Genomic DNA, 57,671 nt, shown 5'->3' on the forward strand with positions numbered 1-57,671 from the left:
GATGACGGGCATGACGTACTGAATGGCGGAGCCGGCAACGACAGGTTATTCGGCGGAGCCGGCCAAGATCATCTGCGCGGCGAGGCTGGCGACGATTTTTTGGATGGCGGCGAAGGCTTCGACCTGTTGCATGGCGGCGCGGGGAATGACACTTTGCGTGGCGGAGCGGGCGACGACGTATTGATCGGCGGCGCAGGCAACGATGTGCTCATCGGCGGGGCGGGCCGTGACAGCTTTGTCTGGGGCATCGAGGATCTGCGCTACACATCGGGGACGCGTGATGTGGTCAAGGACTTTGTCCTAGGCGAGGATAAGTTGCAATTCGTCGCCATGGAGGGGCCGGGGTTCGCAACAAGCGCACCTGCGACGCCGATGGAGGAGGCACTATCCTTCGCTTTAACCAAAGAAGGAGACGACACGGTGTTGCGCGTCTCGTCTTTCCGAGGGACCAATGAAATCGTCTTCGAAAATACCGATTTGCTGCTAGGCGGCAACTTGTCGGAGGCGGAAGCGCTGCAACGTCTGCTTGCATAACGGCGCGGTCATCTTCAACACTCCCCGCCGAGTGATGGGGGCACTGTTGTAGTTTCTGCAATGACAATGGGCGCAAGAGGTTAAACGCCTCATGCGCCCATGAAGAAAACCCATAACGTGCGCTTACGCGCGAACGTCGACGTTCTGTCCCAGATGCGCCGGGTTCGATGCCGTGGCCTGGATCTGCTGCGACTCCTGTACGGCGGAATTCAGCAACGGCAGCACTGCGGCAGCATCGGCATTCTTGGCCTTGTTGAGCACGTTGACCTGCACGGCTTGCGCCATACCGCCATCGCTACCGACATTTGCTACTTGACTGGCAATGTTCATGCCCCAATCTCCCAAAAAAGCCGCAATCGCATAGGCCAAGTGTAGATGGCCCGCTAACTGCTGTCATGGCTGAACTGCTAAAATACCCCTGACACATACTAAAACTGCAACAGGAAAACCACGATGACCCAATCCCGTCACCACCGCCTTTTGATTCTCGGCTCCGGTCCGGCCGGTTATACCGCCGCCGTTTATGCCGCGCGCGCCAACCTGCAACCGGTCATGATCACCGGCATGGCGCAAGGCGGCCAACTGATGACCACCACCGAAGTCGACAACTGGCCCGCCGATGCCGACGGCGTGCAGGGCCCGGAACTGATGGCCCGTTTCCAGCGTCATGCCGAGCGCTTCGGCACCGAGATCATTTTCGACCATATCCACACCGCCCACTTGAACGAAAAACCGATTCGTCTGATCGGCGATGCCGGTAGCTATACTTGCGACGCGCTGATCATCGCCACCGGCGCCTCGGCCCAATATCTCGGTCTGCCGTCGGAAGAGTCCTTCATGGGCCGCGGCGTGTCCGGCTGCGCCACCTGCGACGGCTTCTTCTACCGCAACCAGGACGTCGCCGTGGTCGGCGGCGGCAACACAGCGGTCGAAGAAGCGCTGTATCTGGCCAACATCGCGCGCCACGTTACCCTGATCCATCGCCGCGACGCCTTCCGCGCCGAGAAGATCATGGTCGACAAACTCCACGAGCGCGTGGCCGAAGGCAAGATCAGCCTCAAGCTGCATGCGGTACTGGATGAAGTGCTAGGCGACGACAGCGGCGTGACCGGCGCCCGCATCAAGTCGGTTATCGACCAAAAAACCGAAGACTTGAGCCTGTCCGGCGTTTTCATCGCCATCGGCCACCGGCCCAATACCGAGATCTTCAAGGGCCAACTGGAAATGGACGGTACCGGTTATGTGATCACCCAGGGCGGCAATGCCGGTAACGCCACCGCCACCAACATCGCCGGCGTATTCGCCGCCGGCGACGTGCAGGATCATATCTACCGTCAGGCGGTGACCAGCGCCGCATCCGGCTGCCAAGCCGCCCTCGACGCCGAGCGCTATCTCGACCAACTGAAGTAAATGGTTTGAAGTCGCTCAAGGACAAGCTGCGGAGCCTACCGCCGCGACCGGCCGCCAAGCCGGTCGCGGCGGCGCCCGCACCCGAACCGGATCTCGACTTCCAGCGCCAGATGCGCGACGTCACGCCGATGCCGGCCGATGATCGCGTGCATTTCGTTCCGCCCCGTCCCAGCCCGCACCCGAAGAAACGACCGCAAGGCATGCCCGATGCACGTCATCCGCAACATGTCGGCTGGTTCGAGCCGGCGGACAACCTCAACCACTTCGTGCGCGCCGGCATGCAAGCCGCCACCTTGCGCAAGTTGCGCGCCTTTCATTGGCCGGTCTGCGCCGAATTGGATCTGCACGGGCTGGACCGTTACCAGGCGCAGGACCGACTGACGGTATTTCTGCACCGAGCGCGCCGTATCGGGCAATGCGTACGCATCATTCATGGCCGCGGCATCGGTTCGCACGGCGAACCGATACTCAAGCGCATGACCCGGACCTGGCTGACCCACCACCCGGATGTCCTTGCGTGGAGCGACAGCAACGACGGCGGCGCGCTGTTGGTATTGCTGCGCACGATGACGGATTGATTATTCATCCCGACTTCATGCTAATCTTAAGCAAGGCAAGGATGCGACCACGGCACGATGCGGATAACCACGGATTCAACTGGAGTGTTTATGCAAGACGAGCTTTGCCCCGACTTCACCCTGCCCGCCACTGCAGGCAAGACTTTCACACTGGCGAGCGCCACCCGTCCCCTGGTGATCTACTTCTACCCCAAGGACAACACCCCGGGCTGCACCACGGAAAGCATCGCGTTCCGCGATCTGTATCCGGCCTTTCAGGCCAAAGGCGCTGAGATCGTCGGCATTTCGCGCGACAGCCTGAAGTCGCACGAGAATTTCAAGGCAAAGTTCTCGCTGCCGTTCGAACTATTGTCCGATAGCGAGGAAACCGTCTGCCGGCTATTCGACGTCATCAAAACCAAAAACATGTACGGTAAAAAGGTGCAAGGCATCGAGCGCAGCACCTTCGTCATCGGCGCCGATGGTCGGGTGGCGCGCGTATGGCGCGGCGTCAAGGTACCCGGCCACGCAGAGGAGGTTCTGGCCGTCGTCGAGTCGCTGTAAACCAGGCAGTGCCCGATGCCGGGCGCCGCGTGCCGGCACCCGGCTGGATCAAGAAGCTAAAAGGGGATATCCATCATGGCAAGCCGCAAGAAAAACAAGAGCGTCAAACTGTTTGTTCTCGATACCAACGTCCTGCTGCACGACCCCACCTGTTTATTCCGCTTCGAAGAGCACGACGTTTTCATCCCCATCATTACCCTCGAAGAACTCGACGAGCACAAAAAGGGCATGTCCGAAGTTGCCCGAAACGCCCGTCAGGCCAGCCGTTTCCTCGACGAAATCGTCAGCGGCATCGAGGCGCACATCGAATCCGGCATCGCGCTCAAGGCGCCGAGCAAGAATGCCGCCAGCGGCAAACTGATCCTGCAAACCCAGGCCATCCACAGCGTCCTGCCCCCCTCGCTGCCGGTCGGCAAAGCCGACAACCAGATTCTCGGCATCGTCGCCGCCTTGCGCGACCTGCACCCGGATCGCCCGGTCATTCTGGTATCCAAAGATATCAACATGCGCATCAAGGCGCGTGCGCTTGGCCTATCGGCTGAAGACTACTTCAACGATAAAGTACTGGAAGACACCGACATCCTGTACAACGGCACGCGCGAAATCGACGGCAGCTTCTGGGAGCGCAACGGCAAGGATATGAAGTCCTGGCAGGACAAGGGCCGTAGCTATTACCAACTGCGCGGACCGGACACTGCGGGGCTACACGTCAATCAGATGCTGTGGCAGGAAGGCGAATCGCCGCTCGCGGCGCGGGTGGTGAGCCTCACCGGCAAGGATGCGGTGCTGGAAACCCTCAAGGACTACTCCCACAGCAAAAACAATGTCTGGGGCATCACCGCGCGCAACCGCGAACAGAACTTTGCGCTCAACCTACTGATGAATCCGGAGATCGACTTCATCACCCTGCTCGGCCAGGCAGGCACCGGTAAAACCCTGCTGACGCTGGCCGCGGGACTGGCGATGACGCTGGAACAGAAGATCTATAGCGAAATCATCATGACCCGCGTCACCGTGCCGGTCGGCGAGGACATCGGCTTTTTGCCCGGCACCGAAGAAGAGAAGATGGCGCCTTGGATGGGTGCGTTGGAAGATAACCTGGATGTGCTCAACAAGACCGACGACGACGGCGGCGACTGGGGCCGCGCCGCCACGCGCGACCTGATCCGCTCGCGCATCAAGGTCAAGAGCCTGAACTTCATGCGCGGCCGTACCTTCCTCAACAAGTATCTGATCATCGACGAGGCGCAAAACCTGACACCGAAGCAGATGAAGACGCTGATCACCCGTGCCGGCCCCGGCACCAAGGTGGTCTGCCTGGGCAACATCTCGCAGATCGACACGCCCTACCTGACCGAAGGCAGTTCCGGTCTGACCTATGTCGTCGACCGCTTCAAGGGCTGGGAGCACTCGGGACACATCACGCTGCAACGCGGTGAACGCTCGCGCCTGGCCGATCACGCGGCCGAAGTGCTGTGACGCCGAAGCTCGAGCTGATTCACCTACCGGCACAAGGGACGGCGCGGCATGCGCCGCCCCTTTTGTTCGTTCATGGCGCATTCTGCGGCGCCTGGTGCTGGCAGCCGCACTTCCTGCCCTGGTTTGCGCGCCAAGGCTACGAATGCTGGGCACTGAGCCTGGAGGGCCACGGCAACAGCGAAGGCCGGCGTTATCTACCGGCCATCGGCATCGACGACTATCGCAAGAATCTGGCCTGGGCCATCCGCCAACTCGACACGCCGCCAGTGGTCATTGCCCACTCGATGGGTGGCTATGTTGTGCAGCAATACCTGCGCCACGCAACGTTGCCTGGTGTGGTATTGCTCGCCTCGGTACCGCCCACCGGTCTCGCCGCCTCCAGCCTCCGGCTCTTGGCCGGCGCGCCGTCGCTATTCATCAAGCTGAACCTGTACCAACACGGCCAGTACAACCCGGACTTCGACGAGTTGCGGGCCCTGCTCTTCTCGGCCGATACGCCGGACGACGATATCGAGTGGCTGATCCGTCATAGCCAACCCGAAAGTCAACGCGCCGTGCTCGATATGACACTGGTCAATCCCCTGACCATCGGCCGGATACACCGACCGCCGGCGTTGGTGCTCGGCGCCGCCGGCGATGCCTTGATCCACGACGACGATGTGAAAACCACGGCGCGCCACCTCGGCGTCCAAGCAGAAACCCTGCCGGCCATGGGACATATGACGATGTTGGACACGCACTGGCAACAGTGTGCTGAGCGGATTGCCGACTGGTTGCCGCAAGCGGCGTATTCGGGGGAAACGCCCTACGCATCCATGCAAGACGTATAGGGCGTCGAACGGCTACATGGCCGCGAGGAAAATCCGCTCGATATCCGCTTGGCTGGCCCGCACCGGATTGGTCAGCCCGCAGGCATCCTTCAGCGCATTGCTGGCCAAGAGCGGAATATCCGCGCTCTTCACCCCCAACTCGGCCAAGCCCTTGGGAATGCCGACATCGACAGACAGCAGGCGAATGGCCTGAAGGGCCTCGGTCGCACTCTTTGCGCCCGGCTGCAAAGCCTGGCCGATTTGTGCCAGGCGGTCGGCCGCCGCCTGGCTGTTATAAGCCTGGACATGCGGCAACAGCACCGCATTGCAAACCCCGTGCGGCAGATCGTAAAAACCGCCCAACTGGTGCGCCATGGCATGCACATAGCCCAACGAAGCATTGTTGAAAGCCATGCCGGCCAAGAACTGGGCATAAACCATCTGCTCGCGCGCTTCGATATCGCTGCCGTCGTCCACCGCATGACGTAAATGGCGTCCGATCAGCGAGACCGCTTGCAAGGCGCAAGCATCGGTGATCGGGGTCGCTGCGATCGAAACATAGGCCTCCACCGCATGGGTCAACGCATCCATGCCGGTCGCGGCGGTCAGCGAGGGAGGCATGCCGACCATCAAGTCAGGATCGTTGACCGACATGATCGGTGTGGTGTGTTTATCGACGATGGCCATCTTCACATGGCGCGACTCGTCGGTAATGATGCAGAAACGGGTCATTTCGCTGGCAGTGCCGGCGGTGGTATTGACCGCCACTAGTGGCAGCTGCGGCTTGGCGGACTTATCCAAACCCTCATAATCTTCGATCTTGCCGCCATTGGCCGCGACTAGCGCGATCCCTTTGGCACAATCATGCGGCGAACCCCCGCCGAAAGAAATCACCACATCGGCTTGATGCTGGCGCCACACGGCCAAGCCCGCCTCGACGTTATGGGTAGTGGGATTAGGTTTGACGCCGTCGTATACCGCACAGACGATCCCCTGATCGCCAAGCCGTTCGACCATACGCTGGCAAAGCTTCAACAGCGGAGGATTGCTGTCGGTCACCACCAGAGCCCGCTTGAAACCGAGATCGACCATGCGGTCGATGGCGTCATTCAGGCAGCCAGCGCCAATCAGGTTGATCGAGGGAATATAGAATACAGAGCCAGCCATACTGTTACTCCTGTTGTGAGAGAAGGTGCTCATTCATTTTGCATGACCCGCTCACGGAAACTTTGCTTCACATCAAACTATATTTGCGCAAATCATCCTGCACGCATTGAGAAAAAGGCATCGCGGCGACAGCCGCTTCTACGGGAACGAGAACGGGACTCCCAAAAAAAAACCGATCCGCACGCGGATCGGTTTTTTTCAATCACTCGAACGTTCAGCCAAGCTTGGCCAATTGCTCGCGCACTTTGCTCAACCGAGCTTCCAACTCGGCCTGCTGCGCGCGGTCGCGTTCGACCAAATGCGCCGGCGCACGGTCGACATAGCCTGGCTTTTCCAGCTTGGCCATCAGCTTGGCGTATTCGGCCTCGGTCTTGGTCAGATCCTTGGACAGTCGGGCCTGCTCCGCCGCGCGGTCGATTTCCACCTTGAGCATCATGCGCGCGCCGTTGCTGATGGCCACCGGCGCATCGTCTTGCGGCAGTTGCTCGACCAGGCAGGCATCCGACAGCTTGGCCAGCGGCTTCAGGTACGGCAGGAAATCGGCCAGCGCGGCCGTGCCTTCGACGAACAGCGGTGCCTTCTGCGCCGGCGACAGCCCCATCTCGCCGCGCAGGTTGCGCACGGCGCCCACCAGGTCCTTGAATTCGACCATGCGCGCATTGGCGTCGGCATCGATCTTCTCGGGCTGGGCCAGCGGCCAACCGGCCAGCATGATCGACTCGGTCGTGCGGGCGTTGGCCAGCGGCGCCACGGTCTGCCACAGTTCCTCGGTAATGAACGGCATGATCGGGTGCGTCAGGCGCAGCGCCACTTCCAGTACCCGTACCAGGGTGCGGCGCGTAGCGCGCTGCTCCGCCTCGCTGCCCTGTTGCAATTGCACCTTGGCCAGTTCCAAATACCAGTCGCAGTATTCGTTCCAGATGAACTCGTAGATCGCCTGGGCCGCCAAGTCGAAGCGGTAGGTATCCAGCGCCTCGGTGACTTCGATCTCGGCCTGCTGCAGACGGCCGATGATCCAGCGGTCGACGAAGCTGAATGCCAGCGGCAGCGATTCATCCTGGCCGCAGTCGCGCCCTTCCAGGTTCATCATGGCGAAGCGGGTGGCGTTCCACAGCTTGTTGCAGAAGTTGCGGTAGCCCTCGCAGCGCTTGAAGTCGAAGTTGACCGAACGACCGAGCGAGGCGTAGCTGGCCATGGTGAAGCGCAGCGCGTCGGTACCGTAGGCCGGAATGCCTTCCGGGAACAGCTTTTTGGTGGCGGTGGCGATCTGCGGCGCCTTTTCCGGGCGGCGCAGGCCGGTGGTGCGTTTTTCCACCAAACGTTCCAAGCCGATGCCGTCGATCAGATCCACCGGGTCGATCACATTGCCCTCGGACTTGGACATCTTCTTGCCTTCGTGATCGCGCACGATGCCATGGATGTACACGTCCTTGAACGGCACCTTGCCGAGGAAGTGCGTGGTCATCATGATCATCCGCGCCACCCAGAAGAAGATGATCTCGTAACCGGTGACCAGCACGTTGGACGGCAGGAAAGCCTTGAGCTCGTCGGTGTCGGCCGGCCAGCCCAGGGTGGAGAACGGTACCAGCGCGGAAGAGAACCAGGTATCGAGCACGTCGTCGTCGCGCGTCAACGGCTTACCGCCGGACAGCGCCAAGGCCGCCGCCTCGTCGCGTGCCACATAGACCTTGCCGTCGGCGTCGTACCAAGCCGGGATCTGGTGTCCCCACCACAGTTGGCGCGAAATGCACCAGTCTTGGATATTGTTCATCCACTGGTTGTAGGTATTGACCCACTGCTCGGGCACGAAGCGCACCTGGCCGCTTGCGACCGCGTCGATGGCCTTCTCGGCGATCGACTTGCCGGTAGCGTCATCCTTGCCGACGCGGCTCATGGCCACGAACCACTGGTCGGTCAACATGGGCTCGATCACCGAACCGGTGCGGTCGCCGCGCGGCACCATCAGCTTGTGCGGTTTGACTTCCACCAAATAGCCCTGCGCCTGCAGATCCGCCACCAGCGCTTTACGCGCTTTTTGCGTGTCCAGGCCGGCATAAGCCGCCGGCAGGTCGATCGCGTCGAACTGTTCGCCTTCGAAGCCCCATACCTCGGCGCGCGCGCGCAGCGTGGCATCGAGATTGAGCACATTGATCAAGCGCGTATCGTGACGCTTGCCGACCTGATAATCGTTGAAATCGTGCGCCGGGGTGATCTTGACGCAGCCGGTGCCGAAGGCGGCGTCGACATATTCGTCGGCGATCAGCGGGATCTGGCGGCCCGTCAGCGGCAACTCGAGCATCTTGCCGATCAAGTGGGCGTAACGCTCGTCGGTCGGACTCACCGCCACCGCCACGTCGCCCAGCATGGTTTCCGGGCGCGTGGTGGCCACCACGATCGCGTCGGCGCTACCCACCACCGGATAGCGGATGTGCCACATGTGGCCATCTTCCTCCACCGACTCGACTTCGAGATCGGACACGGCGGTGCCGAGCTTCGGATCCCAGTTGACCAGGCGCTTGCCGCGATAGATCAGGCCTTGTTCGAACAGGCGCACGAACACTTCGGTCACCACCTCGGCGCGAGTGTCGTCCATGGTGAAGTATTCGCGCGACCAGTCGACCGAGCAGCCGACGCGGCGCATCTGCGAGGTGATGGTGCCGCCGGACACGCCCTTCCAGTCCCACACCTTGTCGATAAAGGCATCGCGACCCAGATCGTGACGCGACACGCCCTGCTCGCCCAATTGGCGCTCGACCACGATCTGCGTGGCGATGCCGGCGTGGTCGGTACCCGGAATCCAGGTAGTGTTATGCCCGCGCATGCGGTAGTAACGCGTCAGACCGTCCATGATGGTCTGATTGAAGGCGTGCCCCATGTGCAAAGTGCCGGTCACATTGGGCGGCGGCAACTGAATGCAGAAAGACGGGCGGGAGAGGTCCATGTTCGGCTGAAAATAGCCGGCCTGTTCCCAGTGTTGATACCACCGGCGCTCGATATCGCCCGGTTCGAAGCTTTTGGCAAGTTCCATGATGGCTAGTATGCGTAGGAAATTCGGAAAAATGGGTCGATTATAACCTGATTGCCCTATTGCCGCCGAGCCGTTTGGCCCTAGGCTCGCAAGGAAATCCAGTCGAGCCAGGCGGTGGGTAGCAAACGCTTGAGATACCAGAACAGCCGCGTCGGGAAGGTCACGCGGTAGCGTGCGGCCGGACGGCGGGCATTGAGCGCACGCCAGACCGCTTCGGTCACGGCGTCCGGCCCGAGGGTAAAGGGCGTCGCCGCACCTTCCTTGCGCAGACGCGCCAGCTGTCCCTGGTAAGCTTGGCAATGTGCGCTGTTCTCATGATCCACGCGCGCCAGGAAATGCTGTAGCGCATTATCGCGAAAGCGCGAGCTGATCGGCCCGGGCTCGATCAGCGTCACGTGCACGCCGCTGCCTGCCAGCTCTTGTCGCAGGGTATCGCACAGGCCCTCGATGGCATATTTGCTGGCATTGTACGCCGCACGGTAGCGCATCGCGGCGAAACCAAGGATCGAGCTATTGAACAGAATGCGACCGCCGCCCTGCCGGCGCATGATCGGCAGCAACAGGCGGGTCAGCTCCCAGGCGCCGAACAGATTGGTCTCGAACTGCGCGCGCAACGCATCGCGGTCGATGTCCTCGGCGGCTCCGGGTTGGCCGTATCCAGCGTTGTTGAATAGCGCATCGAGCCGGCCGCCGGCCTCGGCCAGGGCGGCTTCTACGCCCAGCCGCACCGACTCGGCATCGGCGACGTCGATCTGCAGGCAGGTCAAGCCTTCCGCCCGTAAGCGCATGACGTCCTCCTCGCGCCGACAGCTGGCCAACACATGCCAGCCGCGGGCCTGCAACGTCTTGGCGCAGTGATAACCTATGCCACTGGAACAACCGGTAATCAGAATGGTTTTTTTCATGGGGAGCGTAGATTTTCGTCAACAAGAGCGCCGACGAGCGGTCGGCGATTTTTGACCGATTATGAGCGTAGAGGCATCATCCTGGCCAGCCCGCCCCTGCGGCCACCGCAAGAGCAGGCGGATTTTGACAAGAAATAATACCGATATCATATTAGACTTCAGTTCATTCGCGAGGATGCCACATGATCCGACTGTTCCCGTTATGGGCCATTTTGCTGTCGACCGTGGCCTATTTCTTTCCGGCGCACTTCACGCCGATCCTGCCGCATACCGGCCTGATGCTCGGCATCATCATGTTTGGCATGGGCCTGACGCTGACCGCCGCGGACTTCCGCCGCGTATTGCAACGCCCCGCGCCGGTCTTGGCTGGCCTCGGCCTCCATTACCTGGTGATGCCGCTGGCCGCCTGGGCGTTGGCGCGCGGCTTCCAGCTGCCCCCGCAATTGACTGCCGGCATGGTGCTGGTCGGTAGCGTGGCCAGCGGCACCGCCTCCAACGTCATCATTTACTTGGCCGGCGGCGACGTGGCGCTGTCGGTCACGATTTCGGCGCTATCGACACTGGCAGGGGTGTTCGCCACCCCGCTGCTGACCCGGCTCTATATCGACGCCTCGATCAAGGTGGACGAAATCGGCATGTTCGTCGGCATCCTGCAGGTGGTGATCCTGCCGATCGCGCTCGGCGTACTGGCGCACCGTTTCGCAGCGCCGTTGGTGCGCCGCGTCGAAGGCGCGCTACCGCTCTTGTCGATGACCGCCATCGTGCTACTGATCGCCGCCATCGTCGCCGGCAGTCAACGACATATCGCCACCGTCGGCCCGTTGATCATGTTGGCCGTCATACTGCACAACGCCATCGGCCTCATCTGCGGCTATTGGGGCGCGCGGCTATTGGGCTTCGACGAGTCGGTATGCCGCACGCTGGCCATCGAGGTCGGCATGCAAAACTCGGGGCTGGCGGCACAACTGGGCAAGACCTATTTCTCGGTATTGGCCGCCCTTCCTGGCGCCTTGTTCTCGGTCTGGCACAACCTGTCCGGCTCGCTTCTGGCGGGCTACTGGCGCACCCGGCCGGCGCGCCCGGCCATGGTCGCCGATACCAGAGGATAAAAGTCATCGTTGTTATCTGGCACTGCTCAGTGGATGAGCATAAAATATGCCGTTTCCCATCCGTGCCTGGCACCGATGGGACCTACACATTCGCGCACAAGGGATCCCCGCATGGCCAAATCCGCCAAGACGCCGGAGAGCTTCGAATCGGCCTTGGCCGAACTGGAAAGCATCATTCAGGCGATGGAGGGCGGCGAAATGCCGCTCGATGGCGCACTGACCGCCTACAAAGACGGTATCGAGCTGCTCAAGTTCTGCCAGGGTAAACTGTCGGACGCCGAGAATCAGCTCAAGGTGCTGGAAGAAGGCCAACTCAAGCCGCTGGAGCTAAAAAATGGCGGCTGATCCGTTCCTCGGCTGGATGACCGACATCCAGCAGCAGATCGAGCGCACGCTGGAGACGCTTCTGCCGCAAACCGCCAGCGCGCCTTGCGACCTGCACCAGGCCATGCGCTACGCCACGCTGGAAGGCGGCAAGCGCGTCCGGCCGCTACTGGTTTGCGCCGCGGGCGAGCTCACCGGTGCGCGTCAGGACAACCTGCTACGCATCGGTTCGGCAGTGGAAATGATCCATGCCTATTCGTTGGTGCACGACGATATGCCGTGCATGGACAACGATGTCCTACGTCGCGGCAAGCCCACCTGCCATATCGCTTTCGGCGAAGCCAACGCGCTCTTGGTCGGCGATGCCCTGCAGGCGCGGGCCTTCGAACTGCTGGCCACACCGCTGGAGGGGGTGGAAGCCACGGCGCAGTTGGCCATGCTCGCCACCCTGGGGCACGCCTCGGGTCATGCCGGCATGGTCGGCGGCCAGGCGATCGACCTGGATAGCGTGGGTCGACAGTTGACATTGCCGGAACTGGAATACATGCACATGCTGAAAACCGGCGCACTGATTCGCGCGTCGGTACTGCTCGGCGCCCGCGCGGGCCGTGTACTGGATGCCGACCGGCAAGCACGCCTCGACCACTTCGCCAAGTGCATCGGCCTAGCCTTCCAGGTCGTCGACGACGTGCTCGACTGCGAAGCCGACACCAACACGCTAGGCAAGACCGCCGGCAAAGACGCCGCCAACGACAAGCCGACCTATGTCAGCTTGATGGGCTTCTCAGAAGCCAAGCGCTTTGCGTGCGAACTGCGCGACGACGCCTTCGCCGCACTCGAAGACTTCGGCCCGGACGCGCAACGCCTCAGGGCGCTGGCCGACTACGTCGTCGCCCGCTCGTTCTAACGCATTCGGATTGATCGAACATGTACCCGTTGCTTGACACCATCGATACCCCTGCCGACCTTAAGAAGCTGTCGCGCCAGCAACTGCCGCAGTTAGCCAGCGAACTGCGCGCCTTCTTATTGGAATCGGTCAGCAAGACCGGCGGCCACCTGGCCTCCAACCTTGGCAGCATCGAGCTGACCATCGCGCTGCATTATGTGTTCGACACGCCCAACGACCGGCTGGTCTGGGATGTCGGCCATCAGACCTACCCGCACAAGATCCTGACCGACCGCAAGGCCCGCATGCATACCATGCGTCAGCAAGGCGGACTGGCCGGGTTCCCCAAACGCGAAGAGTCCGAATACGACACTTTCGGCGTCGGCCACTCGTCGACCTCGATCGGCGCGGCGCTCGGCATGGCGGTCGCCGCCAAGCAGCAAGGCATCGATCGCAAGAGCATCGCTGTTATTGGCGACGGCGCGATGACCGCCGGCATGGCTTTCGAAGCACTCAACAACGCCGGCGACATGGATGTCGATCTGCTGGTGGTGCTCAACGACAACGATATGTCGATCTCGCCCAACGTCGGCGCGCTCAATCACTACTTCTCCAAGCTGCTGTCCGGCCGCTTCTACTCCGCGATGCGCAGCGGGTCGAGCAAGGTGCTCGGCATGGTACCGCCGATGAAGGAAATCGCCAGCAAGGTGGAAGAACACGTCAAGGGCATGTTCACGCCGGGCACGCTGTTCGAGGAGTTCGGCTTCAACTATCTCGGTCCGATCGACGGTCACGACCTCTCCGCACTGGTCGATATGCTCGGCAACATCAAGAATTTGCATGGTCCGCAGTTCCTGCACATCGTCACCAAGAAGGGACAGGGCTACAAACTGGCGGAGAACGACCCGGTCGCCTATCACGGCGTGACCCGGTTCGATCCGGCCAACGGCCTGGCCGGCGGCAAGAAGGATGGCAAACCGGCCTACACCCAGATCTTCGGCGACTGGCTGTGCGATATGGCGGCGCTCGATAAGCGGCTGGTCGGCATTACGCCTGCCATGCGCGAGGGTTCCGGCCTGGTGCGTTTCGCCAAGGAATACCCCGAGCGCTACTTCGACGTGGGCATCGCCGAACAGCATGCGGTCACCTTTGCCGCCGGCTTGGCTTGCGACGGCATCAAGCCTGTGGTGGCCATTTACTCGACCTTCCTGCAGCGCGCCTACGATCAACTGATCCACGACGTGGCGCTACAAAACCTGCCGGTGGTGTTCGCCATCGACCGCGCCGGTCTGGTCGGTGCCGACGGCCCGACACATGCCGGCGCATTCGACATCTCCTACCTGCGCTGCATCCCCAACATCACGGTGATGACGCCATCGGACGAGAACGAGTGCCGCCAACTGCTCTACACCGCCTACAGCCTGGACACGCCAAGTGCCGTGCGCTACCCGCGCGGCACTGGCCCAGGCACGCCCATCGACAGCGTGATGCGCGCCCTCCCCATCGGCCGCGGCGTTTTGCGGCGCGAAGGCCTGGGGCGCGTGGCCATTCTGGCGTTCGGTAGCATGGTCGCCCCGGCGCTGGCCGCGGCAGAGGGCATGGACGCCAGCGTCGCCGACATGCGCTTCGTCAAGCCGCTGGATCGCGCGTTGATCGCGCAACTGGCAGCGCGCCACGACCTGGTGGTCACCGTGGAGGAGAACGCTATCATGGGCGGCGCCGGCTCGGCCTGCGCCGAAGCCATGGCGGAACTGGGGCTGAATAAACCGGTACTGCAACTCGGGCTGCCAGATTGCTATATTGAACATGGCGACCCGGCCGTTCTGCTCGCCGGTTGCGGCCTCGACGCCAACGGCATCGCCACCGCCATCCAGAAGCGGCTCGAGACACTCTAAAAAAATCAACCATGCTGACCGCCGGCACCGACCGGCGGCGCATCGCGGGGGAGAAGGCAATGGGCGGTTTCGACCTGTCGGGCTGGTTCAACCTCAAGGGCACGAGCTTCGAGTCGCTCCCCATCATCCTGATCAGCCTGGGTATCGGCCTACTGGTCGGCATCGAACGCGAGCGAAAACGGCATGTGATGGCCGGCATCCGCACCTTTCCGCTCGGCGCGCTGCTCGGCACCCTGTGCGCGCTGATCGGCCAACATCTGAACGCGCCGGCCTTTCCGATCGCCGGCTTGCTGGTTCTGGCCTCCTTCGGATTCCTGCCCGGCGTGCACAGCGTCGACGACAGCAGCGACCCGCACACCACGACCATCGCCGCCTTCCTAGTCACATACTGCCTGGGCGTCATGGTCGCCTATGGCTACGCGCCACTGGCGGTCGCCAGCGCAATTCTGGTCACCGGCCTGTTGTACCTGAAGCCGGAGCTGACCGGCATCATGCAAAAACTGGAGCGGCGCGATCTGTACTCGCTGCTGCAGTTCGGCGCGTTGAGCTTCATTATCCTGCCGCTTCTACCCAATCGCGCCATTGGCCCTTACGCCGCACTCAACCCGCATAACGTCTGGTTGATGGTGGTCATGATCGTTGGTCTGGGCCAAGTCGGTTACTTATCGGTTCGGCTGTTCGGCGATCGGGTCGGCGCCCCGCTCTTGGGTGTACTGGGCGGCCTGGTTTCATCCACCGTCACCAGTCTGATCTACTCTCGCCAGGTACGCGCCGACCCCGGCGCCGAGCAGCGCGCCAGTACCGTCATCCAGTTGGCCAATTTGGTGCTGAATCTGCGCATGATGTTGTTCACCGCCGCGTTGGCACCGGCGGCGCTGCCCGCTGTCGGACTGGTCATGGCACCCGGGCTGTTACTCGGATTGGCGCTCACCTTGGCGCGTCACCATCGAGGGAAAGGCCAGGAAGGCCAGCAGAAGATCGCCCTAACCAACCCGGCCGACCTCAAACTGGCATTGAGTTTCGCCGCCGCCTTCGCCGTGATTCTGGTCTGCTCCGCCTGGCTGAACGCCGAGTTCGGCCGCTCAGGCGTCTATACCGTGGCGGTGATCTCCGGCGCCAACGAGGTCGACGCCATCGTGCTGACCGTGCTCAACCTGTTCGCTCAGCAGCGTTTCGAGGCCGTACCGTGCGCGACTGCCATTGCGCTGGCGGTCGGTGCCAATGCGCTATTCAAGATCGGCTTGATTTTTTCGCTGGGCGGCAAGCCGCTGGCGTTGCGCTGCTTGCCCACCTTCGTCTCGATCTTCGCCGGACTGACGCTGGGCACTCTGGCGCTGCACATGGGATGGCTCTCGTAGGGCGCGTTGGCGAAGCAACGCGCCATTCCGACACCAGTCAGACCCCCGGCGGCAGGGTTTCGTCGCCGCGCAGCCAGTAGACGAACAGGGTATAACCGACCGCGAGCAATGTCGGGCCGATGAACAGGCCGATCATGCCCCAAGCCAGCAGGCCGCCGATGACGCCGATGAAGATCAGCGACAACGGGAGCTTGGCGCCTTGGCTAATCACCATCGGCTTGATGAAATTGTCGATGGTATTGACCAGCAGGAAACCCCACAGCGCCAGAAACAGCGCCAGGCCGTTGTGCCCGGTATAGAAGACCCATGCCGCGGCCGGCAGCCATACCAGCAGCGTCGGCAATTGCGCCACCGCCAGCATGAAGCACAGAAAGCCCAATACCACCGGTGCCGGTACGCCGGCGATCACCAGACCGATCACGCACAGCAGCGTCTGAACCAGCGCGGTACCGATGACGCCGGTGGTCACGCCGCGGATGGTGCGCGATACCACTTCCGGCAGTTCGGTCGCCGGCGCGCCCCCCAGCTTCACGATGGTATTCTCGGCCACGCGCCAGGCGTGCTCGCCATTGATCAGCAGCAGTCCGGCCACGACCAGCGCCAGAACGATCTCCAATAGGCTCAGCGCCAGTTGCGCGCCATAGGACAGCGACCATAGCGCGCCGCGGTTGATGGCCGGCATCAACTTGCCGAGCATTGCCGGCAGGTCGCTTTGCGCCCCGCGCCAGATCTGGCCCAGCGGTTCGCCAATGGCCGGTAGCGATAGCAGCCAGGCAGGCGGATCGGGCAGATGATAGCCGGTCAGCCCGCGCGCCACCTGGCTGAGAAACGGCCACAGATCGCTCAGCGACAGGATCATCAGCGCGATCGGTGCCGCGATGGCCAGTGCGATGGCGCCGATCATCACCAGCGCCGCCAGCTGCCTGCGATTGCCTAGCTTCAACACCAGCCAGTTGTAGCCCGGCCAGACCGAAACGGCGATGATCACCGCCCAGATCAAGGCACCGAGAAACGGCTGGATGATGCGATAGCAGGCAAACACCAGCAACAACACCACTGCCACGCGCATCACGCCCATGACACTCACATTCGACAAACCCTTGGCAAGCATCGATTCTCCTCGGGGGATTCCATGATCGTTGACGCCGGCGTCAGCCGGCCGATTGCACCACCGCCAACCGGCGCTTCAGTGCCGCGGCATCGATATAACCGATAATCCGGTCGCGCTCGTGCCCACTGGCATCGAACAGGATGATACCCGGTGGGCCGTACAGGCCGAAGCGGCTTAGCAGGCCGGCATGCGCGGCACTGTTTTGCGTGACATCGGCGCGCAGCAGGGTGAAACCGGTTAGTTGGGCGCGCAAGCCGGCATCGCGCCAAGTAGTGTCATCCATTTCCTTGCAACTGACACACCAGTCGGCATAGAAATCGAGAATCGCCGGCCGTCCCGACTGCGCACCAAGTTGCCGATCCAGCGCCTGCACATCGCCGACCGGTACGAACGGCGGCAGTTCGGCCGCGGCTTCGGCCGGCCGCCCCATCAACCAGGACAGCGGATAACGCGGATCCTTCTCGCCGGCCAAGGCGCCGAACAACTCGGCCGCGCCGACCAGGAAAAGCACCAACCCCAACGCCTTGCCCAGGCGCGCCAGGCCATGCGCGTTGGGCGACAGCCCGTCGAAAGCCCGCAGGAACACCGCCGAGCCGACGAGCAGCATGCCCCACAACGCCAACACCGCCCCGCCAGGCAGGAACGGCGCAGCCATCGAGATCGCCGCAGCCAGCATGACCACGCCGAACACCGATTTGACCGCATTCATCCAGCGGCCGGCGCGCGGCAGCACATGACCGCCGAAGGTGCCGATCAACAGCAGCGGCAATCCAAGTCCGAGAGCCATCAGGTACAACGCCAATCCGCCGAGCCAGGCATCGCCCGTGCTGCCAATATAGCCGAGCGCCAGCGCCAACGGCGGCGCCACGCACGGGCCGATGATCAGCGCAGACACCGCCCCCATCAGTGCAACCGACAGCAGCCGCCCACCCGGCAGGCGGTTGGCCGATGCCGCCAGGCGCGACTGCAGCGCCGAGGGCAGTTGAATGGAGAACAGGCCAAACATCGACAGCGCCAACAGCACCATCAGCGCACTGGCCGTCAGCACCACCTCCGGCCGCTGCAGCCAGACGGTCAAGAGCGCCCCGGTCAACCCGGCGACGACGCCTACGGCAGTATAGGTCAGCGCCAGCCCCTGAACGTAGGCGAAGGCCAGGGAGAAGCCGCGGCGGCGCGTCAACGTCGCGCCCTGTCCGGCAATCAGCGAAGTCAGGATCGGCAGCAACGGATACATACAGGCGGTGAACGCCATGCCGATGCCGGCGGCAAAAAAAGCAAGAAGCGTCAGCGGTAAGGTTTGGGCCGGCGCGCCCGCGGGCGTCGGCGCCGCCCCTTGCCAGGCGGTGGTCCAAGCCCCGGCGGCCCCCTCACCCACGATCAGCTTACGCGTATAGGGCGGATAGCAGACGCCGACTTTGGCGCACCCCTGCAACCGCACCGATAGGGAAAAACGCTCGGGCGCCCCCGGCTTGAGCGGAACGACAATACGGTTCTGATGCTCGAAAATCACCTGGGTACCGAAATACGGGTCGTTCTTGACCGTGCCGGCGGGAAAACGCACGGGCTCCAGCAGGCCGGCCGGGTCGCTGGCGAGCTGCATGCGGTCGCGGTAGACGTAATAACCATCGGCGACATTCAGAGTCAGAATCAGTTGATCGCCCGCACGCTGCACCGAAGTGGCGAACGCCTTCTCCGGCCGCAACAGATCGTTTGGAGACAATGCCGCCGCCGGGCGGCACACCAGGATCAGCGACAGCAGGATCAGCGGGACGAACCAGAAAAGATGACGGTATTTCATGCAGGGCCTTTTATCGAAGAGCGGCCGGAATGGACTGATTCTGCACCGAGCGGTTCCCTGACAACCATTTCCGATGCTTTCATGACAATGACAAATTCCGTTACTATGTCAAACGTTTGATACATACACTGTAGACTATGACAGACCACCTCTATTTTGCCCATGCAAACAGCTTCCCCGCCAGTGTTTATCACAAAATGCTGGGTGCGCTGTCAGAGCACTACACCGTCAGCTACACCGATTGCATCGGCCACGACCCTGCGTACCCGATCACCGACTGCTGGCCACGCCTGGTGGATCAAACCATCGCCTCCGTCGAACGACTAGGGGTGGGGCCGGTCTGGGCGGTGGGGCATTCGCTGGGCGGCATTCTGGTGCTATACGCCGCCGTGCGCCGACCCGATCTATTCAAGGGCCTCGCGATCTTGGATTCGCCGCTGTTTTCCCGCTGGCGCGCCCTGACTATCTGGTTCGCCAAGCGCGCCGGCTTCATCGACCGAATCACCCCCGGTGGCAATACACTCAAACGCCGCAACTGCTGGGCCTCGACCGAGATGGTGCACGAATACTTCGGCCGCAAACCGATGTTCGCCCGCTTCGATCCCGATTGCCTGTGGGACTACGCGCGCCACGGTACCGTGGACGATGGCCAGGGCGGACGGCAACTGAAATTTCACCCGACGATCGAGCACCGCATCTACGTCACCCTGCCGCACGACATCGCCCATTGCGCAGACAACAACCGCGTGCCGGGCATTTATCTCGCCGCCGGCGAGCACCCGGTGCTCACCGCCCGCGATCAGCACTATGTGCGCGATCGGCTCGGCCTGACTGTCGGTAGCCATCCCGGCAGTCACCTGTTTCCTCTAGAACAACCGCTGAGCACGGCCGAACGAATTCGCCTCGCCTTCACTGCCATAGAGACGGGGGCAGGCGTCGACACTAGCACAGACCGCCCGAAATAGAGCAAGCCAGGACAAAAATCGAGCGCTTTGGCACAATAATACATTCTGGCACGGCATAGACTGGCTGTACGACCTCAACCGGAGACCAAAATGAAATACCCCTTGCTGCTCGCTACGCTGCTCGCCCTGCCTTTGAGCGCCCAGGCAGAACGTTTCGTCCTCGAGAGTAACGCCTTGTCCAATGGCAAAACGCTCAGCCAGGCACAAGTATTCAATGGCTTTGGCTGCCACGGCGACAACCAGTCGCCGCAGCTAAGCTGGCATGGCGCGCCGGCCAACACCCGCAGCTTCGCCGTGACGGTTTACGACCCGGATGCGCCCACCGGCAGCGGCTGGTGGCACTGGACGGTGTTCGACCTGCCGGCCGACACTCAAGCGCTGGCGGCCGGCGCCGGCAATCCGGGCGGCGCACTGCCGACCGGCGCGCACCAAGGGCGCACCGATTTCGGCACGCAGGGCTTCGGCGGCGCCTGCCCGCCGGTAGGCGATAAACCGCACCGCTACCAATTCACCGTCTGGGCACTGGATGTCGACAAGCTGGGGGTGGATGAAAACGCCAGCGGCGCGATGGTCGGCTTTTTCCTGCGCGCACACGCCTTGGCATCGACGTCCATTACCGCGCGCTACGGACGCTAAATCGCATGCAGGCCGCCGTCTATCGGGAAATTCGCGTATCGCGCGGCCAAGTGGCCGCGCGCCGGATGCAAGTTCTGCACAGAGTGTCGATCCTGACGCCGGCACTCTGCCATGTCCGACATGGCTGCAAACAGGTGCAATGGCAAGGACGCATCCAACAGGCGGGGGCCGGGCAATTAGTCCTCATGCCCGCCGGCGTTGAACTGGGGGTAATCAACCAGCCGGGACCGCAAGGCTATCTGGCCGACCTGGTCTCGCTACCCGAGGATTGGCTGCAACACTTTCGACAGCGACTCGGCGCATCGCTACCCGTCCAGCGACCGAACGGTCTGTGCGTCGAACTCGATGCGCATAGCGCCGGCGCCTGGGCGCTTCTGCTCGCCGCGCTGGCGACCGACGCCCCGGCGCCGCTCTTACAACATCACGTCGAAGGTGTGCTGCTGGCGTTGGCGCTGGCAGGCAACGCCGCCTGGCTCTTGCGCGGACGCGACGACGCGCTCAGTGCACGCATCCAGCAACTATTGCTACAAAACCCGGCAGCCGACTGGGAGGCGGCCGGCGTGGCGCAGCAATTGCATCTCGGCACCTCCACGCTACGCCGCCATCTGGCGCGCGAAGGCCGGCAATTCCGCGACATTCTCGACGAAGTCCGTATGAATCACGCGCTGCAGGCGCTGCAAAGTTCACGCCTACCTATCGGCGAGATCGCCGCGCAAAGCGGCTATGCCTCCGCCTCGCGCTTTGCCGTGCGCTTCCGCCAGCGCTTCGGCCTATCGCCGCGCGACTTACGCCAAACCGTATAGCTTAGCGGTTTGGTGCGTTGCTTCGCGAACGCACCCTACGGCCGGGCAGTTAAAGCAGCTCCACCGCCATCGCCGTGGCTTCGCCGCCACCGATGCACAGACTGGCCACGCCGCGTCGGCCGCCAGTCTGCATCAGCGCCGAGATCAGCGTCACCAGAATGCGCGCGCCGGAAGCGCCGATCGGGTGCCCCAGTGCGCAGGCGCCGCCGCGAATATTGAGCTTGGCATGCGGCAGATCCAATTCGCGCATGGCCGCCAGCGCCACCACCGCGAACGCCTCGTTCACCTCGAACAAGTCCACCTCGCCCACCGACCAGCCGATGCGTGCCAGCAGCTTTTTCATCGCGCCGACCGGTGCGGTGGTGAACCAGGCAGGCGCCTGAGCGTGCGTGGCGTGGCCGACGATGCGCGCCAGCGGTTTGAGTCCGCGGCGCACCGCCTCGCCTTGCGACATCAGCACCAGCGCCGCCGCACCGTCGGAGATCGAACTGGCATTGGCCGCCGTGACGGTGCCGTCTTTCTGGAAAGCCGGTTTGAGCAGCGGGATCTTGTCCGCCCGCGCTTTAAGCGGCTGTTCGTCCTGCACCACCGGCTTATCGTCGCCGACCGTCACGATTTCGGCGGCGAACGCACCGCTCTGGATCGCAGTTTGCGCGCGCGCCAGCGACTCCAGCGCATAAGCATCCTGTTCGGCACGGCTAAAGCCGTAGTGCGCCGCGCATTGCTCGGCGAACACCCCCATCAGCTGGCCCTTGTCGTAGGCGTCCTCCAGCCCGTCGAGAAACATATGGTCCTTCAGTTCGCCATGACCGAGACGTAGGCCGGTGCGTGCCTTGGGTATCAAGTAGGGTGCGCGGCTCATGCTCTCCATACCGCCGGCCACCATCACGCTGGCCGAGCCGGCGCATAACTGATCGTGCGCCAGCATCACCGCCTTCATACCCGAGCCGCACATCTTGTTGATGGTCAGGCAGGCCGTCGCCTCGGGCAGCCCGCCCTTGAGCGCCGCCTGGCGCGCCGGAGCCTGCCCCTGCCCCGCCCCGAGCACATTGCCCATGATGACCTCCTCGACGCTATCGGCGCTCAAACCGGCGCGCGCCACCGCGGCACGGATCGCCGCGGCGCCCAGTTCGCCGGCGGATAAATGAGCAAGATCGCCCTGCAAGCCGGCGATCGGGGTGCGCGCCATACCGACAATTACGATTGCATCGTCATGCATTACCGTGCTCCTTCAATTGGTGGGTGATATTGCCATGCATCGATCATAGACTTAATTGACGTTAACGTAAACGTTACGCTATGGTTAGCGCATCAGCACCAGCACAAGGAACCGCCCGATGAAGCTAGAACGCATCGCCGTTGTCGGCGCCGGCACCATGGGCCACGGCATAGCCCAGGTCCTGGCCGCCAGCGGCTGTCAAGTCGCCCTGACCGACGTCTCTGCCAGTGCCGTCGACACCGCACTGAGCAAGATCGCCGCCAGCCTGGAACGTTTTTGCCAAAAAGGGGCGATCAGCCAAGCGGACAAAACCGCCACCCTCGACCGCCTGTACCCGGCCGGTGCACTGTCGGAATTGGCCGATCGCCAGATCGTGATCGAGGCCGCCAGCGAGAACGAGGCCATCAAGCGGCAAATCTTCCAGGATCTCGACCACCATTGCCCGCCGGACACTATTCTGGCCTCCAACACCTCGTCGATTCCGCTGACCCGCATCGCGGCTTGGACCCGACGCCCGGCACAGGTGATCGGCATGCATTTCATGAATCCGGTACCGCTGATGCCGCTCGTGGAGGTCATACGCGGCCTAGCCACCTCGGATGCCGTCTGGCAAGCGGTGATGACGCTGGCTCGCCAGGCGGGCAAGACGCCGGTGACGGTCATGGACGCACCGGGTTTCGTCTCCAACCGAATCCTGATGCCGATGATCAACGAGGCGGCATTCGCACTGTACGAGCGCGTCGCCAACGCGGAAGACATCGACACCGTCATGAAGCTCGGCATGAACCACCCGATGGGCCCGTTGGCATTGGCCGACTTGATCGGCCTCGACACTTGCCTCTCGATCATGGACGTGCTTTACCGCGAATTCCGTGACAGCAAATACCGCGCCTGCCCACTCCTGACGCAAATGGTTGCCGCCGGACGGCTTGGCAAGAAGAGCGGACAGGGCTTCTACATCTACTGAACGGAGACCGCTCATGGACTTTGCCCTCAACGAGGATCAGTGCGCCTTCCAGGACGCCGCACGCCGTTTCGCCCGCGAGGAACTGGCGCCCAAGGCCGCTCAATGGGATGAACAGGAACACTTCCCGCTCGAAACGATCCGTCAGGCAGCCGATCTGGGCTTTTGCGGCTTATACGTGCCGGAACGCTTCGGCGGACTGGGGCTTGGCCGTTTGGACGCCGCCATCGTGTTCGAAGAACTGGCCGCCGGCTGTACCGCCACCGCCGCCTACCTGACCATCCACAATATGGTGACCTGGATGGTGGCGAGCTTCGCCCAAGAGGCAGTAGCCCAACGCTGGGCTCCAAAAATGGTGAGCGGCGAACTGCTCGGCAGTTACTGCCTGACCGAGCCGAACGCCGGCTCAGACGCGGCCTCGCTACAAACGCGCGCCGAGCGCGTCGATGGCGGCTATCGCCTCAGCGGTTCGAAGATGTTCATTTCCGGCGCCGGCAGCACCGAAGTGTTGGTGGTCATGGCACGTAGCGGCGGCCCGGGCGCCGGTGGCATCTCGGCCTTTCTCGTGCCCGCCGATGCTGACGGCATTCTCTATGGCAAAAAAGAACGTAAAATGGGTTGGTGTAGCCAGCCGACGCGTACCATCGCCTTCGATCAGGTATCGATCCCGGCGGAAAACTTGCTGGGCCGAGAAGGCGAAGGTTTCAAACTGGCGATGCGCGGCCTGGACGGCGGCCGCATCAATATCGGCGCCTGCGCTATCGGCTGCGCCCAGGCGGCATTGAATGCCGCCGCCGGCTATGTCGCGGAGCGACGTCAGTTCGGGCAGCCATTGGCCGAGATGCAAAGCGTGCAGTTCCGCCTGGCGGACATGTTGACCGAACTGGTGGCAGCGCGACAAATGGTACGGCTGGCGGCCTGGCAATTGGATCAGGCTAGCCGCGACGCCAGCGCTTATTGCGCCATGGCCAAGCGCTTCGCGACCGATGTCGGCTTCAAGGTGGCCAATGAAGCGTTGCAATTATTCGGCGGCTACGGTTATCTCAAGGACTTCCCGCTGGAACGTCATGTACGCGATGCGCGCGTGCATCAGATCCTGGAAGGCACCAACGAAATCATGCGGCTGATCATTGCCCGCAAACTGTTGAGCGACGGCGCGCTCGACCAACTGCGTTAGGAGAACGTCATGTCCGACACCCTGAAACTGGAGCGTACCGGCCACACGGCAGTGCTATACCTGGACAACCCGCCGGCCAACACCTTCACCCGCGACAATCTGGTGGCGCTGAAACAGTTGCTTCACCAACTGGCGGCCGAGGGCGATATCTACGCACTGGTCATCACCGGCAGCGGCAGTAAATTCTTCTCGGCCGGCGCCGATCTCAAGCAATTCGCCAGCGGCGACAAAGCGCTGGCGCAGACACTGGCGATCCTGTTCGGCGAAGCCTTCGAGGCCTTGTCCGCTTTCCGCGGCCTGACCATCGCCGCCATCAACGGCTACGCCATGGGCGGCGGACTGGAATGCGCATTGGCCTGCGACCTGCGCATTGCCGAAGAACAGGCGCTGCTCGCGCTACCGGAAGCCAGCGTGGGTCTGCTACCCTGTGCCGGCGGCACGCAAAACCTACCCTGGTTGGTGGGCGAAGGCTGGGCCAAGCGCATGGTCCTATGCGGAGAGCGCGTCGATGCGGCAACCGCCTTGCGCATCGGCTTGATCGAACAGATGGTGCCAACGGGCCAGGCCCTTGCCGCCGCGATGAAACTGGCAGAGCAAGCGGCGCGCCAGTCGCCCACGTCGCTGATCGCCTGCAAGACACTGATTCAGTCGGGACGCCACCACCCGATCGCCAGCAATCTGGTGCGCGAACGCGAAGCCTTCGCACGCTTATTCGATAGCGAGAACCAGCGCGAGGGCGTCAATGCCTTCCTGGAAAAACGCAGTCCACAATGGAAAAAAGCATGAATCCGGTCGAGTTCGCCACCCTGCCCTGCGGCCAAGGACACAGCGTCGGGCTAGCCACCCTCAATAGCGAAAAGACGCTCAATGCGTTGACGCTACCGATGATCCGCGCACTCGACGCGCAGTTGATCGCCTGGGAGCAAGACCCGAGCATCGTCTGCGTCGTATTGTGCGGCGCCGGCGACAAGGCGTTCTGCGCCGGCGGCGACGTGCGCGCCTTACGCGCAGCGCTAGTGGAAGACCCGCGGCCGGCGCCGCATCCGGTCGCCCAGACTTTTTTCAGCGAAGAATACACGCTTGACTACCGCATCCACTGCTATCGTAAACCGCTGATCGTCTGGGGCGGCGGCATCGTCATGGGCGGCGGGCTCGGCCTCATGGCCGGCGCCAGCCACCGCGTGTTGACCGGTGCAAGCCGCATCGCCATGCCGGAAATCACCATCGGCCTCTATCCGGATGTCGGCGGCAGCTGGTTTTTGTCGCGCATGCCGGCACGCATCGGCCTGTACCTGGCCCTGACCGGCGCGCCGCTCAACGCCGCCGACGCACTCTTGCTCAACCTGGGCGATCACATCCTGGCGCCGGGCGCCTTCGAAGCCATGCTCGACCGGCTATGCGACTGGCACTGGCCGGCCGACCCGCGAGAACACGCAACCAGCGTCAGCCAGTTGCTGGGCTCGATGGAAGATCACACTGCGCTCGACAGCCCTGTGAAGCGTCATTTCGACACCATCCGCCGCTTGATGAATCAAGGCTCCCTCACCGATGTGGTACACGCCATCGAATGTGCCGCCTTCGACGACCCCTGGCTCGCCCGCGCTCGCGAGGGCATCCTGCACGGCTGCCCGACCACCGCGGCGCTGTCGTGGGAAATCGAACGCCGCACCGCACACCAATCGTTGGCGGATGTCCTGCGCATGGAGCTGACCCTATCGGTCAACATCTGTGCTCGCACGGACTTCATCGAGGGCGTGCGCGCGCTACTGGTGGACAAGGATCGGCAGCCGAAGTGGTCGCGCGGCTGGGGCGAGCTCGATCATGCCTGGATCGACAGCCATTTCGATTCGCCGTGGCCCGAGGGTGCCCACCCGCTGGCGGGGTTGGGCATCTAGGGTCTGTGACCCCGGGTACCACGCCCGGGGATTGGCCACCCCACTACATCGGGGGCGCGATTTGGCATTCGAGCCCATATGTGGCATGCTTCGCCCAAGTGAGGAGCTTGCTCGCCGCACTATGCCGACGCTTGCCGTCTCCCCATGTATCCGCATCTTACCCGCGCCATGCCGGCACCCTTGCAACCGGGAAGGGAGAGGTGCATTCAGGTTCATGATCCTGAGGTATCCCTTCTATGGCCATTTCCGGAAGTGAATTGGGCATCATTGCCCGCTTGTTGCATAGCCTGCGCGCCGAAAGGCCGCGCCGGCCCCGAGTCGTCTGCTTGGGCTACCCGGACATCCTGGCCGATGCCGGCACCTTTGCCAATCTTGGGCTGGGTATCTCGTGGGACAAAGTCGCCAAGCGCGAGGACAGCCAGGCGGCTTGGCAGGCTCACGGGCTCGACATGGCGGACACCGGCATGTGCGAGGCCGCCTCGTTGTTCGAGCAGATGAACAGCGAATTATGGATCGTTTCCGACCAGTCGCTCGCCTGCCCGCACATTGTGCACGACATGAACTATCCGATTGCCGGCGCATTACGGCGCCAGCTCGGCGAAGTCGACATGATCATCGATCCCGGCATGCTATCGGCCCAATTCAATATCGCCCAGGGCTTCCAGAACATCGACCTCCTGCTATCCAGGCAGGGGATCGTCTATCATCAGTCGACGGTTGTCGCGCCTAATCAGACTTTCTGGGGCATCAGCCCGACGGCCTTCTACGACTTCTACGAGCCGCGCGGTTATATTCTCGGCATTCCCTGCCTATGGGCGACCCAACGGGACGCGCGTGGGTTTGAGCCGGTATTGCAAGAAGCCAACCCCTTCGAAACCTACCCGCAGTATCCCCCGAACCTTTTCGGATCGTTCATTTTCCGCAAAGGCGTTCGTGCGATGCATGACCTCAGATTCCCGATTCAGCGGTGCTATTCGGGCAGGCCGACCAACATTCAATTGGCAGATTTCATTGCCGATGCCATACCGCCGTCGCATGTGATCCGCCTTCCGCGCAATTAGCAAAATTGTTATCGCAAAGATTTTAATGGAGAGCCGACATGGCCCTATTGGTGACTGAACTGCGCGTGCTGGAATATTTCATCCAGCGGATCAAAGACGAGAAACAAAGACAGCCCCGCGTTCTGGCCTTGGGCTATCCCACCTTTCTGGCATTGCCCGAGTATTTTACCGAGCTGGGTATATCGGTCGACTGGCGGGGGGTGAAACAGCTGGCGAATAGTGCCGGTACCTGGCAGGGGCACGGATGGCACGACGTCGCCGATCAACCCATGCTCGAAACGCGCAGTTTGTTTGAAAACCTGGGTTGTGAATTTGTCGCCGTCGATGCCATTACCTGGGGCGGGGAGGATTTCATCCTCGACTTGAACTTGCCGATCGACGAGGCCACGCTCACCGCACTCGGCAAGTTCGATCTGATCCTGGATCCGGGCACCGTCGAACACTGTTTCAATGTCGCCCAGGTCTTCCACAGCATCGATCAATTACTGGACGAGGGCGGCTTCGTGTTCCACCAGGTGGCGGTGGCTTTTCCGAATCATGGCCACTGGAACATGAGCCCGATTGCGCTCTTCGCCTTCTATCATCATCGTCAATATGCGCTTGGCCAGCCGTATGTATGGAGCGGCTCGTTGTATCCGCGCATCCCGGTGTTCCATCGCATCCACCCCGGCGGTCTGTTCACCGGTTACCCCGCGCCGTTGATCGGCGCCCTCAGTTTCCGCAAAACCGTACACCAGACGACAGATTGCGGCTTCCCGTCGCTGCAAGGAATTCAGTCGGTGATCAATGAATTGCCGCTGGAAGACTGGTGCCGGACGGCCCTACCCGCCACCCACTGCGTGGATTGAAATTGGTGGCGGGCAGTCCTCTGCGATTGGTGCGTTGCTGCGCGAACGCACCCTACCCAAACTGCCGTAGGGTGGATTCGCCCGCCAAACACACTATAAGTTGCGCAGCAACGCCGCCATCAAGGCCGGCCCCGCGCCCAGCGTCATGATCGACTCGGGATGGAACTGCACCGCCGCCAACGGCAGCGTACTGTGCTCGATGGCCATCACGATCCCGTCGTCGGTCTCGGCGCACACCCGCAGGCAATCAGGAAGCGTAGCACGCTCGGCATAGAGCGAGTGGTAACGCCCTACTTCGAAGCGCTCCGGCAAATCTGCCAGCAGCCGACCACCCAAATTGCGCACCATCGATGCTTTGCCATGCACCGGCAGCGGCAATTGCCCCAAACGGCCGCCGAAGTATTCGACCATGCCTTGCAACCCCAAGCAGACGCCGAACGTCGGAATCGACAGACCAATCAATATCTCGAGCGAATGGCGCATAGAGAAGTCATCCGGCCGCCCGGGGCCTGGCGAAAGGAGCGCCAGATCGGGGCGCAGGCCGGCAGCCAGCCGCTCGCGTGCAAGTTCGGCGCGCAAGGTGACGACCTCGGCGCCTTCGGCGCGCAGATAGCCTGCCAGAGTGTGCACAAAGGAGTCTTCATGATCGATCAACAGCACATGCCGGCCGCGCGCAGGCAAGGCGGTGCCCGCCGCCATCGCTGCTGGCGCCTGCGCACTGATAGCCGCGCGCTGTGCCGAGGCCTTGAGGCGACACTCGGCGTCCTCCGAGGCGGCGTCGCTATCGAACAATAGCGTGGCGCCGGCGCGTACCTCGGCAATACCGTCCTTCATGCGCACGGTGCGCAGGGTCAGGCCGGTATTCATATTGCCGTCGAAGCTCAAGCGTCCGATGGCGCCACCGTACCAGCGGCGGGGCGAATGTTCGTGTTGCTCGATGAATGAGATAGCAGAACGCTTGGGCGCGCCGGTGACGGTAACCGCCCAGGCGTGACTGAGAAAACCGTCGAGCGCGTCGAACTCGGCACGCAGCACGCCTTCGACATGATCGACGGTATGAATCAAGCGCGAGTACATCTCGATTTGACGCCGGCCGATCACCCGTACCGAGCCGGGCTCGCATACGCGCGATTTGTCGTTGCGGTCGACGTCGGTGCACATGGTCAGTTCGGATTCGTCCTTGGCGGAGTTAAGCAGGGTCAGGATCTGCCGCGCATCCGCCAATGCATCCCCCCCTCGGGCAATGGTTCCGCTGATCGGGCAGGTCTCGATACGTCGGCCTTCGACGCGCACGAACATCTCGGGCGACGCCGCCACCAAGAACTCCCCTTCTCCCAGATTGATCAGCGCGCCATAAGGCGCCGGGTTGCTGTGCTGCAATCGGCGGAAGACATCGCTGGGCGTATCGGCGCAAGGTTCGGCGAACAACTGCCCCAGCACCACCTCGAACAGGTCGCCGCGTGCGAAAGCCTGCCGAGCGCGCTCGACCTGCGCCACGTATTCGCCGGGCGCATGATCGCAATCGGCCGGCGGCTGCGATAGCTCTGTACGGTATGGGGCCGGCGAGCCGTCGCGCGGCAAACCGTGCGTTGCCGCGCCATCCAGGCGGAAGTCGTAGCGAAGCCTGCGCGCACGCTGTTGCATATGGTCGACCAACAGTAGCTCGTCCGGCAGATATAGCACCAGATCGCGCTGATCCGAGGCACGCTCGAGCCGTAGCGCCATCGGTTCGAACTGGAACACCAAGTCGTAACCGAAGGCCCCGTACAGACCGAGGTCGCGGTCCTCGTCGCTGGCAAACAAGGCACTCAGTGCTCGCACTAGGGAAAAGGCAGACGGTTGTCGGCTGCGTTCCTCCTCGCTGAAGTCGGCATCGCGCTCTACGATGCGCCCGCTGAAGGCGGTGTCGTTCAACGAAGTCTCGACCAATTCGTCGGCCTCGGCCAACCGCGCCGCCAGCACGGGCAGCAGCGCCTGGCCACGCCCATTGAGGGCCGCGAGACTGAAATCGCGCCCGCGCGTGGTCAGCGCGAGCGGCGGGTCGACGAAACCCATATCCCAGCGGGTATAACGGCCCGGAAATTCGAAGCGCGAGGAAAACCACACGCCGCGCCGTGCGTTCAGGCTATCGATCAGCGTTTGGCCAGCTTGCGGGTAAGCGCACTCGATGGTTTCGCGTTCAATCTCGATACCACCCCGGGTTAAATAAATATCGCGCTGCATGGGTTTCTCCGAATGCTTGCGCTCGGCGTTTCTGGCGGAGGGAACAGATAAGACAAAGCCGCTCGAAACTTCCGAGCGGCGAGGTTTGAAAAGACACGTTCGGCCGCTCGATCAGTCGAGCCGCCACCAGCCGTATGTGTAAAAGGTCGTGTCCATGCAGGTCAATCTAACAGCCGCTCCGGCGGCAAGCAAGCGATTATTCCCTAACATCCCTTTCGGTCAGGGAACTGCAGCGTGAAAGCCGGCCCAGAGCAGGCCCAGCCACTCCCGCAAGGCCGTCCAGCACTGCTGCATGGAGAGACCCGACGGCAGCCATGCACGTAATTCCAGATCCCGGGCATCGCTAAAAGAACCGGTCGGCGCGGGCAACACTTCGAAGCCCTGTCGTTTGAACAGCAGTGTCGCGCGGCGCAGGTGCCAGGCGTTCGAAACCAGCGCAATGCGTTTCACGCCGGCGGCGCGCAGTAACGGCGCGCTGTAAATGGCATTTTCTTCCGTGGTATTCGAAGCGCGTTCGACCCAGCGCACGCGCACGCCATAATCGCGCGCCAAGGTACGCGCCATGATGTCGCCTTCCGCTTCGCCGCCAAACGGCGCGCCGCCGGTCACCAAGAGCGGCCGGCCAGTCTCGCGCGCCAGCCAGGCGGCGTAACGAACACGGATCAGACTGTCAGGCTTCAGTTCCTCGTCGCCGAACTCGGGCGCCAGCTCTTTGCCACCGCCCAATACGACGACCGCCTGCACCGACTGCAAGGCATCCACGGCGGGAACCACCGGTTCCAGCGGCCGGGTCAGCCACCAGGCCATCTGCGGCGTGGACAGCAGATAACACAGCAACAGCGCCAGCAGCACCGGCCCGCGCCGGTTCAACCACAGCCCGAGCAAGGCCAGCCAGATAAAACACATCGGCGGCAGTAAAAAAGCCCCGACGGCCTGATGCACCAGGACGACGGGGCTGAACGCTGCGCTCATTGCTACTCGCCGAGGTAGGCGTTGCGCACACGCTCATCGTCGAGCAGCGCACGCGCATCCCCACCCAATGTGATCTTGCCGCTCTCCATGACATAACCGCGCTGACTGACTTCCAATGCCAGACGCGCGTTCTGTTCCACCAGCAGCATGGTAACGCCCTCGGCGGCCACCATCTGGATGATTTCGAAGATCTTTTGCACGATGATCGGCGCCAGCCCCATCGACGGCTCGTCCAACAGTAATAGCTTAGGTTTGGACAACATGGCGCGTCCCATCGCCACCATCTGTTGTTCGCCGCCGGACAGGGTGCCGGCCAGCTGCCGGCAACGCTCTTTCAAGCGCGGGAACAGGTCGTAGATCCTGACCAGTTCATCCTGGATCTGCGCCGTGTCGTTGCGGGCATAGGCACCCATCAACAGGTTTTCTTCCACCGTGAGCTTGGGGAAGATGCCTCGGCCTTCCGGCACCATGGCCAAGCCATGGCGCACGAAGTCGTGCGAATGGATGCTAGCGGCATCCTTGCCATCGAATTGGATACTGCCGCTGGCTTTCTTCACCATGCCGACCAAGGTCTTGAGCGTGGTGGTCTTACCGGCGCCGTTGGCGCCGATGAGCGTCACCAGTTCGCCCTGGTCGATATGGAAGTCGATGCCCTTGACGGCCTGGATGCCGCCATAGGCCACTTGCAGATTTTTAACGTCCAAGAGACTCATTCGTGTGCCACTCCCAGATAGGCTTCGATCACCTTCGGGTCTTTACGCACCGTTTCGGGCACGCCCTCTGCGATTCGTTTGCCGTAATCGAGTACAGCGATGCGGTCGCACAATCCCATCACCAGCTTTACGTCATGTTCGATCAGCAGAATGGTGACGCCGCCGTCGCGGATCTTGCTCATCAGATGCTTGAGGTCGTCGGTCTCGCGCGGGTTCATGCCGGCGGCAGGCTCGTCGAGCGCCAACAGCTTCGGCTCGGTGGCCAGGGCACGGGCGATCTCCAACCGGCGCTGATGGCCATAGGACAGGTTGCGTGCCAGATCGTCCGCCACATCGGTAATGCCGACGTACTCCAACAGTTCCCAGGCCTTCTCGCGAATGGCCGCCTCCTCGGCACGGGTACGCGGATCGCGCAGCACGGCGCCAAGCGCCCCGGCACGGCTCTTGATGTGACGGCCGACCATCACATTCTCCAACGCGGTCATTTCCGAGAACAGACGAATGTTCTGGAAGGTACGCGCGATCCCGGCCGCCACCACTTTGTGCGGCTTGGCGCGAAACAGATCGTGCCCGTCGAAGGTGAAGGAGCCCTCGTCCGGCATGTAAAGCCCGGTCAGCACGTTGAACAAGGTGGTCTTGCCGGCGCCGTTGGGGCCGATCAGACCGTAGATGGCCCCCTTGGGGATCTCCAGATTGACGCCGGAGAGTGCTTGCAGGCCGCCGAATCGCTTGTTGATGCCTTCAATTTTCAGCAAAACTTCCGCCATGATTTACCCCTTCTGCGCCCGGGCCTTGGCCTTGGCATCGGAAAACTCGAGTGCGCGCCGCTTGGACGGCCACATCCCGGCCGGACGAACCAGCATCATCACCACCAGCGCCAGGCCGAACAGCAGCTGGCGCGCATTTTCCGGGTCGACGATCATGCGTCCGAAGGTACTCATCTGCATCGGGCCGATGGTATCGCGCAGGATTTCCGGCGCAATCGTCAGCACGACGGCCCCCAGTACGACACCGGGGATGTGGCCCATGCCGCCGAGCACCACCATGGCCAGAATCATGATCGATTCCATCAGGCCGAACGATTCCGGCGAGATAAAGCCCTGGAAGGAGGCGAACAAACCGCCGGCGATGCCGCCGGACAAGGCGCCGAGCGCGAAGGCCAACAGCTTGATGTTGCGGATGTTGATGCCCATGGCGGCGGCGGCGATATCGTCTTCGCGCAGCGCCACCCAGGCGCGGCCGATGCGAGAGCGCTGCAACCGTGTGGCCAGGATCACCACCAGCACCGACAATGCCAAGAACAGGTAGTAGTGCAGATAAACCACCGGCAGGCTCAGACTGCCGATTTCCATCGTCTTGCCCAACGTCAGACCGCCCAGATGGATCGGGTCGATCAGGTTGACGCCTTGCGGACCGTTGGTGATGTTGACCGGCTGATTCAGGTTGTTCATGAAGATACGGATGATCTCGCCGAACCCCAGAGTGACGATCGCCAGATAGTCGCCCTTGAGCCGCAGCACCGGCGTACCGAGCAGCAAGCCGAAACAGGCGGCGCACACCGCACCGAGCGGAATGGTGATGTAAAACGGCAGGTGGAGGCCGAACTGCGGCGAGCTGAGCAAACCGTAGGTATAGGCGCCGACGGCATAGAAGGCGATATAGCCCATGTCGAGCAGACCGGCGAAGCCGACAACGATGTTCAGCCCCAGAGCCAGCATGATGTACAGCAGCGCGAAGTCGATGATGCGCACCCAGGAATTCCCCAGGAACCCGCCCACCAGGAAGGGCTGCGCGGCAAGCAGAAACGCGCTTACCAAGTAGATGCCCAGTTTGCCGCGAAGAGTCGAATTGGTCATGGTGTTCTCCTGATCAGGCACGGTCGGCCAGCTTTTCGCCCAGCAAACCGCTTGGCCGGAAGATCAGCACCAGGATCAGCACCACGAAGGCGAAGACATCCTGATAGTTGCTGCCGAGGAAACCGCCGGTCAGATCGCCGATATAGCCGGCGCCCAGGCTTTCGATGATACCGAGCAGAATGCCGCCGCAAACGGCGCCGCCCAGGTTGCCGATACCACCCAGTACCGCGGCGGTAAACGCCTTCATCCCGATCATATAGCCCATGTAGTAGTGCGCTTGATCGTAGTTGGTGGCCACCATGACCCCGGCGACCGCGCCGAGGCCAGAGCCGATGACGAAGGTGGCGGAGATGATGCTATTGACGTTGACCCCCATCAGCCCGGCGACGGCCGGATTCTGACTGGTGGCACGCATGGCGCGGCCAAGCTTGGTCTTTTCCACCATCGTCAACAAACCGACCATGATCAGCAGGCACAAAGCGATAATGACAATCTGCAGCTTAGTGATGCTGGCGCCCAGGAAGGTAATGACGTCATGGTTGAGGATCGGCGGGAACGGGATGTAATTACGCCCCCAGATCAGGATCGCCACCTGCTGCAAGCTAATGGACAAGCCGATGGCGGTGATGAGCGGCGCCAGTCTCGGCGCGCCCCGCAGCGGCCGGTAGGCAATCCGCTCGATGGTGAAACCGATCAGCATGCACGCGGGAATGGCGATCAAGAGACCGATGATCACCAAGAGCGGCCCCGGCAAGGATACGCCGGCACCGACCAATGCGCTGATAACGGTAATGGTGACCATGGCGCCGAACATCACCACTTCGCCGTGGGCGAAGTTGATCAGGCCCATGATCCCGTACACCATGGTGTAACCGAGGGCAATGAGGGCGTAAATACTGCCCACCACCAGCCCGTTGAGGATCTGTTGCAGAAAAATGTCCACGAGGGAGATCTCCTTATTCTATTTATCCCGGCGGCAGACGCGGTTGTGCCCCGTCTTCCGGCATAGACGCATGCCGAGCTACGCGGAGGGCTTTTTTTCCCGTTGGCCTTTCCCGCGAGGCGGCGGCATTGCTACGCCGGTACCGCATGCTGTCGATTATTGTGTTCTGTCCGACAGTCGTTCGGATTATGCTTGCGGGCTCGATAAACTGTCAATCTTAACAATTGGTTAAATGGCACATTTTTCGAAACTATTTTATTTATTCTCAAGCCATTGAATTTATTGCATTTTCATCAACAAAAAACAACAAACACCCTGTAGATTTGTATATCAGAAAGGGTTGATATGAAGCCTTTTCCCTCGTATGAAAATGTCTGCATTTTGTTGACAAATGAACAATTACCCGTCTAGTCGACACCGTTTCTTCCCACTCGTTTTCGAAAATGAAAATCAACGCCAGCGCTGCGCAGGGCACGATTCACTTGTATACAAAATACAAGTATACAAAACAAAAGACCGCGCCAAGCGGCGCGGTCTACATTTGGAATATTTATGCACGAGGCATTTTCAATCAAAACAGCAATCGGTTATGCCCACCTCATATCGACACGCGGCAATCATGCTCTGTGCGCTGGCGACAAAGCAACGCAACGCACTTTGGCGCCCTCGCCCACCATCAGGGCGTCGGCTTGCTCGGCCGATAACGTCACCCGGTCGTCGGTCGCGCCATAAACCAGGATGGCACGAAAATCGGTGAAGTTGGTGTTGCATACCAGCCAACGCTCCCCTTCCTCACAGGCGCTCTTGGCCAGTTGCACGGGGCGCAGCCGGCTGTCTCGCACTGCGCGAATTTCGCGCGTATAGGCCTGCACGGTCGGCCCGCCATCGAAGATATCGACGTAACCTTCGCAGCGGAAACCTTCCGCATTCAACATTTTCAATGCCGGCCGGGTGTCCGGGTGCGGCTCGCGAATGACCGCCTGAGCATCCTCGGGCAACAGCTCGAGGTAAATCGGATGCTTGGGCATCAGCTCGGCAACGAAGGTCTTCTCGCCCAGCCCCGTCAGATAGTCGGCACGCGAAAAATCCATCGAGAAGAAATGCCGTCCCAACCCCTCCCAGAACGGCGAGGAGCCCTGCTCGTCCGACACGCCACGCAACTCGGCCACCACAATATCGCTGAACAGGTCGGGGAACTGCGCCAGAAACAGCAAGCGGCTCTTGGACAAGAGCGAGCCGTTACGGTTGGCACGGTAGTCCGGGTGCATGAACAGACTGCACAACTCGGAAAAGCCGGTATGGTCGTTGGACAAGAACAGTGCGTCGTGCCGCTTGTAGACCCCCAACTCCTCCGATGCATGCACCACCGTGCCGATACGGTAGTTGTACCACGGCGTCTTCAGGCCCACGGCGGCCTCCAGCGCGCAAGTTCCGGCAATGCGGCCGCGCGCCGTATCTTCCAGCACGAAAACGTAGCCCTGCTCGACCTGGGGCAGCTCGCCGGCAAACGACTTGACCGAACGGTCGATACGCTCGGCCAGCCACGTCTCCTCGGCCGGTAGCGAGGTCATACCCACGCCAGCCACTCGCGCCAATTCCATAAAGCGCGCCAGATCGCTACGCGCGATAGGTCGGATGATCATCATGATGGTCTTTCTCGATTTCGCATGGCGGACACGGTACTCGCCGCGCCCAACCGGATTCAGCCAAGCTGCAACTCCGTCACCCGGATCCAGGCACCGGCGGCCACGCCCAGCGTCTCGGCGGTTTCGGCTTCGATCTGCACGCCATTATCGGCAAGCTGGCTCGCCGCCAGCACCGCGACATAGCCCGCGCAACGTTCGTTGCCGACCAACCGCGTCTTGGCGAGTGCCGGCAGACTGTCGACCACCTCGACCCGATACAGCCGGGAATGTTGCAAGGTGTAGAGCCGATCGATGTCGGCGGTCAGTACCGCGCCGCCGTCGAAGATATCGATGTACTCGTCGGTCTCGAAACCTTCGCGCGTCAGGATCTGGCAGGTGCGCTCCGAGTCGGGGTGAACCTGGCTGATGGCGTCCTGCGCCTCGTCGGGCAAGAGCGGCACATAGATCGGATAGTTGGGCATCAACTCGGCGATGAAGGATTTGCTATGCGTGACGAAAGCCTGTTCGACCTGGGGAAAGTCCATATCGAAGAAGATGCGACCGATGGCGTTCCAGAACGGCGACTGTCCTTGTTCATCGTGCAAGCCCTGCATTTCGGCGATGATGCGCTTGCCGAAGCGCAAACGCTGCCCGGCAATGAACATCAACCGGGCGCGCGATAGCAACTCGGCGCCCAACTGCCGGTAGGCCGGATCGACGTAAAAACCGCACAACTGCACCATGCCGGTCAAGTCGTGGCAAAGATTGAGGACGTGCACGCGATTGTGCACCCGCAGCGTGCGCGAAGCGTGCACAAAAATCTCGTTGCGGTAGCTGTAGAACGGCTCATCGAAACCGGCGGCGGCGGCAACCGCCGCGGTACCCACCACCTGGCCGTCGTCGACCAGCACAAAGGCGTAATACTCGTAACCGGCTCCGGCGGTCGCCTCGTGTTCGAATGATGAATTCGAACGCTGGATGCGCTCGAATAGCCGGTCGCGATCGGCCGGCAGACTAGTCACGCCGATGCCGCTATCGAATGCCAGTCGTTCGATGGCCGGCAAATCGGCGGTACGGACAGGACGGACGGTAAGCATGAACTCGTTCCTCAAGCGATATGGGCCAGCGCACGGTCAAGGCGCGACAACCCTTCTTCGATATCCTGGTGTTCGATCAAGAGCGACGGCGCCAGACGTACCACGTTCGGACCGGCCTGCAACAGCATCAGGCCTTCGGCCTCGGCCGCATGCAGAACGACGCGTGCCGCCCCGGCCTGTTTTCCTTGCAATTCACAGCCCAGCAGCAAGCCCTTGCCGCGAATCTCCTTGAATAGCCCGTATTTATCCCCCAATGCGGATAAACCGGCGACCAGGCGCCCATGTCGATCCTGGATACCCGCCAGCACCTCGGGGCGGCTGACGATTTCCAACACCCGCAAGGCCACAGCGCAGGCTAGCGGGTTGCCGCCGTAGGTGGTGCCGTGGCTGCCGGGGGTGAAGCTTGCGGCAATGGCATCGCGCGTCAGCATGGCACCGATCGGGAAACCGCCGCCCAACGACTTGGCCGAGGTCAGAATATCCGGCACGACGTCGGTTTGCATATAGGCATACAGCGATCCGGTGCGGCCGACACCGGTCTGCACCTCGTCGAAAATGAGCAGCGCGCCATGCCGGTCGCACAACTCGCGCGCACGCAAAAGGAAAGCTGGATCGGCAGCCAACACGCCACCCTCGCCCTGCACCGGCTCCAGGATCACCGCACAAGTGTGCGCATCGACCAGACGCTCCAGTGCCTCGATGTCGTTGTATGGCGCATGGGCAATCGCCTCTGGCAGCGGTGCAAAATCCTGGTTGTATTTAGGCTGACCGCCGACCGAGACGGTGAAGAGCGTTCGGCCGTGGAAGCTGTTGTCGCAAGCGACGATGCGGTTTTTCTCGGCGCCGAAATGATCGCGGGCATATTTACGCGCCAGCTTCAGCGCAGCTTCGTTGGCCTCGGCACCGGAGTTGCAGAAAAAAGCGCGATCGGCAAAGGTCAGTTCAGTCAGCTTACTCGCCAGACGCAATGCCGGCTCGTTGGTGAAGACGTTGGAAATATGCCAGAGTTTGCCGGCTTGCTCGGCAAGCGCGGCCTGTAATTCCGGATGGCAATGACCCAGCGCGTTGACAGCGATACCGCCGGCGAAGTCGATGAACTCGCGACCGTCCTGGTCCCACACGCGCGAACCGGCCCCTCGCACCGGAATGAATCCGGCGGGCTGGTAAGTCTGGACCATGACTTGGTCGAATGTGGCACGCGTGACGGCTTGATTCATGTAACTGTCCTTCGTCGATATCGTTTTGATCGGGTGTCGCAGCTTGCGCCGCTACAGGGCTCCATGGGTTTATCGACCATTCAAACGGTCGTGATGGCCTATTTTAACCCCGAATAGATAATGAATGCCGAGGAAGCGCAGAATTATGAATAATAAAAATTCCGCGCGCACAAAAGAAAAACGCCACGAGACGGTGCTCGTGGCGTTGACGGGATTCCGCCGCAGCGGACCGGCGTTACTCTGCGGTCTTCAGACCGAAGGAGTCGGCGGTATCGCGCGCAGCCTTGGACTCATCTTCCAACAGCGCCTTGATCGACAGGCGAATGCGACCGCGGTCGTCCATTTCGATCGCTTTGACGCGTACGACCTGGCCTTCCTTCAGGTAGTCGGACACGTTCTTGATGCGCTCGTGAGCGATCTGCGAAATGTGAACCAGACCGTCCTTGCCCGGCAGGATGGAGACGATGGCGCCGACGTTGTTGTCGAGGATCTTGACCACGGTACCTTCGTAGGCCTTGCCCACTTCGACTTCGACGGTGATTTCCTCGATACGCTGACGAGCGGCATCGGCCCCTTCTTGCGTCACCGAAGCGATGGTGATGGTGCCGTCTTCCTCGATGTTGATCTCGGTGCCGGTATCCTTGGTGATCGAGCGGATGGTTTCACCGCCCTTGCCGATCACTTCGCGGATCTTGTCCGGGTTGATCTTCATGGTGAACAGACGCGGCGCGTAGCTCGACAGCTCCTGTACGCCACCGACGGCATCCTTCATCAGGCCCAGGATATGCATGCGGCCTTCCTTGGCCTGCTCCAGCGCCACCTGCATGATTTCCTTGGTGATGCCCTGGATCTTGATATCCATCTGCAATGCGGTCACGCCACTTGCGGTACCGGCCACCTTGAAGTCCATATCGCCCAGGTGATCTTCGTCGCCCAGGATGTCGGTCAACACGGCGAAGCGGTTACCTTCGAGAATCAGACCCATGGCGATACCGGCCACGTGAGCGGTCAGCGGCACGCCGGCGGACAACAGCGACAGGCAGCCGCCGCAGACCGAAGCCATCGAGGAGGAACCGTTGGACTCGGTAATTTCGGACACGACGCGCATCGAGTAGCCGAACTCGGTTTCCGGCGGCAGCACGGCAACCAACGCACGCTTGGCCAGACGGCCGTGACCGACTTCGCGGCGCTTGGGCGGGCCCATGCGGCCGGCTTCACCGGTGGAGTACGGCGGGAAGTTGTAATGCAGCATGAAGCGCTCGGTGTATTCGCCGGCCAGCGCGTCGATGATCTGCTCGTCTTGCTTGGTGCCCAGCGTGGTCACCACCAACGCCTGGGTTTCGCCACGGGTGAACAGCGCCGAGCCGTGAGTGCGCGGCAGCACGCCGGTCTTGATGGCGATCGGACGCACGGTGCGGGTATCGCGGCCGTCGATACGCGGTTCGCCGGCCAGGATCTGACCACGGACGATCTCCGCTTCCAGGCTCTTGAAGATGCCCTTGATCTCGTTGGCCTTCAGCGTGTCGGTTTCTTCGGTGATCAGCGCTTCCTTGACCGCAGCCCAGGCAAGGTCGATGGCCTGGGTGCGCGCTTGCTTCTGACGCAGACGGAAGGCGGCGGCGACCTGCTCGCCGGCGATGCCGCGGATCTGAGCGATCAGCGCTTCGTCGTGCGCAGCCGGTTGCCAATCCCACATGATCGGATTGACTTCATCGGCGAATTCGTTGATGGCGCGGATGGCGGCCTGCATTTGTTCGTGACCGAACACCACGGCACCCAGCATCACGGATTCCGGCAGTTCGCGAGCCTCGGACTCGACCATCAGCACGGCACGTTCGGTACCGGCGACCACCAGATCCATCTGCGAGGTTTGCAGCTCGGTGCGGGTCGGGTTGAGCAGGTACTGGCCATCGGCATAACCAACGCGCACGGCGCCGATCGGGCCGTTGAACGGCAGGCCGGAGATCGCCAGCGCGGCGGAGGCGCCGATCATGGCCGGGATGTCGGAGTCGACTTCAGGATTGAGCGACAAGACGGTCGCCACGATCTGTACGTCGTGGTAGAAGCCTTCCGGGAACAGCGGGCGGATCGGGCGATCGATCAGGCGGCTGGTCAACACTTCCTTCTCGGACTGTTTGCCTTCGCGCTTGAAGAAGCCGCCCGGAATCTTGCCGGCAGCGTAAGTACGCTCCAGGTAGTCGACGGTCAGCGGGAAGAAGTCCTGACCCGGCTTGACGTTCTTGGAACCGACGGCGGACACCAGAACAACAGTCTCATCCATCGACACGATAACGGCGCCGGAGGCCTGACGGGCGACTTCGCCGGTTTCAATCTTGACGGTCTGATTGCCAAGCTGGAAGGTTTTTTCGATTTTTTTGAACACGTAAGCTCCCTAATGGGGTTAACGCCGCGCGGAACGTCTTGATGCAACGGGAACCCCTAGTGATAACAGCCGCCTCGACTGTCATGACTAGAGGCTCCCCCCGTTGCTGCTTGTGGTACGACTTAACGATTCCGCCGGACAGGTGACAATACCGGCGGCAGGTAGAAAAAAGTCGCAGACCAGCTGCGACTTTTTCCTTGCTGCCAATTACTTGCGCAGACCCAGACGGGTAATCAGGGCGCGATAGGAATCCGCGTCGGTACGCTTGAGGTAATCCAGCAAGCGGCGGCGGCGGCTAACCATCTTCAACAGACCACGACGGCTGTGGTGATCCTTGGTGTTGGCCTTGAAGTGCGGGGTCAGATCGTTGATGCGAGCGGTCAGAAGTGCGACTTGTACTTCGGAAGAACCGGTGTCGCCTTCCTTGTGCTGGAAATCTTTGACGATCGCGGCTTTTTGTTCAGCGGTCATTGCCATTGCAATAAAACTCCAAATCGATTTGGGGCAGGTGCCCGACAAGCAAGGCGAGCATTGGCAATGCCAAAACCCATCCATGCTTCGTTCACGGACCCGGGCAAACCCGGATCCTTATTCGGCGTCAAGACGCCATCAGCCTGACCGGTTGCAACATGGCGCCGTCAAGCGCCTCGGCCAGTCCGAGAAACTTCCGCGTTTGCCATTGGTAAACCCGGAAGCGCGACATTGTCTCACACTTTTCATCAATGCGCACAGCCTGCCCATGACAAAAATGTTGCGTCTGCCGTTCATCCAGCGAAATCGCCGGCAAGTGTTGCACCAGCACGTCAGGCGGCAGCAACAACGCATCGCGACCTGGCAGATCCAACGCCTCGAGACTCTCCAGGGTCACGGCATCGTCCAACCGGAAACCCGCGGTCGCGGTGCGGCGCAGTCCGGTCAGATGCGCACCGGCGGCCAGCTTCTCGCCAAGATCCTCGGCCAATGTCCGAACATAGGTACCCTTGCTACACACCACGTCGATCACCGCCTCATTGCCGTCGAACGACAGCAGTGTCAACGAATGAATGGTGACGCGCCGCGCCGCGCGTTCGATCTCCACCCCTTCGCGCGCATATTCGTACAGCGCCCGGCCTTGGTGCTTGAGGGCCGAGTACATCGGCGGCACCTGCTCGATCTCGCCCAGCAGCGTTTGCATGGCGGCCAGCAGTGCTTCGCGGTTAAAGACAACCGGCCGTTCGCGCACCACCTCGCCTTCGATATCGCCGGTGGTGGTGGTACGACCGAAACAAACCGTCGCGCGATAGGCCTTATCGGCATCCAACAGATAGGAGGAAAACTTGGTGGCCTCGCCGAAACAGATCGGCAGCAAGCCAGTCGCCAGCGGATCGAGCACGCCGGTATGCCCGCCTTTGGCGGCCTGGAACAGCCAGCGCGCCTTCTGCAGCGCGCCGTTGCTGCTGATGTCGTAGGGCTTGTCGAGCAACAATACGCCGTCGACCGGGCGTTTCACGCGGCGAACCTGGGTCATTCGCCGGCGCTTTCGCCATCGTCGGCCGGCTTGGCCCGATCCTGCTCGGCCACTTCGTCGATCAGACGACTCATGCGCACGCCGCGTTCGATGGACTCGTCATAGACGAACTGCAATTGCGGCGTGGTGAAAATCGACAAACGACGACCAAGCTCGCCGCGCAAATAACCGGCGGCATGCTGAAGCGCTTCGGCAGTCACTTCGCGAGTCTTCGCATCCATGACCGTGTAGTAGACCTTGGCCAGCGAATAGTCGCGCGTCACCTCGACGCTGGTCAGCGTGATCCAACCGGCGCGCGGATCCTTCAGGCCTTTCTGCAACAGCTCGGCCAGTTCGCGCTGGATCTGATCCGCCACGCGATCGGCGCGGGCGAACCCACGTTTGGCTTTTGCCATATTGACTCTCCTTCAAACGACGGGAACATCACCTTCCCGCCGCGAAAAACAAAGCCCGCCGAGCGACACGCCAGACGGGCCTTGGGATAACGCAGCCGTATTACAGCGTTCTGGCCACTTCGACGATCTCGAAGGCTTCCAGTACGTCGCCTTCGCGGATGTCGTTGAAGTTCTTCAGCATCAGGCCGCACTCGTAGCCTTGCTTGACTTCCTTGACGTCATCCTTGAAGCGGCGCAGCGAGTCGAGTTCGCCGGCATGAACCACCACGTTGTCGCGAATCAGGCGGAACTGGGCGTGACGCTTGATCAAGCCGTCGGTCACCATGCAGCCGGCGATATTGCCGACCTTGGACACGTTGATCACTTGACGGATCTCTACCGTACCCAGGATCTGCTCCTTCTTCTCCGGCGACAGCATGCCGGAGAGCGCGGCCTTCACCTCATCCACCGCATCGTAAATGATGCTGTAGTAGCGGATATCCACACCCTCGGCTTCAGCCAGCTTGCGCGCAGCGGCGTCGGAACGGGTGTTGAAGCCGATCACGATCGCCTTGGAGGCAATCGCCAGGTTGATGTCCGACTCGGTGATGCCACCCACACCGGAGTGCAGGATGTTGACGCGCACTTCCTCGGTGGACAGCTTCTGCAGGCTTTGTGCCAGCGCTTCGTAAGAACCTTGCACGTCGGCCTTGATGATCAGCGACAGGGAACGAACTTCGCCTTCGGCCATCTGGGCAAACATATTCTCAAGCTTGGCAGCTTGCTGCTTGGCCAGACGCACGTCGCGGAACTTGCCTTGACGGAACAACGCGATTTCGCGCGCCTTCTTTTCGTCGGCCAGCACCATGGCGTCTTCGCCAGCGGAAGGCACGTCGGACAAACCGAGGATTTCGACCGGAATAGACGGCCCTGCCTCGTCGACCGGCTTGCCGGCCTCGTCCATCATGGCGCGCACACGGCCGAATGCCGTCCCGGCCAGCAAAATGTCGCCCTTCTTCAGCGTACCGGACTGCACCAGGAAGGTGGCAACCGGACCGCGACCCTTGTCGAGGCGAGCCTCGACGATCACGCCCTTGGCCGGCGCTTCTTGCGGTGCGGTCAGTTCCAACACTTCGGCCTGCAGCAGGATGGCTTCGAGCAGCGCTTCGATATTGGTGCCCTGCTTGGCGGAAACTTCGACGAACTGCGTATCGCCGCCCCAATCTTCCGGCACCACTTCCTGCGCCACCAATTCCTGGCGGATACGCTCGGCGTTGGCGCCCTGCTTGTCGATCTTGTTCACCGCCACGACGATCGGCACACCGGCCGCCTTGGCATGGTGGATGGCTTCGATGGTCTGCGGCATCACGCCGTCGTCGGCCGCCACCACCAGCACCACGATGTCGGTCGCCTTGGCACCACGGGCACGCATGGCGGTAAACGCTTCGTGACCCGGGGTGTCTAGGAAGGTGATCACACCGCGCGAGGTTTCCACGTGGTAAGCACCGATGTGCTGGGTAATGCCGCCGGCTTCACCCGCCGCCACCTTGGCGCGCCGGATGTAGTCGAGCAACGAGGTCTTGCCGTGGTCGACGTGGCCCATGACGGTCACGACCGGCGGACGCGGCAAACGAGCGACTTCGACGGCGGTACCCTCGGTCACTTCCAGGAAGGCTTCCGGATCGTCCGCCTGGGCGGCCTTGCCGATATGGCCCATTTCTTCGACCACGATCAAGGCGGTTTCCTGATCGAGCACCTGGTTGATGGTCACCATCATGCCCATCTTCATCAAGATCTTGATCACCTCGGCTGCCTTGACGGCCATGCGGTGCGCCAGATCGGCGACGGAGATGGTTTCCGGCACCAGCACTTCGTGCACGATCGGTTCGGTCGGCGCCTGGAAGGCATGCTGACCCTGATGCTTGTTGCGACCGCCCTTCTTGGACTTCCAGTCGCTGCTGGCATCGCCGCCGCGCACCTTCAGGCCGCGGCCCTTATTCTTGTTGTCGTCCCAGCGGTCCTTCTTGCCGGAGGCGGGCTTCTTGTCGGGCGAGCGTGGCGCAGTGCTCGGGCTGGCCGGCGCGCCACCTGGCGCGGCGCCGGCAGGACGCGGCGCACCGCTACGCGGACCGTTGCCGGATGCCGGACGCGGACCGCCCTGCGACGGTTGCCCAGCGGGACGCGGCGGACGCGAGGTCGCATCGCGACGCGGCTCGGCAGACGCTTCCGCGGGAGCGGCCGGACGCGGCGCCGGAGCGGCTGCGGCTTGCTGCGCTTGACGCGCAGCGGCTGCACGTCGCTCTTCGCGATCGATCTTTTCCTTCATCAGCGCGGCCTGGCGTTCTCGGAACGCTGCCTGGCGCTTCTCCTCGGCCTCGCGGTTGGCGATTTCCTCCGCAGACAGGATCGAGAGCGGCGCAGGACGCGCGACTCGCACCGGCTCGGCCGGCGCCTCGACCTTGGGCTCGGGCGCAGGAGCCGGTTTCGGCTCGGGCGCGGGGGCCGGCGCAGGCTCGGGTTTCGGCTCCGGTGCAGGCGCGGGTTTCGGCTCCGGCTTAGGCTCGGGCTTCGCCTCGACCTTGGGTTCGGGCTTGGGCTCGACCACCGCGGCCGCGGGCGCCGTAGGCGCCGCAGGTTCGGATTCTTCCGGACGGACCACAACGCGCTTCTTACGCGTTTCGACCTTGACCGTACCACCTGCGGTACGGATTTCGCTGGTCTGTTTGCGGGTCACGGTGATGCGGCTTTCGTCGCGCACGCCATGGGAGCGCTTGAGATAATCCAGCAACTGCGTCTTGTCTTTTTCCGTCAGGGATGCGTCCAGCGAACGGTCGCCCACCCCGGCTGCCCGCAGTTGTTCCTGCAGGCGCTCGGGGGTCAGACCCAGTTCACTGGCAAACTGCTTTACATTCGTCAATACCATGCGTTTTCCCAAATTCGTCGGTTGCTCACTGAAACCCGGCACTTATTCAAACCAGTGCTCACGCGCCTTCATGATGATTGCGCGCGCGGTTTCAGCCTCCATGCCAGTTATGTCTACGAGATCATCCACGGCAAGGTCAGCGAGATCGTCGCGGGTGTTCACGCCATTTTCGGCCAGCTTCTGCAGATGATCTGCACTCAGCCCTTCGAAATCCTGCAAGCCAGCGTTGCCCGACTCGGCCTTCTCTTCCGAGGCGATGGCCTGGTTCAGCAGGGCATCGCGGGCGCGGCTTCTGAGATCGTTGACGAAGGTTTCGTCAAAACCAGCGATCTCCAGCATTTCGGCGATCGGCACATAGGCCACTTCTTCCAGGGTGGCAAACCCTTCCTGCACCAAGACCATGGCAGTCTCTTCGTCGATGCTGAGATGCTTGACGAAGAGCTCACGCAGGGCGGCATCCTCCTCCAAATGCTTTTCCTCGGCCTCGGCCACAGTCATGATATTCAAATACCAGCCGGTCAATTCGGCTGCCAGGCGCACGTTCTGGCCGCTGCGGCCAATGGCGAGCGCCAACTGATCTTCCTCCACCACCACGTCCATGGCGTGGTTGTCCTCATCGATCAGGATGCGGTTGACCTCGGCGGGCGACAGCGCGTTGATCACGAACTGAGCCGGTTCCGGGGCCCACAGCACGATGTCGATGCGTTCGCCGGCCAGCTCCTGGGTCACCGATTGCACGCGCGAACCGCGCATGCCGATGCAGGTGCCTTGCGGATCGATGCGCGGGTCGTTGGCCTTGACGGCGATCTTGGCGCGCATGCCGGCGTCGCGGGCGGCCTCCTTGATCTCCAGCAGACCCTCTTCGATTTCCGGCACTTCCAATTCGAACAGCTTGATCAGGAATTCGCGCGCGGTACGGGACAGAACCAGCTGCGGACCGCGACCGAGACGGTCGATGCGCAGCAGATAGGCCTTGACGCGGTCGCCGACGCGCAGGTTTTCCTTCGGGATCATCTGTTCGCGCGGCAGCACGGCTTCAAGCTTGCCGCATTCGATGATGGCATTACCGCGCTCGATGCGCTTGACGGTACCGGTCACCAGGTGTTCGCGGCGCTGCAGAAATTCATTGAGCAATTGCTCGCGCTCGGCATCGCGGATTTTTTGCAGGATGACCTGCTTGGCGGTCTGAGCGCCGATGCGGCCGAATTCGACAGCTTCCATCGGCTCTTCGATCACCGAGCCGACCTCCAGTTGGGGATCGCGTTCGCGGGCTTCGGTCAGGCCGATCTCGCGGCTCTCGAATTCGAGCAGGTCGTCTTCGACCACCGTCCAGCGACGGAAAGACTGATGCTGACCGGTATGGCGATCGATCTCGACACGCACGTCGATCTCGTCGTCGGCAATCTTTTTCTTGGTTGCCGAAGCCAATGCCGACTCCAGCGCGGAAAACACCACGTCCTTGCTAACGTTCTTTTCGCTCGCCAGCGCATCTACCAGCAACAAAATCTCGCGACTCATGCAATCCTCCGGAATTCTTGTCTTGTTCGTGGCCCACGGCCGTCCAGTCCGATTCAGAACTCAGGCTCTAGCCTGGCCTTGTCGATGTTGGCGAACGGGATGTCCACGATGCGGCCTTCCACTTCCAGTTTCACATTACCCTCCTCGAAACCGGCCAGTCGGCCCATAAACTTCTTCTGCTGCTCGATCGGCAAGCGCGTCTTGATCTTGGCCAACTGACCGACAAAACGCACGAAATCCGCTTCTTTCTTGAGCGGGCGATCCAGGCCCGGCGAGGAGACCTCGAGCCGCTCGTAGTCGACATCTTCGACCATGAACAACCGGGTCAGGTGATTGCTGACCGTAACGCAGTCTTCGACGGTAATGCCACCGGGCTTGTCGATAAACACCCGCATGCTACCGCCCGGCGCCAGTTCGCAATCAACCAGTTCATAGCCTAGACCCGGCAACGTATTTTCAAGCAGCAAACGCACATCCATTGCTTTTCCCACAAATAAAAAATGGGCGAAACGCCCATCCCTAAACGCCGGGATTGTAACGTATTCCGGCCAAAAAGAAAACTCGCACGCTAATAGCTGTTTCCACCCCGAGAGCATCAATTTTGACGCACGAAAATCACTTATGTAAATTAGCAGCGCGAATGTCATAATCACAGTCATAAAACCAATACGCAAACAACGCCGAGACGACGCCAGCAGCCACATGCCAGCGGCATGCCCGCGCGCTCGAAGCACGAGGGAGATGCTTTACGATGGAAAAGATCTGGTTAAAAAGTTACCAGGCAGGGGTCGCGCACGAGATCGACATCAATACATTCCAGTCGGTTGTCGATGTTTTCGAGAAAAGCGTGCAGAAATTCCGTGATCGGCCGGCACTGGCCAACATGGACAAAATTCTCAGCTACGGCGATCTAGATCGTCTGAGCGCCGACTTCGCCTCCTATTTGCAACATCAATTGAAATTGCCCAAGGGCTCGCGTGTCGCTGTAATGATGCCGAACCTGCTGCAATATCCGGTTTGCGTCTTCGGCGCGTTACGCGCCGGCCTGACCGTGGTCAATGTCAATCCGCTCTACACCCCGCGCGAATTGGAACACCAGTTGGTCGACGCCGGCGTCGATACCATCGTGATCCTGGAAAATTTCGCCAGCGTCCTGGAAGAAGTACTGCCGCGCACCCCGGTCAAGCATGTGGTCGTCACCGCCATCGGCGATCTACTAGGCTTCCCGCGCGCGCAGCTGGTGAATTTCGTGGTACGGAAAATCAAGAAGATGGTGCCGGCCTGGCGCATTCCCGGCCACCAACGTTTCAACGACGCCCTAGCGCTCGGCAGTCGCCAGGCGCCCACCCCGGTCGACATCGGCCACGACGACATCGCATTCCTGCAATACACCGGCGGCACCACCGGCGTGGCCAAGGGCGCCATGCTGCTCCACAGCAATATTATCGCCAACATGCTACAGGCCGGCGAATGGGTGAAACCGGTAGTCCGCGAGGGGCAGGAAGTCATCATCACCGCCCTGCCGCTCTACCACATCTTTTCGCTGACGGCGAACCTGATGGTATTCACTGAGGTTGGCGCACTCAACGTACTGATCACCAATCCTCGCGACATCCCCGGCTTCGTCAAGGAAATCAAGAAATACCCGGTTACGGCCATGACCGGCGTCAACACGCTATTCAACGCCTTGCTGCACAGCCCCGATTTCGCGACGGTTGACTTCTCCACTTGGCGCTTGGCGCTGGGCGGCGGCATGGCGGTGCAAAAGGCGGTAGCCGACAAGTGGTCGCAAGTGACCGGCGTGATCCTCGCCGAGGCCTACGGTCTGACGGAGACATCGCCTGCCGCCTGCATCAACCCGCTCGACATGCCGGCCTACAACGGCACCATTGGCTTGCCGGTGCCATCGACCGAAATTCAGATCCGCGACACCGACGGCAACGAGGTACCGTTGGGCCAATCGGGCGAATTATGCATTCGCGGGCCGCAAGTCATGAAGGGTTATTGGAACCGCCCCGACGAAACCGCCAAGGTCATCGGACCGGATGGCTACCTGGCCACTGGCGACATGGCGCTGATGACGCCGGACGGCTACGTCAAACTGGTCGATCGCAAGAAGGACATGATTCTGGTTTCGGGCTTCAACGTTTACCCGAACGAGATCGAAGATGTGGTCGCCGCCATGCCGGGCGTACTCGAGGTGGCCTGTATCGGCGTGCCCGACGAACATTCCGGCGAAGCGGTCAAAATCTTCGTGGTGCGCAAGGATCCGGCGCTCAACGAGGATAGCATCAAGCAGTATTGCCGCCACAATCTGACCGGTTACAAGGTGCCGCGCCATATCGAGTTCCGCGACGAACTGCCGAAGACCAACGTTGGCAAGATTCTGCGCCGCGCACTACGCGATCAGGAGGTCGGCAAAGTCGCCGCCTGATAGATCGTCGTCGCGCCCGCGTTTGATTTGGGCCCGTCCGGACAGGGGTTTATAAAAACCTGTTCGGGCGGGCCCAAAATCATGTTCTGGCCGGCGGCTGATGCTAATATTGGCTATTCTGACCCACTACCCCATGGCGCCATGACCATCGTTTACGGCATCCCCAACTGCAGCAGCGTCAAAAAAGCCCGCCAGTGGCTGGACGAGCAGGATATCCCCTATCAATTTCACGATTTCAAAAAACAGGGCATCGACGATGCTCGGCTCGCGCGTTGGATCGAGACTTGCGGCTTGAATCGCGTGCTCAACCGCCAGGGCACGACCTGGCGCGCGCTCACCGACGAGGAGCGCGCCGTGGCGGATACGCCGGCCGACGCGATCGCGCTGATGCGCGCGCACCCCTCGCTGATCAAGCGCCCGGTGATCGAAGCGACGGATCGTACCGTGCTGGGCTTCGATGCAACGTACTATAGCGAGGTGTTTGGCCGATGAACGATACGCTTTCGCTGACCGAGGCGCTGATTCGCCTTCCCTCCGGCACCCCCGACGATGCCGGCTGCCAGGCGTTGATGATCGCCCGACTGGAGGCCATCGGCTTCAGGGTCGAACGCATGCGACACGGCCAGGTGGATAATTTCTGGGCATGCCGCGGCGCAGGCAGCCCGGTGGTCTGCCTCGCCGGGCATACCGATGTGGTACCGGCTGGCCCGTTGGCCGGCTGGGACAGTCCGCCATTCGAACCGACGGTGCGCGACGGCTTCCTGTACGGCCGCGGCGCGGCCGACATGAAAACCTCGCTGGCCGCCTTCGTTTGCGCCATCGAACAGTTCGTTGCGCGCCACCCCGACCATCCCGGCACCATCGCCCTATTGATCACATCGGATGAGGAAGGCGATGCCGTCGACGGCACGGTGCGCGTGGTCGACGCCTTGGCTGCGCGCGGCGAGATCATCGATTACTGCATCGTCGGCGAACCCACCTCGGTCGACCGTCTGGGCGACACCATCAAGAACGGCCGACGCGGTTCGCTATCGGGCACGCTGACCGTCAAGGGCCAGCAGGGACACATCGCCTACCCGCACTTGGCGAAAAACCCGATTCATCTGCTGGCTCCGGCACTGGCCGAGCTGACCGAACAGGTATGGGATCGCGGCAATGCGCATTTTCCGCCGACATCCTGGCAGGTTTCCAATCTCAACGCCGGCACAGGCGCAGGCAACGTGATTCCCGGCACGGCCGAACTACGCTTCAATTTCCGCTTCTCGACCGAGCAAACGGCCGATTCGCTCAAAGCCGCGGTACACGCCATCCTCGACCGACACAGCCTGGACTATGACCTCGTCTGGACGCTATCCGGCAACCCGTTCCTGACAGAGCCGGGAAAATTGACCGCCGCAATCGGCGCGGCGATCCGTTCGGTGTGCAACACAGACACCGAGCTCTCGACCACCGGGGGCACTTCCGATGGCCGCTTCATCAAGCGCATCGCGCGCGAGCTGGTCGAATTCGGTCCTATCAACGCCACAATCCACAAGCTGAATGAGAGAATTGCGCTACAAGATATCAATCTTTTGACGCAGGTCTACTTCAATACGCTGGAAAATCTATTGATTTAGGGTATCATCTTGCGCGGCCGTCGTGGTAATTGACGACGTCCGCATTACTCCGACAGAAAGACGGCATGGAACTCGAAGTCAGCAAAATCTTCATGGCACTCTTAGTGCTGATCAACCCGCTGTCGGCGGTGCCGATCTTTATCGGTCTCACGCCGCACAGCAGCCAAGCCGAGCGCAAGAAGATCGCCAAGCTCGCCTCGATCACCATTGCCGCCGTAGTCTGCCTGTTCTCGCTGGTCGGCCAGGGGCTGCTGAGCTTTCTCGGCATCAGCATCGGTTCGTTCCAGGTTGCCGGCGGGTTGCTGGTGCTGATGATCGCGCTGGCGATGATGAACGCCCAGCCGACGCCGACCAAAACCACCGACGAAGAGCGCAGCGAAGCCGAATCCAAGGCCAACATCGCGGTCGTGCCGTTGGCGATTCCGCTGATGTCCGGCCCTGGCGCCATTTCGACAGTCATCATCTACGCCACCACGGCACACAGCTGGCTCGACGTACTCAAGATCATCGTCAGCGGCATGATGGTTGCCATCGTCTGCTACGGCGCACTCAACATGGCCACGCCGATCAGCCGCGTACTGGGCAAGACCGGCATCAACATCGTCAACCGCGTCATGGGTATGCTGCTCGCCGCGCTGTCGGTGGAAATCATGGTCGACGGCCTCTACCGGCTATTCCCGCTCCTCGGCAATCATTAATTGGCGCGTTGACGCCAGGGCGTTGCGTGCTTTCGCCGAAGGCAATGCACGCAACGTTGTACGCCCTTCCGGGAAAATCGTTCCCGCCCCACCCTTCCCCTTAAGGCGAGTTGACAAAACTCGCGCGCTCGCTAGTTAGCCAACTTTTTTCCCGCTAGCGCTGGCTAGAAGATCAGTCATCGTTTGCCAACGAACTCCCACACTGACGGCAAGTCGCCGCGCCACTTTGGGGTGCGAAGGCTTGCATGGGTCGCTCGAACTCCGAGCGACCCAAGCCCTTTTGGTCAACGATCCGATTGGAGCTTTTCATGCCATACTCGATCAAACGCCGCACCCTTGCCGCGGCATTTCTCACATCGTTACTGCTGCCCGGCTGGTCATTCGCGGCCCCCTCGGAACCCGCCACAGCGAGCGAGGCGATGACCGCCAGCGATCTTGCGGCGGTCGCCAAACTCGCCCGTATCCGAAGCGACATCCAGCGTAGCGCAGCCGGTTGGCAGGCACGACTCACCAATGTGGCGCGCTTGTCGTTTAGCGCCAAACAGCGCATGACGGGGGTACCGGAGGGCAGTCACAACCTGCCCTCGTTCACCAATCCGGCATTCGAGCACCCGGGTGCCGCGGCATTGCCGGCACAATACGATTGGCGCAATGTCAGCGGACGCAACTATGTCTCCTCGATCAAAAATCAAGGGCAATGCGGCAGCTGCTGGGCCTTTGCCGTCACCGCCGCGCTGGAATCCAAGGCGATGATCAACAACAACGCCCCAGGCTCGAACCTCGACTTGTCGGAGCAGATCGTCTTGTCCTGCAGCAATGCCGGCAGTTGCGATGGCGGCTGGCCGGATCAGGCGTCCAAGTTCTTGGTCGGGACCGGCGATGCGAATGAGCGTTACTTCCGCTATACCGCCGCCGATACCGCTTGCAGCCAAGCGGCGGCGGGCTGGCGCAACGCCGCATATCGGCTGAAAAGCTGGAAATACGTCGTGAGCAATGCAACACCCAGTGTCAGCCTGCTGAAAAATGCGCTCTACTCGAGCGGACCGCTGGTGACCACCATGCGTGTCTATGAGGATTTTTACTACTACGACTCGGGCGTTTATCGCCATACTTCCGGCGACTATGTCGGCAATCACGCCATCGTGATCGTCGGTTGGGACGACAAGGCACAGGCCTTCATCGTCAAGAACAGTTGGGGAACCGACTGGGGCGAGAACGGCTTCTTCCTGATTAGCTATCAGGAGCTGAGCGGCGATACGCAATTCGGCGACCAGATGACCTTGGCCGACGGCCCGACCATCACGCCGTCGCAATTATCGCCGGCAGGCAGCTAGTCGCGCGACTCGCGCCAGCTCGGCGATGCCGGGCTGGCGCGGCATTCACCGCCCGTGCCAGACCTTATGCCTGGCGTCGCTCATAGAGGGCTTGTGCCAGCGTGCCGGGGTCGACATGTTCAAGCTCGCCGCCCACCGGCATACCGCGCGCAATACGGCTAACCTTGAGACCGCGCTGCTTCAAGAGCTCGCCGATCATGTGGGCGGTCACCTCGCCCTCGGCGGTGAAATTGGTGGCCAAGATCACCTCCTCGACCACGCCGTCCTGCGCGCGCAACAGCAGCTTATCCAGATTGGCTTCACGCGGGCCGAGGCCCTCTAGCGGCGAGATACGCCCCATCAGCACGAAATACAGACCGTCGAAGCAGCGTGCCTGCTCCAGCATCAACAGGTCGGCAGGCATTTCGACCACGCACAGCTGGCTTTGATTGCGCTCGCTATCGGCGCACAAGTTGCACAATGGCGTTTCGCTGAAGGTATTGCAGCGCTCGCAGTGCACTAGGCTACTCAACGCACGATCGAGCGCTCGGGCGAGCTTCTCCGCCCCTGCCTGTTCGCGCTGCAGCAGGTGAAAGGCCATGCGTTGGGCCGATTTCGGCCCAACGCCCGGCAGAACCTTTAACGCCGCGATCAAATGATCGAGCGAAGGCGGGTTTTTCATCAGAAGGGAAACTTCATGCCCGGCGGCAGGCTGAGGCCGGAGGTAAAGCCAGCCATTTTTTCCTGCGAGGTCGCCTCGGCTTTGCGCACCGCGTCGTTGACCGCGGCGGCGATCAGGTCTTCCAACATTTCCTTGTCGTCGGCAGCATCGGTCAGCAGGCTATCGTCGATCGCTACACGCTTGACGTCGTGCCCACAGGTCATGACCACCTTGACCATACCGGCGCCGGCTTGGCCTTCGACTTCGATGCTCGCCAGCTCTTCCTGCGCCTTCTTCATGTTTTCCTGCATTTGCTGCGCCTGCTTCATCAGGCCGGCCATACCGCCTTTTCCGAACATTGCTTACGACTCCTGCATGGGTTGAATGGTATCCGTGAGCAGCCTGGCGTCGAAATCGCGCACAAACTGCTGAACCACGGCATCGGTTTCCAGTGATTGCCGCGCCGTCGCCAATTGCTCCTGGCGATCGCGGGCGTCTTTCATCGCGGGGGTGTCGCCCCCAAGATCCTCGACGCTCACCGTGACAATGAGTGCGTCGCCGAATCGCTCGGCCAGCACGCTCTTGAGTTTTTCCTGGTAATCGCGCGCCGCCAGATGGCGAAAGCTGTCGGGCACCGCGAGCGCCAAATGACGGCCGTCGAACGACTTGAGCATGGCGTTTTGCGCCAGCATGCGTGCCGCCCCCATGCGCGGACCCAGTTCGCCGATCAGCGCGATCCAGTCGCCGTCGAACACGGCGAGTTCAGGCGCCGCAGCCGGTGGCTCGGGCACGTAATCGTCGTCGGTCGGCGGCATCACGCCCAAGGCCGTCGCTTCCTGTTCGTCATCCCACGGCGGCGTAGATTCTGTCTGTTGCACTGCGGGCACGGCAGGCGTTGCGGCGATCGCCCTAGCCGCCGGCACTGCAGGCTCGGGCTCGGGCGCGGGCTCGGATTCTGGCTCGGCAGGCGGCGGCGCATCCCGCTCGGCACGCACCGGACGACCACTCAATTGAGCCAGCAGATCCTTGGCCGCCGCGGCGCCATGCGAGCCGGTGCTTGCCGGCGGGCGCGGTGGCGGCGGCTTCGGCGCTCCGCCGGCAGCCGGCGTACTTTGCGCCGGCGCCGAACCGGTATCGACGGCCTGGCGAGGATGGAAAGCCAACATGCGCAGCAGCGTCATCGAGAAGCCGGCCAGTTCGTCCGGCGCCAACGCCAGATCTCGTCGGCCATGCAAGGCGATCTGGTAATAAAGTTGCACGTCTTCCGGCGCGACTCGCGCGGCGAGCTGCGCCAATGTTTCACGCTCCGGCTCGTCGTCGGCAATGGCATCCGGCACGGTCTGCATCAGCGCGACTTGGTGCCACAAGAGCGCCATTTCCGCCAGTGCACCGTCGAAACCGATGCTACGCTCGGCAAGGAGAGCCGCCTCGCTCATCAGCCGAGGGCCGTCCGCATCGGCCAAAGCCTCGGCCAGCTCGAACAGATAACGCCGGTCGACGGCGCCGAGCATCGCGCGCACCCCCTCCTCGCGCACTTCGCCAACGCCATAGGCGATGGCCTGGTCGAGCAGCGACAACGCGTCGCGCATCGAGCCCGATGCCGCGCGGCCCAGCAGCGACAACGACGCCGTATCGAAGGCCACACCCTCTTGCTCCAGCACATGCGCGAGATGGCCCGATATCTGTTGCGGCGTCATGTTGCGCAGATTGAACTGCAGGCAACGCGACAGCACCGTGACCGGCACCTTTTGCGGGTCGGTGGTCGCCAGGATGAACTTCACGTGCGCCGGCGGCTCCTCGAGCGTCTTGAGCATGGCGTTGAAGGCACTCTTCGACAGCATGTGCACTTCGTCGATGATGTATACCTTGAAGCGCCCCAGGCTCGGTGCGTACTGAGCGTTTTCCAGCACTTCGCGGATGTTGTCGATGCCGGTATTGGACGCAGCATCGATTTCCAACAAGTCGACGAAACGGCCGGCATCGATCTGGCGGCAAGCGGCGCATTCGCCGCACGGCTCGGCCCCGACGCCCAGTTCGCAATTCAGGCTCTTGGCCAGAATACGGGCGATGGTGGTTTTACCCACCCCGCGCGTGCCGGTCAGCAGGTAGGCATGATGCAGCCGCGCGTCGGTCAGCGCGTTCTTTAGCGCGCGCACCACGTGCTCCTGGCCGACCAGGTCGGCGAAGCGCTTGGGCCGCCACTTACGGGCTAGAACTTGATAGGTCATGGAGGCGGATTCTAATGGCAATTGACCGGGATGGCGAAATCTTTCTCCGGGAAATCAGTTCGGCGTCTGGCCATACGCCGACGCCAGATACCGCGACTTGATCTCGCGGGCGATCTCCTGCGCCACCTTGGCGTAGAGCGTACTCTTGTTGTAGCGGGTAATGACGTAGAAGTTGTTAAGTCCCAGCCAGTATTGCGTGACGCCGGGCGCCACCTCTAGCGGCACCAGCACCGCACGCACATCGCGCGCGAGCGGCACCTGCGGGCGGATGCCCATCTCGGCCAGTTCCGCCGCCGTGTAGTGCAGGTTGAACTTATCGGCCGACAGCGCGTCAACCTCCGGCCCCGGCGCCACGTCGGCCGGAATGACGGTGTCGTCGCCATGTATCCAGCCATGCAGGTGGAAGTAGTTGGCCACGCTGCCGATTGCGTCGTCGGCATTGTTCCAGATGTCTCGATGGCCGCTGCTGTCGAAATCCACCGCCCACTTACGGAAGCTCGACGGCATGAACTGCGGCCAGCCCATCGCACCGGCATACGACCCCTTGAAGGTCATCGGGTCGAGCCGCTCCTCGTGGGCCAACAGCAGCAGTTCGGTCAATTCGTTACGGAAGTAATCGGCGCGACGAGGGTAATCGAAGCCCAGCGTCGACAGCGCATCGACCACGCGGAAGCTGCCGGTGTTGCGACCATAGTGGGTCTCGATACCGAGGATCGCCACGATCACCTCCGGCTCGACGCCGTAGACCTTCTCGGCACGTTCGAGCGCCTCCCGGTGCGCCGTCCAGAAGGCGACGCCATCGTTGAGCAGTTTTTCGTTGAAGAAGTTGGCGCGAAATTGGTACCAGGGTCGCGAGGTGGATGGGCGA

The 57,671-nt window shown here is 61.9% G+C and carries 52 protein-coding genes and 1 pseudogene (3 of these 53 running past the window's edge); 26 read left to right on the plus strand and 27 right to left on the minus strand.

The window, feature by feature from the left end; translation table 11 throughout:
- A protein-coding gene (locus DFP86_RS19805; RefSeq protein ID WP_208108212.1) for a hypothetical protein crosses the window boundary here: on the plus strand, window positions 1-22 show its 3' end. Its footprint begins 200 nt before the window's first position; 22 of the gene's 222 nt are visible here — the last part of the coding sequence; the start codon falls outside the window, past its left edge; the stop codon is at window positions 20-22.
- Window positions 1-534, plus strand: a pseudogene (locus DFP86_RS02510) (calcium-binding protein); its annotated part reaches 75 nt to the left of the window's first position; the annotation flags it as partial. The gene DFP86_RS19805 and the pseudogene DFP86_RS02510, both read left to right, overlap by 97 nt.
- Window positions 535-657: 123 nt before the next feature.
- Here DFP86_RS02510 and DFP86_RS02515 read toward each other — a convergent pair.
- Window positions 658-864 (minus strand): hypothetical protein, encoded by a 207-nt coding sequence (locus tag DFP86_RS02515; protein ID WP_133678432.1) that lies wholly within the window; start codon window positions 862-864, stop codon window positions 658-660.
- Between the two features lie 123 nt (window positions 865-987).
- On the opposite strand from DFP86_RS02515, the gene trxB reads away from it, so the two are divergent.
- From trxB to DFP86_RS02540, 5 genes are all read left to right on the plus strand, one after another.
- Window positions 988-1,944: a thioredoxin-disulfide reductase gene (gene trxB, locus DFP86_RS02520; protein WP_133678433.1), complete on the plus strand. Its 957-nt coding sequence runs from the start codon at window positions 988-990 to the stop codon at window positions 1,942-1,944.
- A 5-nt stretch (window positions 1,945-1,949) separates the two neighbouring features.
- A complete protein-coding gene (locus DFP86_RS02525; RefSeq protein WP_133678434.1) occupies window positions 1,950-2,522 on the plus strand; it encodes a Smr/MutS family protein in 573 nt (190 codons plus the stop codon).
- A 90-nt stretch (window positions 2,523-2,612) separates the two neighbouring features.
- Window positions 2,613-3,065 (plus strand): peroxiredoxin, encoded by a 453-nt coding sequence (locus DFP86_RS02530; protein ID WP_133678435.1) that lies wholly within the window; start codon window positions 2,613-2,615, stop codon window positions 3,063-3,065.
- Between the two features lie 75 nt (window positions 3,066-3,140).
- The gene (locus DFP86_RS02535) at window positions 3,141-4,544 is read left to right on the plus strand and encodes a PhoH family protein (protein ID WP_133678436.1); all 1,404 of its coding nucleotides are present in this window, start codon (window positions 3,141-3,143) and stop codon (window positions 4,542-4,544) included.
- Window positions 4,541-5,374, plus strand: a complete 834-nt coding sequence (locus DFP86_RS02540) for an alpha/beta hydrolase (RefSeq protein WP_133678437.1) — start codon at window positions 4,541-4,543, stop codon at window positions 5,372-5,374. Before DFP86_RS02535 ends, DFP86_RS02540 begins: the two co-directional genes overlap by 4 nt.
- 12 nt (window positions 5,375-5,386) lie before the next feature.
- On the opposite strand, the gene yiaY is transcribed toward DFP86_RS02540, so the two are convergent.
- From yiaY to DFP86_RS02555, 3 genes are all read right to left on the minus strand, one after another.
- Window positions 5,387-6,520: an L-threonine dehydrogenase gene (gene yiaY, locus DFP86_RS02545; RefSeq protein WP_133678438.1), complete on the minus strand. Its 1,134-nt coding sequence runs from the start codon at window positions 6,518-6,520 to the stop codon at window positions 5,387-5,389.
- 214 nt (window positions 6,521-6,734) lie between these two features.
- The gene (locus DFP86_RS02550) at window positions 6,735-9,548 is read right to left on the minus strand and encodes a valine--tRNA ligase (RefSeq protein ID WP_133678439.1); all 2,814 of its coding nucleotides are present in this window, start codon (window positions 9,546-9,548) and stop codon (window positions 6,735-6,737) included.
- Window positions 9,549-9,628: 80 nt separating this feature from the next.
- Window positions 9,629-10,453 (minus strand): SDR family oxidoreductase, encoded by an 825-nt coding sequence (locus DFP86_RS02555; protein WP_133678440.1) that lies wholly within the window; start codon window positions 10,451-10,453, stop codon window positions 9,629-9,631.
- A 182-nt stretch (window positions 10,454-10,635) separates the two neighbouring features.
- Here DFP86_RS02555 and panS point away from each other — a divergent pair, with 182 nt between their 5' ends.
- The 5 genes from panS (at window position 10,636) to DFP86_RS02580 (ending at window position 16,025) form a co-directional block, all read left to right on the plus strand.
- Window positions 10,636-11,562 carry a ketopantoate/pantoate/pantothenate transporter PanS gene (gene panS / locus DFP86_RS02560; RefSeq protein WP_133678441.1) on the plus strand — a complete coding sequence of 309 codons (927 nt, stop codon included), beginning with the start codon at window positions 10,636-10,638 and terminating at the stop codon, window positions 11,560-11,562.
- 111 nt (window positions 11,563-11,673) lie between these two features.
- The gene (locus DFP86_RS02565; RefSeq protein WP_133678442.1) at window positions 11,674-11,907 is read left to right on the plus strand and encodes an exodeoxyribonuclease VII small subunit; all 234 of its coding nucleotides are present in this window, start codon (window positions 11,674-11,676) and stop codon (window positions 11,905-11,907) included.
- Complete coding sequence (locus DFP86_RS02570; protein ID WP_133678443.1) at window positions 11,897-12,793, plus strand: polyprenyl synthetase family protein; 897 nt, start codon at window positions 11,897-11,899, stop codon at window positions 12,791-12,793. Before DFP86_RS02565 ends, DFP86_RS02570 begins: the two co-directional genes overlap by 11 nt.
- Before the next feature lie 20 nt (window positions 12,794-12,813).
- A complete protein-coding gene (dxs, locus tag DFP86_RS02575; protein ID WP_133678444.1) occupies window positions 12,814-14,667 on the plus strand; it encodes a 1-deoxy-D-xylulose-5-phosphate synthase in 1,854 nt (617 codons plus the stop codon).
- 11 nt (window positions 14,668-14,678) lie between these two features.
- Complete coding sequence (locus DFP86_RS02580; RefSeq protein ID WP_243729286.1) at window positions 14,679-16,025, plus strand: MgtC/SapB family protein; 1,347 nt, start codon at window positions 14,679-14,681, stop codon at window positions 16,023-16,025.
- Between the two features lie 37 nt (window positions 16,026-16,062).
- Here DFP86_RS02580 and DFP86_RS02585 read toward each other — a convergent pair whose 3' ends face one another.
- Both DFP86_RS02585 and dsbD read right to left on the minus strand, forming a co-directional pair.
- Window positions 16,063-17,136 carry an AI-2E family transporter gene (locus DFP86_RS02585; protein ID WP_133678445.1) on the minus strand — a complete coding sequence of 358 codons (1,074 nt, stop codon included), beginning with the start codon at window positions 17,134-17,136 and terminating at the stop codon, window positions 16,063-16,065.
- Window positions 17,137-17,176: 40 nt separating this feature from the next.
- Complete coding sequence (gene dsbD, locus DFP86_RS02590; protein ID WP_133678446.1) at window positions 17,177-18,934, minus strand: protein-disulfide reductase DsbD; 1,758 nt, start codon at window positions 18,932-18,934, stop codon at window positions 17,177-17,179.
- Between the two features lie 137 nt (window positions 18,935-19,071).
- On the opposite strand from dsbD, the gene DFP86_RS02595 reads away from it, so the two are divergent.
- The 3 genes from DFP86_RS02595 to DFP86_RS02605 all read left to right on the plus strand — a co-directional run bounded on the left by DFP86_RS02595 (window position 19,072) and on the right by DFP86_RS02605 (window position 21,338).
- Window positions 19,072-19,899 carry an alpha/beta fold hydrolase gene (locus DFP86_RS02595; RefSeq protein ID WP_133678447.1) on the plus strand — a complete coding sequence of 276 codons (828 nt, stop codon included), beginning with the start codon at window positions 19,072-19,074 and terminating at the stop codon, window positions 19,897-19,899.
- 90 nt (window positions 19,900-19,989) lie between these two features.
- Entirely contained in the window at window positions 19,990-20,535 is a 546-nt protein-coding gene (locus tag DFP86_RS02600; RefSeq protein WP_133678448.1) for a YbhB/YbcL family Raf kinase inhibitor-like protein, read from the plus strand.
- 5 nt (window positions 20,536-20,540) lie between these two features.
- A complete protein-coding gene (locus DFP86_RS02605; RefSeq protein ID WP_133678449.1) occupies window positions 20,541-21,338 on the plus strand; it encodes a helix-turn-helix transcriptional regulator in 798 nt (265 codons plus the stop codon).
- 49 nt (window positions 21,339-21,387) lie between these two features.
- Here DFP86_RS02605 and DFP86_RS02610 read toward each other — a convergent pair whose 3' ends face one another.
- On the minus strand, window positions 21,388-22,557 hold the full coding sequence (locus DFP86_RS02610) for an acetyl-CoA C-acyltransferase (protein WP_133678450.1): 1,170 nt from the start codon (window positions 22,555-22,557) through the stop codon (window positions 21,388-21,390).
- A 118-nt stretch (window positions 22,558-22,675) separates the two neighbouring features.
- On the opposite strand from DFP86_RS02610, the gene DFP86_RS02615 reads away from it, so the two are divergent.
- From DFP86_RS02615 to DFP86_RS02640, 6 genes are all read left to right on the plus strand, one after another.
- The gene (locus tag DFP86_RS02615) at window positions 22,676-23,524 is read left to right on the plus strand and encodes a 3-hydroxybutyryl-CoA dehydrogenase (RefSeq protein WP_133678451.1); all 849 of its coding nucleotides are present in this window, start codon (window positions 22,676-22,678) and stop codon (window positions 23,522-23,524) included.
- A gap of 13 nt (window positions 23,525-23,537) precedes the next feature.
- Window positions 23,538-24,698: an acyl-CoA dehydrogenase family protein gene (locus tag DFP86_RS02620; protein ID WP_133678452.1), complete on the plus strand. Its 1,161-nt coding sequence runs from the start codon at window positions 23,538-23,540 to the stop codon at window positions 24,696-24,698.
- Between the two features lie 9 nt (window positions 24,699-24,707).
- On the plus strand, window positions 24,708-25,484 hold the full coding sequence (locus tag DFP86_RS02625; protein WP_133678453.1) for an enoyl-CoA hydratase: 777 nt from the start codon (window positions 24,708-24,710) through the stop codon (window positions 25,482-25,484).
- Window positions 25,481-26,593 carry an enoyl-CoA hydratase/isomerase family protein gene (locus DFP86_RS02630; protein ID WP_133678454.1) on the plus strand — a complete coding sequence of 371 codons (1,113 nt, stop codon included), beginning with the start codon at window positions 25,481-25,483 and terminating at the stop codon, window positions 26,591-26,593. The genes DFP86_RS02625 and DFP86_RS02630 overlap by 4 nt, the downstream gene beginning before the upstream one ends.
- 236 nt (window positions 26,594-26,829) lie before the next feature.
- Window positions 26,830-27,654, plus strand: coding sequence for a hypothetical protein (locus tag DFP86_RS02635; RefSeq protein ID WP_133678455.1), 825 nt, complete (start codon window positions 26,830-26,832; stop codon window positions 27,652-27,654).
- Window positions 27,655-27,692: 38 nt separating this feature from the next.
- Window positions 27,693-28,502, plus strand: coding sequence for a class I SAM-dependent methyltransferase (locus tag DFP86_RS02640; protein ID WP_133678456.1), 810 nt, complete (start codon window positions 27,693-27,695; stop codon window positions 28,500-28,502).
- 93 nt (window positions 28,503-28,595) lie between these two features.
- Here the strand turns inward: DFP86_RS02640 and DFP86_RS02645 are convergent, their stop codons facing one another.
- From DFP86_RS02645 to rimP, 16 genes are all read right to left on the minus strand, one after another.
- Window positions 28,596-30,725 (minus strand): anthranilate synthase component I, encoded by a 2,130-nt coding sequence (locus DFP86_RS02645; RefSeq protein ID WP_133678457.1) that lies wholly within the window; start codon window positions 30,723-30,725, stop codon window positions 28,596-28,598.
- A gap of 219 nt (window positions 30,726-30,944) precedes the next feature.
- Entirely contained in the window at window positions 30,945-31,697 is a 753-nt protein-coding gene (locus DFP86_RS02650) for a YdcF family protein (protein WP_133678458.1), read from the minus strand.
- Window positions 31,698-31,699: 2 nt separating this feature from the next.
- Window positions 31,700-32,410, minus strand: coding sequence for an ABC transporter ATP-binding protein (locus DFP86_RS02655; RefSeq protein ID WP_133678459.1), 711 nt, complete (start codon window positions 32,408-32,410; stop codon window positions 31,700-31,702).
- Window positions 32,407-33,177, minus strand: a complete 771-nt coding sequence (locus DFP86_RS02660) for an ABC transporter ATP-binding protein (RefSeq protein WP_133678460.1) — start codon at window positions 33,175-33,177, stop codon at window positions 32,407-32,409. Before DFP86_RS02660 ends, DFP86_RS02655 begins: the two co-directional genes overlap by 4 nt.
- A gap of 3 nt (window positions 33,178-33,180) precedes the next feature.
- A complete protein-coding gene (locus DFP86_RS02665) occupies window positions 33,181-34,266 on the minus strand; it encodes an ABC transporter permease subunit (RefSeq protein ID WP_133678461.1) in 1,086 nt (361 codons plus the stop codon).
- A gap of 13 nt (window positions 34,267-34,279) precedes the next feature.
- A complete protein-coding gene (locus DFP86_RS02670; protein WP_133678462.1) occupies window positions 34,280-35,209 on the minus strand; it encodes a branched-chain amino acid ABC transporter permease in 930 nt (309 codons plus the stop codon).
- 617 nt (window positions 35,210-35,826) lie between these two features.
- Window positions 35,827-36,855: an arginine N-succinyltransferase gene (gene astA / locus DFP86_RS02675; protein ID WP_133678463.1), complete on the minus strand. Its 1,029-nt coding sequence runs from the start codon at window positions 36,853-36,855 to the stop codon at window positions 35,827-35,829.
- Between the two features lie 56 nt (window positions 36,856-36,911).
- Window positions 36,912-37,931, minus strand: coding sequence for an arginine/ornithine succinyltransferase subunit alpha (gene aruF / locus DFP86_RS02680; RefSeq protein ID WP_133678464.1), 1,020 nt, complete (start codon window positions 37,929-37,931; stop codon window positions 36,912-36,914).
- 11 nt (window positions 37,932-37,942) lie between these two features.
- Complete coding sequence (locus DFP86_RS02685; RefSeq protein WP_133678465.1) at window positions 37,943-39,148, minus strand: aspartate aminotransferase family protein; 1,206 nt, start codon at window positions 39,146-39,148, stop codon at window positions 37,943-37,945.
- A 235-nt stretch (window positions 39,149-39,383) separates the two neighbouring features.
- On the minus strand, window positions 39,384-41,531 hold the full coding sequence (gene pnp, locus DFP86_RS02690) for a polyribonucleotide nucleotidyltransferase (protein WP_133678466.1): 2,148 nt from the start codon (window positions 41,529-41,531) through the stop codon (window positions 39,384-39,386).
- Between the two features lie 207 nt (window positions 41,532-41,738).
- Window positions 41,739-42,008, minus strand: coding sequence for a 30S ribosomal protein S15 (gene rpsO, locus DFP86_RS02695; RefSeq protein ID WP_133678467.1), 270 nt, complete (start codon window positions 42,006-42,008; stop codon window positions 41,739-41,741).
- A 121-nt stretch (window positions 42,009-42,129) separates the two neighbouring features.
- Window positions 42,130-43,038 carry a tRNA pseudouridine(55) synthase TruB gene (gene truB / locus DFP86_RS02700; RefSeq protein WP_133678468.1) on the minus strand — a complete coding sequence of 303 codons (909 nt, stop codon included), beginning with the start codon at window positions 43,036-43,038 and terminating at the stop codon, window positions 42,130-42,132.
- Window positions 43,035-43,433, minus strand: coding sequence for a 30S ribosome-binding factor RbfA (gene rbfA, locus DFP86_RS02705; protein ID WP_133678469.1), 399 nt, complete (start codon window positions 43,431-43,433; stop codon window positions 43,035-43,037). Before rbfA ends, truB begins: the two co-directional genes overlap by 4 nt.
- Before the next feature lie 100 nt (window positions 43,434-43,533).
- Entirely contained in the window at window positions 43,534-46,335 is a 2,802-nt protein-coding gene (infB, locus tag DFP86_RS02710) for a translation initiation factor IF-2 (RefSeq protein ID WP_133678470.1), read from the minus strand.
- A gap of 42 nt (window positions 46,336-46,377) precedes the next feature.
- Window positions 46,378-47,853: a transcription termination factor NusA gene (gene nusA, locus DFP86_RS02715; RefSeq protein ID WP_133678471.1), complete on the minus strand. Its 1,476-nt coding sequence runs from the start codon at window positions 47,851-47,853 to the stop codon at window positions 46,378-46,380.
- A gap of 53 nt (window positions 47,854-47,906) precedes the next feature.
- Window positions 47,907-48,332, minus strand: a complete 426-nt coding sequence (gene rimP / locus DFP86_RS02720) for a ribosome maturation factor RimP (RefSeq protein WP_133678472.1) — start codon at window positions 48,330-48,332, stop codon at window positions 47,907-47,909.
- 272 nt (window positions 48,333-48,604) lie between these two features.
- Here rimP and DFP86_RS02725 point away from each other — a divergent pair, with 272 nt between their 5' ends.
- The 5 genes from DFP86_RS02725 to DFP86_RS02745 all read left to right on the plus strand — a co-directional run bounded on the left by DFP86_RS02725 (window position 48,605) and on the right by DFP86_RS02745 (window position 53,935).
- Window positions 48,605-50,287 (plus strand): long-chain-fatty-acid--CoA ligase, encoded by a 1,683-nt coding sequence (locus tag DFP86_RS02725; RefSeq protein WP_133678473.1) that lies wholly within the window; start codon window positions 48,605-48,607, stop codon window positions 50,285-50,287.
- Between the two features lie 141 nt (window positions 50,288-50,428).
- Window positions 50,429-50,779, plus strand: a complete 351-nt coding sequence (locus DFP86_RS02730; RefSeq protein ID WP_133678474.1) for an ArsC family reductase — start codon at window positions 50,429-50,431, stop codon at window positions 50,777-50,779.
- Window positions 50,776-51,903: a succinyl-diaminopimelate desuccinylase gene (gene dapE, locus DFP86_RS02735; protein ID WP_133678475.1), complete on the plus strand. Its 1,128-nt coding sequence runs from the start codon at window positions 50,776-50,778 to the stop codon at window positions 51,901-51,903. The genes DFP86_RS02730 and dapE overlap by 4 nt, the downstream gene beginning before the upstream one ends.
- 65 nt (window positions 51,904-51,968) lie before the next feature.
- Complete coding sequence (locus DFP86_RS02740; RefSeq protein ID WP_133678476.1) at window positions 51,969-52,601, plus strand: MarC family protein; 633 nt, start codon at window positions 51,969-51,971, stop codon at window positions 52,599-52,601.
- A gap of 308 nt (window positions 52,602-52,909) precedes the next feature.
- Window positions 52,910-53,935 carry a C1 family peptidase gene (locus tag DFP86_RS02745; protein ID WP_166642123.1) on the plus strand — a complete coding sequence of 342 codons (1,026 nt, stop codon included), beginning with the start codon at window positions 52,910-52,912 and terminating at the stop codon, window positions 53,933-53,935.
- Window positions 53,936-53,999: 64 nt separating this feature from the next.
- Here DFP86_RS02745 and recR read toward each other — a convergent pair whose 3' ends face one another.
- The 4 genes in view from recR to mltB are tightly spaced (at most 54 nt apart) and all read right to left on the minus strand, a layout consistent with a single transcriptional unit that may run on beyond the window.
- Window positions 54,000-54,596, minus strand: coding sequence for a recombination mediator RecR (recR, locus tag DFP86_RS02750; RefSeq protein ID WP_133678478.1), 597 nt, complete (start codon window positions 54,594-54,596; stop codon window positions 54,000-54,002).
- Window positions 54,596-54,934, minus strand: a complete 339-nt coding sequence (locus tag DFP86_RS02755) for a YbaB/EbfC family nucleoid-associated protein (protein ID WP_133678479.1) — start codon at window positions 54,932-54,934, stop codon at window positions 54,596-54,598. The genes recR and DFP86_RS02755 overlap by 1 nt, the downstream gene beginning before the upstream one ends.
- Window positions 54,935-54,937: 3 nt before the next feature.
- Complete coding sequence (gene dnaX / locus DFP86_RS02760) at window positions 54,938-56,803, minus strand: DNA polymerase III subunit gamma/tau (protein WP_133678480.1); 1,866 nt, start codon at window positions 56,801-56,803, stop codon at window positions 54,938-54,940.
- 54 nt (window positions 56,804-56,857) lie between these two features.
- Window positions 56,858-57,671, minus strand: the 3' portion of a protein-coding gene (gene mltB / locus DFP86_RS02765) for a lytic murein transglycosylase B (RefSeq protein ID WP_133678481.1). The gene runs 194 nt beyond the window's last position; only the last 814 of its 1,008 coding nucleotides appear in the window; the start codon falls outside the window, past its right edge — the gene reads right to left on this strand; the stop codon is at window positions 56,858-56,860.

It is taken from the genome of Paludibacterium purpuratum (assembly GCF_004363805.1).
Taxonomy (GTDB): domain Bacteria; phylum Pseudomonadota; class Gammaproteobacteria; order Burkholderiales; family Chromobacteriaceae; genus Paludibacterium; species Paludibacterium purpuratum.

Bases quoted from the DNA above. Each gene is read 5' to 3' on its own strand.
- DFP86_RS02600 (WP_133678448.1), top strand. From the start codon at position 19,990: ATGAAATACCCCTTGCTGCTCGCTACGCTGCTCGCCCTGCCTTTGAGC.
- DFP86_RS02515 (WP_133678432.1), bottom strand. From the start codon at position 864: ATGAACATTGCCAGTCAAGTAGCAAATGTCGGTAGCGATGGCGGTATG.
- rbfA (WP_133678469.1), bottom strand. From the start codon at position 43,433: ATGGCAAAAGCCAAACGTGGGTTCGCCCGCGCCGATCGCGTGGCGGAT.
- infB (WP_133678470.1), bottom strand. From the start codon at position 46,335: ATGGTATTGACGAATGTAAAGCAGTTTGCCAGTGAACTGGGTCTGACC.
- DFP86_RS02635 (WP_133678455.1), top strand. From the start codon at position 26,830: ATGGCCATTTCCGGAAGTGAATTGGGCATCATTGCCCGCTTGTTGCAT.
- dapE (WP_133678475.1), top strand. From the start codon at position 50,776: ATGAACGATACGCTTTCGCTGACCGAGGCGCTGATTCGCCTTCCCTCC.
- DFP86_RS02570 (WP_133678443.1), top strand. From the start codon at position 11,897: ATGGCGGCTGATCCGTTCCTCGGCTGGATGACCGACATCCAGCAGCAG.
- DFP86_RS02580 (WP_243729286.1), top strand. From the start codon at position 14,679: ATGCTGACCGCCGGCACCGACCGGCGGCGCATCGCGGGGGAGAAGGCA.
- DFP86_RS02555 (WP_133678440.1), bottom strand. From the start codon at position 10,453: ATGAAAAAAACCATTCTGATTACCGGTTGTTCCAGTGGCATAGGTTAT.
- DFP86_RS02645 (WP_133678457.1), bottom strand. From the start codon at position 30,725: ATGCAGCGCGATATTTATTTAACCCGGGGTGGTATCGAGATTGAACGC.
- trxB (WP_133678433.1), top strand. From the start codon at position 988: ATGACCCAATCCCGTCACCACCGCCTTTTGATTCTCGGCTCCGGTCCG.
- DFP86_RS02665 (WP_133678461.1), bottom strand. From the start codon at position 34,266: ATGACCAATTCGACTCTTCGCGGCAAACTGGGCATCTACTTGGTAAGC.
- panS (WP_133678441.1), top strand. From the start codon at position 10,636: ATGATCCGACTGTTCCCGTTATGGGCCATTTTGCTGTCGACCGTGGCC.
- astA (WP_133678463.1), bottom strand. From the start codon at position 36,855: ATGATGATCATCCGACCTATCGCGCGTAGCGATCTGGCGCGCTTTATG.
- DFP86_RS02730 (WP_133678474.1), top strand. From the start codon at position 50,429: ATGACCATCGTTTACGGCATCCCCAACTGCAGCAGCGTCAAAAAAGCC.
- DFP86_RS02650 (WP_133678458.1), bottom strand. From the start codon at position 31,697: ATGAGCGCAGCGTTCAGCCCCGTCGTCCTGGTGCATCAGGCCGTCGGG.
- nusA (WP_133678471.1), bottom strand. From the start codon at position 47,853: ATGAGTCGCGAGATTTTGTTGCTGGTAGATGCGCTGGCGAGCGAAAAG.
- DFP86_RS02625 (WP_133678453.1), top strand. From the start codon at position 24,708: ATGTCCGACACCCTGAAACTGGAGCGTACCGGCCACACGGCAGTGCTA.
- DFP86_RS02615 (WP_133678451.1), top strand. From the start codon at position 22,676: ATGAAGCTAGAACGCATCGCCGTTGTCGGCGCCGGCACCATGGGCCAC.
- DFP86_RS02595 (WP_133678447.1), top strand. From the start codon at position 19,072: ATGACAGACCACCTCTATTTTGCCCATGCAAACAGCTTCCCCGCCAGT.
- DFP86_RS02550 (WP_133678439.1), bottom strand. From the start codon at position 9,548: ATGGAACTTGCCAAAAGCTTCGAACCGGGCGATATCGAGCGCCGGTGG.
- rimP (WP_133678472.1), bottom strand. From the start codon at position 48,332: ATGGATGTGCGTTTGCTGCTTGAAAATACGTTGCCGGGTCTAGGCTAT.
- dsbD (WP_133678446.1), bottom strand. From the start codon at position 18,934: ATGAAATACCGTCATCTTTTCTGGTTCGTCCCGCTGATCCTGCTGTCG.
- DFP86_RS02755 (WP_133678479.1), bottom strand. From the start codon at position 54,934: ATGTTCGGAAAAGGCGGTATGGCCGGCCTGATGAAGCAGGCGCAGCAA.
- DFP86_RS02620 (WP_133678452.1), top strand. From the start codon at position 23,538: ATGGACTTTGCCCTCAACGAGGATCAGTGCGCCTTCCAGGACGCCGCA.
- aruF (WP_133678464.1), bottom strand. From the start codon at position 37,931: ATGCTTACCGTCCGTCCTGTCCGTACCGCCGATTTGCCGGCCATCGAA.
- DFP86_RS02565 (WP_133678442.1), top strand. From the start codon at position 11,674: ATGGCCAAATCCGCCAAGACGCCGGAGAGCTTCGAATCGGCCTTGGCC.
- DFP86_RS02530 (WP_133678435.1), top strand. From the start codon at position 2,613: ATGCAAGACGAGCTTTGCCCCGACTTCACCCTGCCCGCCACTGCAGGC.
- rpsO (WP_133678467.1), bottom strand. From the start codon at position 42,008: ATGGCAATGACCGCTGAACAAAAAGCCGCGATCGTCAAAGATTTCCAG.
- DFP86_RS02655 (WP_133678459.1), bottom strand. From the start codon at position 32,410: ATGAGTCTCTTGGACGTTAAAAATCTGCAAGTGGCCTATGGCGGCATC.
- dnaX (WP_133678480.1), bottom strand. From the start codon at position 56,803: ATGACCTATCAAGTTCTAGCCCGTAAGTGGCGGCCCAAGCGCTTCGCC.
- DFP86_RS02585 (WP_133678445.1), bottom strand. From the start codon at position 17,136: ATGCTTGCCAAGGGTTTGTCGAATGTGAGTGTCATGGGCGTGATGCGC.
- DFP86_RS02605 (WP_133678449.1), top strand. From the start codon at position 20,541: ATGCAGGCCGCCGTCTATCGGGAAATTCGCGTATCGCGCGGCCAAGTG.
- DFP86_RS02535 (WP_133678436.1), top strand. From the start codon at position 3,141: ATGGCAAGCCGCAAGAAAAACAAGAGCGTCAAACTGTTTGTTCTCGAT.
- DFP86_RS02745 (WP_166642123.1), top strand. From the start codon at position 52,910: ATGCCATACTCGATCAAACGCCGCACCCTTGCCGCGGCATTTCTCACA.
- DFP86_RS02725 (WP_133678473.1), top strand. From the start codon at position 48,605: ATGGAAAAGATCTGGTTAAAAAGTTACCAGGCAGGGGTCGCGCACGAG.
- DFP86_RS02630 (WP_133678454.1), top strand. From the start codon at position 25,481: ATGAATCCGGTCGAGTTCGCCACCCTGCCCTGCGGCCAAGGACACAGC.
- DFP86_RS02660 (WP_133678460.1), bottom strand. From the start codon at position 33,177: ATGGCGGAAGTTTTGCTGAAAATTGAAGGCATCAACAAGCGATTCGGC.
- recR (WP_133678478.1), bottom strand. From the start codon at position 54,596: ATGAAAAACCCGCCTTCGCTCGATCATTTGATCGCGGCGTTAAAGGTT.
- dxs (WP_133678444.1), top strand. From the start codon at position 12,814: ATGTACCCGTTGCTTGACACCATCGATACCCCTGCCGACCTTAAGAAG.
- DFP86_RS02740 (WP_133678476.1), top strand. From the start codon at position 51,969: ATGGAACTCGAAGTCAGCAAAATCTTCATGGCACTCTTAGTGCTGATC.
- DFP86_RS02640 (WP_133678456.1), top strand. From the start codon at position 27,693: ATGGCCCTATTGGTGACTGAACTGCGCGTGCTGGAATATTTCATCCAG.
- yiaY (WP_133678438.1), bottom strand. From the start codon at position 6,520: ATGGCTGGCTCTGTATTCTATATTCCCTCGATCAACCTGATTGGCGCT.
- DFP86_RS02610 (WP_133678450.1), bottom strand. From the start codon at position 22,557: ATGCATGACGATGCAATCGTAATTGTCGGTATGGCGCGCACCCCGATC.
- truB (WP_133678468.1), bottom strand. From the start codon at position 43,038: ATGACCCAGGTTCGCCGCGTGAAACGCCCGGTCGACGGCGTATTGTTG.
- DFP86_RS02685 (WP_133678465.1), bottom strand. From the start codon at position 39,148: ATGAATCAAGCCGTCACGCGTGCCACATTCGACCAAGTCATGGTCCAG.